Origin of the sequence: Campylobacter sp. P091 (assembly GCF_002138935.1) — a bacterium.
Lineage (GTDB): Bacteria > Campylobacterota > Campylobacteria > Campylobacterales > Campylobacteraceae > Campylobacter > Campylobacter devanensis.
Genome location: NZ_MJKZ01000007.1, coordinates 1,597 through 59,267, shown reverse-complemented (window position 1 = coordinate 59,267; position 57,671 = coordinate 1,597). Strand labels below are relative to the sequence as shown.

At 34.6% G+C, this 57,671-nt stretch carries 56 protein-coding genes and 1 tRNA gene (1 of these 57 running past the window's edge); 26 read left to right on the top strand and 31 right to left on the bottom strand.

The genetic code is table 11. From position 1 onward, the window contains the following. The 9 genes from gyrA to CIGNP91_RS07350 all read left to right on the top strand — a co-directional run. A protein-coding gene (gyrA, locus tag CIGNP91_RS07390) for a DNA gyrase subunit A (RefSeq protein ID WP_086253787.1) crosses the window boundary here: on the top strand, nt 1-1,176 show its 3' portion. The gene continues 1,518 nt to the left of window position 1, outside the view; 1,176 of the gene's 2,694 nt are visible here — the last part of the coding sequence; its start codon lies beyond the left edge, outside the window; its stop codon occupies nt 1,174-1,176. A 46-nt stretch (nt 1,177-1,222) separates the two neighbouring features. Then, entirely contained in the window at nt 1,223-1,711 is a 489-nt protein-coding gene (locus CIGNP91_RS07385) for an LPP20 family lipoprotein (RefSeq protein ID WP_086225565.1), read from the top strand. Further along, a complete protein-coding gene (locus CIGNP91_RS07380; protein WP_086253786.1) occupies nt 1,687-2,079 on the top strand; it encodes a hypothetical protein in 393 nt (130 codons plus the stop codon). Before CIGNP91_RS07385 ends, CIGNP91_RS07380 begins: the two co-directional genes overlap by 25 nt. Nucleotides 2,080-2,082: 3 nt before the next feature. Continuing rightward, nucleotides 2,083-3,231: a sigma-54-dependent transcriptional regulator gene (locus CIGNP91_RS07375; RefSeq protein WP_086253785.1), complete on the top strand. Its 1,149-nt coding sequence runs from the start codon at nt 2,083-2,085 to the stop codon at nt 3,229-3,231. Nucleotides 3,232-3,306: 75 nt separating this feature from the next. Further along, complete coding sequence (locus CIGNP91_RS07370; protein ID WP_086225568.1) at nt 3,307-4,341, top strand: aspartate-semialdehyde dehydrogenase; 1,035 nt, start codon at nt 3,307-3,309, stop codon at nt 4,339-4,341. Next, complete coding sequence (locus tag CIGNP91_RS07365; protein WP_086225569.1) at nt 4,334-4,861, top strand: YqhA family protein; 528 nt, start codon at nt 4,334-4,336, stop codon at nt 4,859-4,861. The genes CIGNP91_RS07370 and CIGNP91_RS07365 overlap by 8 nt, the downstream gene beginning before the upstream one ends. A gap of 15 nt (nt 4,862-4,876) precedes the next feature. Next, entirely contained in the window at nt 4,877-5,908 is a 1,032-nt protein-coding gene (hemE, locus tag CIGNP91_RS07360; RefSeq protein ID WP_086229826.1) for a uroporphyrinogen decarboxylase, read from the top strand. After that, nucleotides 5,908-6,816, top strand: coding sequence for a radical SAM protein (locus CIGNP91_RS07355; RefSeq protein ID WP_086234987.1), 909 nt, complete (start codon nt 5,908-5,910; stop codon nt 6,814-6,816). The genes hemE and CIGNP91_RS07355 overlap by 1 nt, the downstream gene beginning before the upstream one ends. 79 nt (nt 6,817-6,895) lie before the next feature. Beyond that, nucleotides 6,896-6,970: transfer RNA gene (locus tag CIGNP91_RS07350), tRNA-Asn, on the top strand. A gap of 409 nt (nt 6,971-7,379) precedes the next feature. Here CIGNP91_RS07350 and CIGNP91_RS07345 read toward each other — a convergent pair. The 7 genes from CIGNP91_RS07345 to CIGNP91_RS07315 all read right to left on the bottom strand — a co-directional run bounded on the left by CIGNP91_RS07345 (nt 7,380) and on the right by CIGNP91_RS07315 (nt 13,558). After that, nucleotides 7,380-7,571 (bottom strand): hypothetical protein, encoded by a 192-nt coding sequence (locus CIGNP91_RS07345; RefSeq protein WP_141031563.1) that lies wholly within the window; start codon nt 7,569-7,571, stop codon nt 7,380-7,382. Between the two features lie 320 nt (nt 7,572-7,891). Further along, nucleotides 7,892-9,601, bottom strand: coding sequence for a sensor histidine kinase (locus tag CIGNP91_RS07340; RefSeq protein WP_086253784.1), 1,710 nt, complete (start codon nt 9,599-9,601; stop codon nt 7,892-7,894). A gap of 1 nt (nt 9,602) precedes the next feature. Continuing rightward, entirely contained in the window at nt 9,603-10,274 is a 672-nt protein-coding gene (locus CIGNP91_RS07335; protein WP_086226859.1) for a response regulator transcription factor, read from the bottom strand. A 35-nt stretch (nt 10,275-10,309) separates the two neighbouring features. After that, the gene (pstB, locus tag CIGNP91_RS07330) at nt 10,310-11,065 is read right to left on the bottom strand and encodes a phosphate ABC transporter ATP-binding protein PstB (protein ID WP_086253783.1); all 756 of its coding nucleotides are present in this window, start codon (nt 11,063-11,065) and stop codon (nt 10,310-10,312) included. Further along, a complete protein-coding gene (gene pstA, locus CIGNP91_RS07325) occupies nt 11,062-11,886 on the bottom strand; it encodes a phosphate ABC transporter permease PstA (RefSeq protein WP_086243486.1) in 825 nt (274 codons plus the stop codon). Before pstA ends, pstB begins: the two co-directional genes overlap by 4 nt. After that, nucleotides 11,883-12,728, bottom strand: coding sequence for a phosphate ABC transporter permease subunit PstC (pstC, locus tag CIGNP91_RS07320; protein WP_086226862.1), 846 nt, complete (start codon nt 12,726-12,728; stop codon nt 11,883-11,885). Before pstC ends, pstA begins: the two co-directional genes overlap by 4 nt. Next, the gene (locus CIGNP91_RS07315; RefSeq protein WP_086253782.1) at nt 12,728-13,558 is read right to left on the bottom strand and encodes a substrate-binding domain-containing protein; all 831 of its coding nucleotides are present in this window, start codon (nt 13,556-13,558) and stop codon (nt 12,728-12,730) included. The genes pstC and CIGNP91_RS07315 overlap by 1 nt, the downstream gene beginning before the upstream one ends. Before the next feature lie 162 nt (nt 13,559-13,720). Here CIGNP91_RS07315 and CIGNP91_RS07310 point away from each other — a divergent pair, with 162 nt between their 5' ends. After that, nucleotides 13,721-15,031, top strand: coding sequence for an MFS transporter (locus tag CIGNP91_RS07310; protein ID WP_086253781.1), 1,311 nt, complete (start codon nt 13,721-13,723; stop codon nt 15,029-15,031). After that, nucleotides 15,015-16,199, top strand: a complete 1,185-nt coding sequence (locus CIGNP91_RS07305; protein WP_086253780.1) for a molybdopterin molybdotransferase MoeA — start codon at nt 15,015-15,017, stop codon at nt 16,197-16,199. The genes CIGNP91_RS07310 and CIGNP91_RS07305 overlap by 17 nt, the downstream gene beginning before the upstream one ends. On the opposite strand, the gene CIGNP91_RS07300 is transcribed toward CIGNP91_RS07305, so the two are convergent. Further along, nucleotides 16,196-16,879, bottom strand: coding sequence for a hypothetical protein (locus CIGNP91_RS07300; protein ID WP_086253779.1), 684 nt, complete (start codon nt 16,877-16,879; stop codon nt 16,196-16,198). The genes CIGNP91_RS07305 and CIGNP91_RS07300 overlap by 4 nt on opposite strands. A gap of 400 nt (nt 16,880-17,279) precedes the next feature. On the opposite strand from CIGNP91_RS07300, the gene CIGNP91_RS07295 reads away from it, so the two are divergent. From CIGNP91_RS07295 to CIGNP91_RS07265, 7 genes are all read left to right on the top strand, one after another. After that, nucleotides 17,280-17,636 carry an HMA2 domain-containing protein gene (locus CIGNP91_RS07295; RefSeq protein WP_086225585.1) on the top strand — a complete coding sequence of 119 codons (357 nt, stop codon included), beginning with the start codon at nt 17,280-17,282 and terminating at the stop codon, nt 17,634-17,636. Then, the gene (locus CIGNP91_RS07290; RefSeq protein WP_086253778.1) at nt 17,633-18,217 is read left to right on the top strand and encodes a hypothetical protein; all 585 of its coding nucleotides are present in this window, start codon (nt 17,633-17,635) and stop codon (nt 18,215-18,217) included. Before CIGNP91_RS07295 ends, CIGNP91_RS07290 begins: the two co-directional genes overlap by 4 nt. A gap of 3 nt (nt 18,218-18,220) precedes the next feature. Further along, complete coding sequence (locus CIGNP91_RS07285) at nt 18,221-18,535, top strand: hypothetical protein (RefSeq protein ID WP_086232827.1); 315 nt, start codon at nt 18,221-18,223, stop codon at nt 18,533-18,535. Then, a complete protein-coding gene (locus CIGNP91_RS07280; RefSeq protein ID WP_086225588.1) occupies nt 18,532-18,891 on the top strand; it encodes a hypothetical protein in 360 nt (119 codons plus the stop codon). Before CIGNP91_RS07285 ends, CIGNP91_RS07280 begins: the two co-directional genes overlap by 4 nt. After that, nucleotides 18,881-19,189 (top strand): YtxH domain-containing protein, encoded by a 309-nt coding sequence (locus CIGNP91_RS07275; protein ID WP_236845147.1) that lies wholly within the window; start codon nt 18,881-18,883, stop codon nt 19,187-19,189. The genes CIGNP91_RS07280 and CIGNP91_RS07275 overlap by 11 nt, the downstream gene beginning before the upstream one ends. Nucleotides 19,190-19,192: 3 nt before the next feature. Then, nucleotides 19,193-21,301: a heavy metal translocating P-type ATPase gene (locus CIGNP91_RS07270; protein ID WP_086253777.1), complete on the top strand. Its 2,109-nt coding sequence runs from the start codon at nt 19,193-19,195 to the stop codon at nt 21,299-21,301. Nucleotides 21,302-21,397: 96 nt separating this feature from the next. Beyond that, a complete protein-coding gene (locus CIGNP91_RS07265) occupies nt 21,398-21,610 on the top strand; it encodes a hypothetical protein (RefSeq protein ID WP_086225590.1) in 213 nt (70 codons plus the stop codon). A gap of 109 nt (nt 21,611-21,719) precedes the next feature. On the opposite strand, the gene ccoS is transcribed toward CIGNP91_RS07265, so the two are convergent. Beyond that, the gene (gene ccoS, locus CIGNP91_RS07260; protein ID WP_086225591.1) at nt 21,720-21,953 is read right to left on the bottom strand and encodes a cbb3-type cytochrome oxidase assembly protein CcoS; all 234 of its coding nucleotides are present in this window, start codon (nt 21,951-21,953) and stop codon (nt 21,720-21,722) included. A 2-nt stretch (nt 21,954-21,955) separates the two neighbouring features. After that, nucleotides 21,956-24,313 carry a heavy metal translocating P-type ATPase gene (locus tag CIGNP91_RS07255; protein ID WP_086253776.1) on the bottom strand — a complete coding sequence of 786 codons (2,358 nt, stop codon included), beginning with the start codon at nt 24,311-24,313 and terminating at the stop codon, nt 21,956-21,958. Between the two features lie 140 nt (nt 24,314-24,453). On the opposite strand from CIGNP91_RS07255, the gene CIGNP91_RS07250 reads away from it, so the two are divergent. Beyond that, entirely contained in the window at nt 24,454-25,383 is a 930-nt protein-coding gene (locus tag CIGNP91_RS07250) for a ribose-phosphate pyrophosphokinase (protein ID WP_086226873.1), read from the top strand. A gap of 136 nt (nt 25,384-25,519) precedes the next feature. On the opposite strand, the gene CIGNP91_RS07245 is transcribed toward CIGNP91_RS07250, so the two are convergent. The 20 genes from CIGNP91_RS07245 to CIGNP91_RS07150 form a co-directional block, all read right to left on the bottom strand. Further along, nucleotides 25,520-26,722, bottom strand: coding sequence for a type II secretion system F family protein (locus CIGNP91_RS07245; RefSeq protein ID WP_086253775.1), 1,203 nt, complete (start codon nt 26,720-26,722; stop codon nt 25,520-25,522). Between the two features lie 12 nt (nt 26,723-26,734). Then, nucleotides 26,735-28,258 (bottom strand): GspE/PulE family protein, encoded by a 1,524-nt coding sequence (locus tag CIGNP91_RS07240; protein ID WP_086253774.1) that lies wholly within the window; start codon nt 28,256-28,258, stop codon nt 26,735-26,737. Between the two features lie 570 nt (nt 28,259-28,828). Beyond that, nucleotides 28,829-29,668 (bottom strand): 3'(2'),5'-bisphosphate nucleotidase CysQ family protein, encoded by an 840-nt coding sequence (locus CIGNP91_RS07235; RefSeq protein WP_236848386.1) that lies wholly within the window; start codon nt 29,666-29,668, stop codon nt 28,829-28,831. After that, nucleotides 29,643-30,914: a citrate synthase gene (locus CIGNP91_RS07230; RefSeq protein ID WP_086243497.1), complete on the bottom strand. Its 1,272-nt coding sequence runs from the start codon at nt 30,912-30,914 to the stop codon at nt 29,643-29,645. The genes CIGNP91_RS07235 and CIGNP91_RS07230 overlap by 26 nt, the downstream gene beginning before the upstream one ends. Before the next feature lie 77 nt (nt 30,915-30,991). Further along, nucleotides 30,992-32,158, bottom strand: coding sequence for a cation:proton antiporter (locus CIGNP91_RS07225; RefSeq protein WP_086226877.1), 1,167 nt, complete (start codon nt 32,156-32,158; stop codon nt 30,992-30,994). Continuing rightward, the gene (locus CIGNP91_RS07220) at nt 32,139-32,981 is read right to left on the bottom strand and encodes a biotin synthase (protein ID WP_236848385.1); all 843 of its coding nucleotides are present in this window, start codon (nt 32,979-32,981) and stop codon (nt 32,139-32,141) included. The genes CIGNP91_RS07225 and CIGNP91_RS07220 overlap by 20 nt, the downstream gene beginning before the upstream one ends. Next, on the bottom strand, nt 32,974-35,058 hold the full coding sequence (topA, locus tag CIGNP91_RS07215) for a type I DNA topoisomerase (RefSeq protein WP_086253773.1): 2,085 nt from the start codon (nt 35,056-35,058) through the stop codon (nt 32,974-32,976). Before topA ends, CIGNP91_RS07220 begins: the two co-directional genes overlap by 8 nt. A gap of 71 nt (nt 35,059-35,129) precedes the next feature. Continuing rightward, nucleotides 35,130-36,536 carry an NADH-quinone oxidoreductase subunit N gene (locus CIGNP91_RS07210; protein ID WP_086253772.1) on the bottom strand — a complete coding sequence of 469 codons (1,407 nt, stop codon included), beginning with the start codon at nt 36,534-36,536 and terminating at the stop codon, nt 35,130-35,132. Then, nucleotides 36,536-38,011, bottom strand: coding sequence for a complex I subunit 4 family protein (locus CIGNP91_RS07205; RefSeq protein ID WP_086253771.1), 1,476 nt, complete (start codon nt 38,009-38,011; stop codon nt 36,536-36,538). Before CIGNP91_RS07205 ends, CIGNP91_RS07210 begins: the two co-directional genes overlap by 1 nt. Further along, nucleotides 38,008-39,813, bottom strand: coding sequence for an NADH-quinone oxidoreductase subunit L (gene nuoL / locus CIGNP91_RS07200; protein ID WP_086253770.1), 1,806 nt, complete (start codon nt 39,811-39,813; stop codon nt 38,008-38,010). The genes CIGNP91_RS07205 and nuoL overlap by 4 nt, the downstream gene beginning before the upstream one ends. After that, nucleotides 39,803-40,111 carry an NADH-quinone oxidoreductase subunit NuoK gene (gene nuoK / locus CIGNP91_RS07195; RefSeq protein ID WP_086229799.1) on the bottom strand — a complete coding sequence of 103 codons (309 nt, stop codon included), beginning with the start codon at nt 40,109-40,111 and terminating at the stop codon, nt 39,803-39,805. Before nuoK ends, nuoL begins: the two co-directional genes overlap by 11 nt. Continuing rightward, nucleotides 40,104-40,598 carry an NADH-quinone oxidoreductase subunit J family protein gene (locus CIGNP91_RS07190; protein ID WP_086253769.1) on the bottom strand — a complete coding sequence of 165 codons (495 nt, stop codon included), beginning with the start codon at nt 40,596-40,598 and terminating at the stop codon, nt 40,104-40,106. The genes nuoK and CIGNP91_RS07190 overlap by 8 nt, the downstream gene beginning before the upstream one ends. After that, complete coding sequence (locus tag CIGNP91_RS07185; protein WP_086226884.1) at nt 40,598-41,095, bottom strand: NuoI/complex I 23 kDa subunit family protein; 498 nt, start codon at nt 41,093-41,095, stop codon at nt 40,598-40,600. The genes CIGNP91_RS07190 and CIGNP91_RS07185 overlap by 1 nt, the downstream gene beginning before the upstream one ends. Beyond that, the gene (locus CIGNP91_RS07180; protein WP_086240790.1) at nt 41,085-42,359 is read right to left on the bottom strand and encodes a complex I subunit 1/NuoH family protein; all 1,275 of its coding nucleotides are present in this window, start codon (nt 42,357-42,359) and stop codon (nt 41,085-41,087) included. The genes CIGNP91_RS07185 and CIGNP91_RS07180 overlap by 11 nt, the downstream gene beginning before the upstream one ends. Continuing rightward, entirely contained in the window at nt 42,356-43,735 is a 1,380-nt protein-coding gene (locus tag CIGNP91_RS07175) for a 2Fe-2S iron-sulfur cluster-binding protein (RefSeq protein WP_086253768.1), read from the bottom strand. The genes CIGNP91_RS07180 and CIGNP91_RS07175 overlap by 4 nt, the downstream gene beginning before the upstream one ends. Nucleotides 43,736-43,738: 3 nt before the next feature. Further along, entirely contained in the window at nt 43,739-44,953 is a 1,215-nt protein-coding gene (gene nuoF / locus CIGNP91_RS07170; RefSeq protein WP_086253767.1) for an NADH-quinone oxidoreductase subunit NuoF, read from the bottom strand. Further along, complete coding sequence (locus tag CIGNP91_RS07165) at nt 44,940-45,431, bottom strand: NADH-quinone oxidoreductase subunit NuoE family protein (protein ID WP_086234958.1); 492 nt, start codon at nt 45,429-45,431, stop codon at nt 44,940-44,942. The genes nuoF and CIGNP91_RS07165 overlap by 14 nt, the downstream gene beginning before the upstream one ends. Continuing rightward, the gene (locus CIGNP91_RS07160) at nt 45,428-47,110 is read right to left on the bottom strand and encodes an NADH-quinone oxidoreductase subunit D (protein WP_086253766.1); all 1,683 of its coding nucleotides are present in this window, start codon (nt 47,108-47,110) and stop codon (nt 45,428-45,430) included. The genes CIGNP91_RS07165 and CIGNP91_RS07160 overlap by 4 nt, the downstream gene beginning before the upstream one ends. Further along, nucleotides 47,103-47,609, bottom strand: a complete 507-nt coding sequence (locus CIGNP91_RS07155) for an NADH-quinone oxidoreductase subunit B (RefSeq protein WP_086225610.1) — start codon at nt 47,607-47,609, stop codon at nt 47,103-47,105. The genes CIGNP91_RS07160 and CIGNP91_RS07155 overlap by 8 nt, the downstream gene beginning before the upstream one ends. Continuing rightward, nucleotides 47,600-47,962: an NADH-quinone oxidoreductase subunit A gene (locus CIGNP91_RS07150; RefSeq protein WP_086226890.1), complete on the bottom strand. Its 363-nt coding sequence runs from the start codon at nt 47,960-47,962 to the stop codon at nt 47,600-47,602. Before CIGNP91_RS07150 ends, CIGNP91_RS07155 begins: the two co-directional genes overlap by 10 nt. A gap of 496 nt (nt 47,963-48,458) precedes the next feature. On the opposite strand from CIGNP91_RS07150, the gene CIGNP91_RS07145 reads away from it, so the two are divergent. The 7 genes from CIGNP91_RS07145 to argS all read left to right on the top strand — a co-directional run bounded on the left by CIGNP91_RS07145 (nt 48,459) and on the right by argS (nt 57,043). Beyond that, a complete protein-coding gene (locus tag CIGNP91_RS07145; protein ID WP_086253765.1) occupies nt 48,459-50,750 on the top strand; it encodes a carbon starvation CstA family protein in 2,292 nt (763 codons plus the stop codon). Nucleotides 50,751-50,758: 8 nt separating this feature from the next. Then, nucleotides 50,759-50,959, top strand: coding sequence for a KCU-star family selenoprotein (gene kcuS, locus CIGNP91_RS07140; RefSeq protein ID WP_086253764.1), 201 nt, complete (start codon nt 50,759-50,761; stop codon nt 50,957-50,959). A gap of 563 nt (nt 50,960-51,522) precedes the next feature. Next, complete coding sequence (gene fliR / locus CIGNP91_RS07135) at nt 51,523-52,296, top strand: flagellar biosynthetic protein FliR (RefSeq protein ID WP_086253763.1); 774 nt, start codon at nt 51,523-51,525, stop codon at nt 52,294-52,296. Nucleotides 52,297-52,356: 60 nt separating this feature from the next. Beyond that, complete coding sequence (locus tag CIGNP91_RS07130; protein WP_086253762.1) at nt 52,357-54,588, top strand: hypothetical protein; 2,232 nt, start codon at nt 52,357-52,359, stop codon at nt 54,586-54,588. Continuing rightward, nucleotides 54,588-55,205 (top strand): guanylate kinase, encoded by a 618-nt coding sequence (gene gmk / locus CIGNP91_RS07125; protein WP_086240782.1) that lies wholly within the window; start codon nt 54,588-54,590, stop codon nt 55,203-55,205. The genes CIGNP91_RS07130 and gmk overlap by 1 nt, the downstream gene beginning before the upstream one ends. 30 nt (nt 55,206-55,235) lie before the next feature. Then, nucleotides 55,236-55,448 carry a twin-arginine translocase TatA/TatE family subunit gene (tatA, locus tag CIGNP91_RS07120; RefSeq protein ID WP_086225622.1) on the top strand — a complete coding sequence of 71 codons (213 nt, stop codon included), beginning with the start codon at nt 55,236-55,238 and terminating at the stop codon, nt 55,446-55,448. Beyond that, nucleotides 55,448-57,043 (top strand): arginine--tRNA ligase, encoded by a 1,596-nt coding sequence (gene argS, locus CIGNP91_RS07115; protein ID WP_086226901.1) that lies wholly within the window; start codon nt 55,448-55,450, stop codon nt 57,041-57,043. The genes tatA and argS overlap by 1 nt, the downstream gene beginning before the upstream one ends. Before the next feature lie 128 nt (nt 57,044-57,171). On the opposite strand, the gene CIGNP91_RS07110 is transcribed toward argS, so the two are convergent. Beyond that, the coding region (locus tag CIGNP91_RS07110) for a DegT/DnrJ/EryC1/StrS family aminotransferase (RefSeq protein WP_180383227.1) at nt 57,172-57,671 on the bottom strand (500 nt) is incomplete at its 5' end.

Sequence of the window (57,671 nt, the reverse complement as noted above, 5' to 3'; positions counted from 1 at the left end):
ATGGTAGTAACCATCACTCATAGGGGCTATATCAAGCGAGTCCCTAGTAAAAGTTATGAAAAACAAAAACGTGGCGGTAAAGGCAAAGTCGCAGTAACTACATATGATGATGATTTTATAGAGAGTTTCTTTACTTGTATGAGTCATGATACGCTGATGTTTGTAACTGATCGTGGGCAACTATATTGGCTAAAAGTATATAAAATCCCAGAAGGCAGTCGCACCGCTAAAGGAAAAGCTGTAGTAAATTTAATCAATCTTCAACCAGATGAAAAGATTAAAGCAATTATTCCGACTACTGATTTTTCTAAAAATAAATCTTTAGCATTCTTTACTAAAAATGGTCTTGTAAAAAGAACAAATTTAAGCGAATATCAAAACATCAGAAGTATCGGTGTTAAAGCTATAAATTTAGATGAAAACGATGAATTAGTAACAGTAGTTATAGCCACAAGTGACTATGATGAAAAATTAGTATATGACCCAGATATAATAGTAGAAAATGAGCTTGAAGAGAGTGGATTTGATGCTCTTGAAGAGGTTATTGATAGCGAAATAGAAGCAATATCCGAACTTGAAGAGAGCGAGATAGAACATATTCTTGAAAGTATTGATGAGCTTCCAGAATCTAGTGATGAAAAGATGTTATTTGTCGTAACTAAAAAAGGTATGTGTATTAAATTTCCACTAAGCAAAGTTAGACAAATTGGCCGTGTGGCTCGTGGAGTAACTGCTATCAGATTTAAAGAAAAAGGCGATGAAGTAGTAGGTGCTGTCGTTATAGAGAACGATGCGCAAGAAATTCTAAGCGTTAGCCAAAAAGGTATAGGCAAACGTACAACTGCTGATGAGTATAGACTTCAAAGTCGTGGCGGTAAAGGTGTTATTTGTATGAAACTAACATCAAAAACCAAAGACCTAGTCGGTGTAGTTATGGTAGATGAAAGCATGGATTTAATGGCTCTTACAAGCAGCGGTAAGATGATTAGAGTAGATATGCAAACAATCAGAAAAGCTGGTCGCAACACAAGCGGCGTAATCGTTGTAAATGTCGGTAGTGATGAAGTTGTCAGCATTGCAAGATGCCCTAAAGAAGAGAGCGATGATCAAGATATGGATATCATCGATGATGATTTTATAGCTGAACAAATGGCTAAAATTGAAGAAGTGGAATAATATTTGCTTTATAAAATTTAAATTCAAATTTAAAAGGTTGTAAGGTATGAAAAGAGTTTTATACACACTGGTTGCAGGTTTAGCATTAGCAGGTTGTGCAAATGCATCTGGTTCTAATCAACAACCAGCTGAAGTAATTGTCCAAAAAGTCGATAAAGAGGATATTAGAGAGATCATTCAAAATGAAAAAATGATCCCAGCTATGAATGCTGATAATGAGGTAGCATTTAGTGCTATTGGCGAGGGAATTCCGCCGCTTGATACTGTGAGTCCGGCTCAGGCTCGTGCATTAGCTAAACGTTCAGCAATTACAGATGGTCATAGACAGCTAGCAGCTAAACTTTATGGTGTTAAAATTAATGCTAAAGATACAGTAAAAGATGCAATGTTGCAAAGTTCAGTTATTGAAGGCAGAGTTTTAGGCCTTATCAAAAATGCTTCAGTAATCAACCAAGACTTTAAAGATGGTCTATATAGAGTTGAAATGGAGCTAAAAATAGATAGAGAAAAGTGGCTAGAACTTTTTGCTTATTAATATTTACACTAAATAACCTATTTGGCGGTGATGAGTTTATCTTTTGGGCTAGATTAATTACCGTCAATGGGATACTTAGTAGCGATGAGATCACTATATCTAGATCGATGGTTAAAGGATATAAAAGTAGTCAAATTATATGCTCTATCCCAATCTCAAAACCGACAAATTTAACTGCTTATGAGTATTTAAATTTACACAAAAATGAACTATTTGACTGCTTTGTTTCAGAAGAAGTAAGAATTCTAGATAACTCAACTACATATCCAAACTCAGCTCTTTTTACCACAGAATTAACTATCACCCCTATCCGCTTTATAGTGGAATTTAAGCCCCAAGGTGCTACAATAAGCAAAATTATAAGGTAAATCATGAATGTTGTAATTGTAGAAGATGATATAAATATGCGTAAATCCCTGGAGATCGCTTTAGGTGATTATAATGAGTTTAGTGTAAAATCTTATAAAAGTGCTACTGAAGCACTTAAAAAATTAAGTAATGATACTGATGTCATAGTAACTGATATAAACATGCCTGGAATGGATGGACTAGAGTTTATAAAAGAACTTGGTGGCAAATACGATGTAATTATTATGACAGGAAATGCCACACTAAATAGGGCTATTGAGAGTGTTCGCCTTGGGGTGAAGGATTTTTTGACCAAGCCATTTGATATTGATACTTTAGCTACAGCAATTAAACGAACTAGCGTAATAACTCAAAAAACTAAAACTAAAAAACCAGATACCACCACAGAGATAAAAAGTAGTAATTTTTTAGCCGCTTCTGCAAATTTAGACAAAACTCTAAATATTGCCAAAAAGGCAGCCCAAACCGATGTAAGCGTGATGATAATGGGAGAAAGTGGCGTAGGTAAAGAGCTTTTTAGCAGATATATCCATGAAAATTCAAAGCGAAAAAATTCAGCATTAATGGCTATTAATATGGCTGCAATACCTGAAAATTTACTTGAAAGTGAACTATATGGATATGAAAAGGGTGCTTTTACCGATGCTACAGCAACTAAAAAAGGGCTTTTTGAACTAGCAAATGGTGGAACTCTATTTTTAGATGAGATTGGAGAGATGCCACTAAATTTACAACCTAAGCTTTTGCGTGCGATTCAAGAGCGTGAGATCGTTCGTGTAGGAGCTAGCAAACCAATTAAAATAGATGTAAGAATCGTAAGCGCAACCAATGCGAATTTAGAACAAAAAGTTGCAAATGGTGAGTTTAGAGAGGATCTATTTTATCGTTTAAATACTGTTCCGCTTAAAATCCCACCACTTAGAGAACGCAAAGATGAGATTATAGATATCGCAAATGCTACACTTAAGCGAGTTTGTGTTGAGTATGAATTAGGTCAAAAAGAGTTTAGTCAAGAGGCTATTGATGAGCTTTTAAATTATGATTATCCAGGTAATATTAGGGAGCTTATTAGTATTGTTGAGCGCGCTGCTATACTAAGTGAAGGTAGTAGTATTAGTAAAGAGGATCTGTTTATTTACGCTAAAAAGTAATTTAAATTCAAATTTGACTTATATTAAGCTAAATTTAGATAAAATAGCGACCTAAATTTAAATCTAAGGCGTAGTATGAGAAAGTATAGTATAGCAGTAGTTGGAGCTACTGGAGCTGTAGGCGAAGAGATTTTTCGTGTTTTAGAAGAGATGGATTTTCCAGTTGGTGATGTGTTGCCACTTGCAAGTGCAAAGAGTGTTGGGAAAGAGATTGAATTTAAAGGCAAAAATTATCCAATTGTAGAGCTTACTGATACTGTATTTGACGAGCATGAAGTAGATATTGCATTTTTTAGTGCTGGCGGTAGCATATCGGCTCATTTTGTACCATTTGCAGCAGCAAGCGGAGCAATAGTTATAGATAATACTAGCCATTTTAGAATGGATCCAGAAGTGCCATTAGTAGTGCCTGAGTGCAATCCAGGAGACATTGCTCAATGGCAAAATAAAGGCATAATAGCAAATCCAAACTGCTCTACAATCCAAATGGTGCAAGTGTTAAAGCCTCTTGATGATGCTTTTGGTATCCAAAGAGTAGATGTAAGCACATATCAAGCTACAAGTGGTGCGGGTAAAAAAGGAATGGAAGAGTTGGTTATGCAGATGCAAAAATTCTTTGAATTTAAGCTTGATGAGTGTGAGCCAAGTGCATTTAAACACCAAATAGCACTAAATGTAATTCCACATATTGATGTGTTCTTAGATAATGATTACACAAAAGAAGAGATGAAAATGGTTAAAGAAACCCAAAAAATCCTTCACAAAGATATACAAGTGAGTGCAACTTGTGTGCGTGTACCAGTTCTTAGAAGTCATAGTGAGAGCATAACTATTAAATTTAAAACTCCAATTGATGCACAAAAAGCAACTCAAATTCTAAAAAATGCTCCAAGCGTTGTAGTTCAAGATAGTCCAAAAGATAATCTTTATCCAATGCCAATTCACGCAAGTGATACAAATGAGACATATGTAGGCAGAATCAGAAAAGATAATTATGATGATAGCATACTACATTTATGGTGTGTGGCTGATCAGATTAGAGTTGGTGCAGCGACAAATGCGGTTAGAATCGCACAAAAATGGATAGAGATGCAAGAGCAGAATGGATAATATTAAAAACAAGATAGAAAGGCTATTTGAAGGGCTTTTGTGGAAGTCTAGAATGGTAACCTTACTTCCAGTGATCTTTGGATTGCTAGGAGCTTTTGTGATGTTTATTGTTGCTAGTTATGATATTGTTAAGGTAATAGTTTATGCATGGAATTACCTAATTCTAGGCGACCATAGTGTAGATCTGCATAGCGATGGCGTAGCTCTTATTATTGGGGCTATAGATCTGTATTTGATGGCATTGGTCTTTTTTATCTTTAGTTTTGGGATTTATGAGCTTTTTATTAGTGAGATTGATACAACTAAGAGTTCTAGACAGGCTAGAGTACTTGAAGTGCATAGTTTAGACCAGCTAAAAGATAAGATAGGTAAAGTCATTGTGATGGTTTTAGTGGTTAATTTCTTTCAGCGTGTTTTGCATGCTAAATTTACCACACCTCTTGAGATGGTCTATCTAGCGTTATCGATTTTAGCTCTTTGTTTAGGCTTATATTTCTTGCATAAGAGTTCACATCATTAGGATTAAAGGATATTTATGATTTTTATAGATGCATGTTTAGGCAAAAAAACTCCTTATACTCCAGTTTGGATGATGCGTCAAGCTGGTAGATATCTGCCTGAGTATATGAGAGTTAGAGCTGAGGCTGGGGATTTTTTATCACTTTGTAAGGATTATGAAAAAGCTAGTGAGGTTACACTTCAACCAGTTGATATTTTAGGCGTAGATGCAGCAATTTTATTTAGTGATATATTGGTAGTACCTATGGAGATGGGTATGGAGCTTAAATTTGTAAAAGGCGAAGGCCCGGTATTTCCTAAGCCAATTGCTACAATGGAGGACTTAGATAGACTAAGTAGCGATAAAGCAATTAAAAATCTAAGCTATGTCTATGATACAATTAAATTAACTAGAGATAAGCTAGCCAAAGATAAAGCTTTAATAGGATTTTGTGGTGCTCCATGGACGATTGCTACATATATGATAGAAGGAGGCAGCACAAAAACATATAATATCTGTAAAAAGATGGTATATGATAATCCTCAATTCCTTCATGCTATTCTTCGCAAGGTAACAAATGCTCTTAAGTTATATCTAGCTGAGCAGATAAAATCTGGAGTAAATGCTGTTCAGATTTTTGATAGTTGGGCTGGAGCATTAGAAAAAAGTGCTTATATGGAATTTGGATTTAGCTATATTAATGAGATTGTTGATTATCTAAAAGCAAACTTCCCAGATACTCCTATAATAGTATTTCCTAAAGGAATTAGCGGATTTTTAGATGATATTAGTGGTAATTTTGATGTATTTGGTGTGGATTGGAGTACCCCGCTTGCTAATGCTAAAAAATCTTTAGGTGCTAAATATATTTTACAAGGCAATATGGAGCCTACAAGATTGTATAACAAAGATGCGATTGATGAAGGCGTAGATGAAATTCTATCTATAATGGGCGGCAAAAGACATATATTTAATCTTGGTCATGGTATTTTACCAGATATTCCAGTTGAACACGCTAAATATTTTATCAAATCTGTCCAAGAAAAATCTGCAAAATATGCAAAATAATGGGATATAAATTTATATTTGGTCCAGTGAGTAGCCGCCGCTTTGGCAGCTCTCTTGGAATAGATTTAAGCCCAGATCAAAAAAGCTGTAATTTTGATTGCTTATATTGTGAGTTAAAAAAAGCTAAAACCATCAGAGCTATAAAAAATGAGCCAAATTCCAAAGTTATAATAAATGAGCTTAAAAATGCTCTTAATGAGTTTAAAGATATCGATGTTATCACGCTTACGGCTAATGGCGAGCCGAGCTTATATAGTGATTTATTAAATTTAATTACTCAGATAAATACTCTTAAAACCACGCAAAAATCACTAATTCTTAGCAATGGTAGTGCTGTTTTAAATCCTAATGCTATTGAGGCTCTTTTAAACCTTGATATTGTTAAGTTTAGTCTTGATAGTGCAAATCAAAAGACATTTCGTAAAATTGATAGAAGTATTGATAATATAGATATAAATAAGTTAGTAGAGCTTATGTCACAATTTAGATCTAAATTTAAAGGCGAGCTTATTATGGAGGTTTTGGTTGTAGCTGGATATAATGATAGCGATGATGAGTTTATGGCTTTAAATAGAGCTTTTAAAAAGATTTTACCTAATAGAATAGATATCAGTACTATAGATCGCCCACCAGCTCATAATGTTAGAGGCGTTAGTAGTGAAACATTACACTATTTAGCAACTTTTATAGATGCTGCACCAGTTAGTATAGCCTCTAGAACCCCTTTAAAATCTAAATTTGATTATAGTAAAGATGAGCTTGAAAAGCTTTTAAAACTTCGCCCTCAAAGTTTATATGATATAGAAAACAACTTTACTACAAATGCAAAGATAAATTTAGAAACGCTGATAAATGAAGGCAAGGTTATAGAATGCGATTTAGCTGGGATGAAATTTTATAGAATTTGAAAAAAATTTCTAATTTAAGCTAAATTTAATTGACAAATAGCTAATTATTAGCTATAATTCCAACTCATTTATACAATATTCCGGATTAGCTCAGCGGTAGAGTAGTCGGCTGTTAACCGATTGGTCGCTGGTTCGAATCCAGCATCCGGAGCCACTTATCTCTTGAATATCCATATATTAATCAATTATCAGTTTTTAATAAATATCAATTAACTAATATGTAGCTTTAATTAATTCTATACAATGACTAAACAAGATACACTTTGCTATTTGATAATATTAATTTTTTAGAGTTTATAAATTTTATCTAGATAGGATTTATAAACTCCTTTTAGCAATAAGCTATGCTTCATTTGACTAAAGTATTTAATTTAGATTTTGTATGCAATATTTTCTTTAGCTTTTCGTTCAATACAAAACACTATTCTTCTGTTGTACTCATATTCTTAGAATTTATCATATCTATAGTTTCAATATTTTATGCTCTTTAATTATTAATTGGCTCACTATTTTAATTAAGCTAATATACTAATGATTCATAAATCTAAAAATCAAAGTATATATCAATAACAAAAATTCTCACCAGATGAATAACATTCATAGCTATCTATTGCCTCTTGAATTTTGTTACGAGATTCACTGACTACACACTTTGTATATCTCTCTAAATCTTTAATATAATCTTCTACATCATCTCTACAAGAATTTTTAAATGTTTTAAAAGATGTCGATGAACCAATACATATAGGTTTCATTGGCTCTCTACAATAACTATATAAAGTAGATACTAAAACTAAAGAAACAAAAATATATCTAAACATATTACTTACGCTCCAAAATAAACATATAATAAAATAAAAAATAGATTCTACAATAAAAGAACTTATATAGAAATTACCTCTTAGGCTAAATCAAAAGTTAAAGGATAAGCTAAACATAAGAGTTCTTATTATTTTACATAGTTATAAACTATGCAATAATCTTTTGCATTGCTTTAATTAGCACAGTTTACTTTATTAATATTATTTTTTAACTAATCTAATCGTTTTATTGCTTATATTTACTTAATTTTTATCTATTTTATATCCTTAGCAAATGTGATTATAAACTCACTTCCTATATCTTTTTGGCTTTTTAGTTTTACTTTGGCGTGGTGCATATTTAAAACTGATTTAACTATTGATAGTCCTAATCCTGTGCCACCTACTTTTTTGCTATAACTTTTATCCACGCAATAAAATCTCTCAAATATCCGCTCTTGTGAGCTTGGCTCAATTCCTATGCCACTATCTTTTATGCTAAGCTCTACACAATCTTTTAATTTTTTTATCTTGATTTTGACATATCCGCCTGGGTGATTGTATTTAATAGCGTTATCGCATAGATTGAAAATAGCGTGTTCTAATAGCTCCTTTGAGCCGTGTATATAGGCCTCTTCAAGCTCAAATTTAAACTCAATATCATATTTTTTGGCTACGCTTTTTAAGTTAGAATAGACTTTTAAGAGTAAATTTTTGAGCTCTACTTTGGCAAATGGGATATTCTTAGTGCTAGATTCATCTAAAAATGATAATTTCAAAATATCTTCTATTAGGTGTAATAATCTTTTAGATTCATTATAAATTGTATCTATAAAATGCGGGATATCATCACTTTTTACAAGATTATTTCTAATCATCTCGGCATTTCCCATTATAGAAGTTAGCGGAGTTTTAAGCTCGTGAGTTACATTAGCGCTAAATTCTTTGCTTAAATTTTGGTTTCGCTTAAACTCTGTAATATCGCAAATAACGATAATTAGCCCTTTAAATTTGCCTTTTTGCGAAAAAATCGGCGAAAAGACAATCTCACACTCCACCAAAGTCTCTTGCATAAACACTATCTGCTCTCTTATCTCGCAAGATATCTTGCCATCTTTAAAATCTCTTAAATTTTGTAATAAAAGCTTTAAAAATAGATCATTTTGAATTTGAGATATATTTGTATTTTTAGCCAAATTTGAAAAATATCGCTGAGCACTTGGGTTTATGCTTAGTATCTCGCCGGAGCGATTTATGATGATAAGGCCATCTTTCATACCTTTGGTTAGGGATTGTAGCTCTTGTCTTTTTTGTTTTAAATGTTTAAATTGGCTTTTGATAATTTTGTTTTGTTTTTTGAGAGTTTCAATTAAAATTTTAAGCTCTGGATATGGTAAATTCTCATCTAAATTCTTTAAATCTATATTGTAAATTGGGCGTAAAATTATATGCGTAAGATATTTAGCTAGTAAAAATGAAAATATCAACACCGATATAATCTCAGCAACGATATAAGGTATAAAGCTCATAAATATCGCATATAGATAATCTTGTTCTTTTGAAATTCTTAAAACAAATTCCCCTTTTTCATTAGAGATTTTAAGCCCATAATATAAATTTCGCTTTAAAATTGTATTAGAATAGCGTATATTTGTAGATTCTCCATCTTCTATCGCATCTTTAAACTCGGCTCTATTGCTGTGATTATCCAAATTTAGATTATTGGCAAAATTATCATATATCACAACTCCGTTTTGGTCAATTATGCTAATTCTATAAGTCTCATCTAGGTCTTTTAAGCTTTGTATAGAGCCATTTTGGATAGATGACAAAACCTCACTTTTAATGCTATAAGCATAATTTTTCAATCTATCAAAAAGCTCATTTTTAAGCACAGATTCTATAGAAAATATCAAAAATATATTGATAAATAAAGCTAGTGCTAATGTAGAAAAAATAATGAAATAAAATACCCTTTTTTGCATCCTACTCTCTTACTAACTTATAGCCAACTCCGTGAATTGTCCTAATCATATCTGACATATTGCCAAGCTTTTTTCTTAATGTTTTAATATGCATATCTATCGTTCTACTCTCTTTATCATAGCTATAGCCCCATATCATCTCCAAAAGCATATCACGGCTAAAAACTTGATTTGGATTTTGTAATAAAAACCCAAGTAATTCAAATTCTTTTAAGGTTAATTCCAAAGGCTTGCCATTAACTTTAACAATATGATTTTTATATGAAAACTCCAATCCATTAAAGCTTATATCGCTATTTGGCTCTTCTTTGGCTTTGCGTCTAGAAATCACCCTAATACGAGCCAAAAGCTCCATCACTCCAAAAGGTTTTGCAATATAATCATCAGCACCTAGATCAAGGCCTTTTACCTTATTTATCTCACTATCAAGAGCTGTAAGCATCAAAACACAAATATCTTTATATTTAGCACTATTTTTAAGATCTTTTAAAATCTCAAATCCATCGCCATCTGGAAGCATAACATCAAGCACTAGAATTTGAGGGATTTCATCTTTTAAGGCTTTATAAAAATCCTTAGCTAGACTAAAGCCTTTTACTGGGATATTTTGGGATTTTAAAGCATAGCAAATAAGATCTAAAATCGCCCCTTCATCTTCTAAGACATAGATCACTTAAATTCCTTTAAATTTACCAAATTATAGCAAACTTACCCAAATTTCCCCATAACATAATCTTGAGTTTTTTTGTTTTTTGGTTTGTTAAATATCTTTTTTGTATCATCATATTCGATCACTTCGCCCATCAAGAAAAATGCCGTTTTATCCGAAATTCTGTGAGCTTGTTGCATATTGTGAGTTACTATTATGATTGTATAATCTTTTTTGAGCTTTAAGACTAACTCTTCTATTTTAGCCGTGGATATAGGATCAAGTGCGCTAGTTGGCTCATCCATTAAGATAACTTCTGGATCTACAGCTAAGGTTCTAGCGATACATAATCTTTGTTGTTGGCCGCCACTAAGCCCTAGGGCAGAGCTATATAATCTATCTTTTAAATCATCCCATAAAGCAGCGTCTTTTAAGCTCTTTTCTACTATGCTATCTAGGGTATCTTTGTCTTTTATGCCATGAGTCTTAGGGCCAAAAGTGATATTATCATATATGCTCATAGCAAATGGATTTGGCTTTTGAAATACCATTCCTACACGCTTTCTAAGCAAATTTATATCATAATCTTTGCTGTAAATATCCCTATCATGAAACAATATCCCCCCTTCAATCTTACAACCCTCTACTAGATCATTTATACGATTAAGGGTTTTGATAAATGTAGATTTACCACACCCACTAGGGCCTATAAAGGCTGTAACTTCGCCTTTGGCAATCTCCATATTGATATTTTTTAATGCGTGAAATGTCCCATAATGTAAATTTAGTTTATTAATATCAAAGCACTTTTTCATTTACTATCCTTTAAAATCTTTTTAGCTACAAAATTTGAGATAAAATTCATAAAAAATACAATAACAATAAGCACCATCGCCGTGCTATAAGCTTCATTTATGTGAAGGCCTTCGCTAGATATAGCATACATATGAACGCTTAAAGTTCGCCCAGAATCTAATGCCCCAGCGATTTGCGCTACACTTCCAGAGGTATAAAGTAGCGCCGCACTCTCACCAACTATCCTACCAATACTTAGGATAACACCGGCTAATATCCCAGCTGTAGCACTAGGCAAGATGATAGCAAATATAGTGCGAAGCTTGCTAGCCCCAAGAGCCAAAGATGCCTCTTTATAACCTATTGGAACAGATTTTAGAGCCTCTTCGCTACTTCTTAAAATAAGCGGTAAAATCATAATACTAAGAGTCAAAACCCCCGCTATAAAGCTAGTTTTAAATCCAAAATATATAACAAAAGCAAGATAACCAAACAACCCATACACAATACTTGGAATTCCCACCAAAGTATCAGAAGTAACCCTAATGAGATTTAAAATTTTGCTATCTTTTTTGCTATATTCATTTAGATAAATCGCCCCAAAAATCCCAAGTGGCATAGCAATAGCCAAAGAGCAAATAACCATATTTATAGTATTTATAAGTGCTGGCATTAAAGAGACATTTGTGCTATTATACTCCCACTCAAAGAGGCTTGGCGAGATATAGATAATACCTTTGATAAAGATAAAAAGCGTAATCCCAAAAAATACAAACAACACGCTAAAAATAGAAAATTTAAGTAAAAATGATAAAAATATAGATAGATAATCCCTACTCACTTTTTACCCCTTTTTAAAGCGCTAAAACTAATATTTATAATCAAAATAAAGACAAAAAGCACAACCGCATTAGCTATCAATACATCTTTATGTAAATCTGCTGCATAGCCCATCTCAAGCACGATATTTGTGGTTAGAGTTCTTACTCCATCACTTAGTGAGTGTGGGATTTGAACCTGGTTTCCTGCTACCATGATAACAGCCATCGCCTCGCCAATAGCTCTACCAACGCCTAAAATCACAGAGGCCAAAATACCGCTTTTAGCTGCTGGGACTATAGCGAAAAAGACAGCTCTTTCAGGTGATGCCCCAAGGGCCAAAGCTCCTTCATAATAGCTCTTAGGTAAAGCCTCAATCGCTGCTTTTGATACTAAGATAATTGTAGGTAAAACCATAATTGCTAAGATCAATGAAGCTGCCAAAATACTCTTTCCAGATACACCATCAAAGATATTAGATACCAAAGGCACCACTATCACAAGCCCAAAAAATCCATAAACAACAGATGGAATAGCACCTAATAGCTCAACGGCTGGCATGATAATCTTTTTTAACCCTTTTGGGCAAAAATATGCCAAATACACAGCACTTAAAACCCCAATAGGCACACCCAAGGCTATAGCCAAAGCCGTTACATATATACTCCCTATAATCATAGGAAATATACCAAAAATCTCCTCATCTGGATACCAATCCATACCAAAAATAAACTCCAAAAAGCCTATTTGTGATATAGTTGCAAAAGCGTTAAAAAACAAAAATAGAGCTATAGCGCCAACAGCAAAGATAGAAAAGCCGGCGCTAAGGGCAAAAAGCCCTTGAAAAAATCTCTCTTTAAGCATTATTTTACTTTTTCCCAAATGGTAATATCGCCTGTAAAGATCTTTTTAACACTATCTTTGCTTAGCGAATCGATTGGATTTGATTTATTTACTATCACAGCTAGTCCATCTAGGGCTAAAACTTGAGTTTTTAAACCTTTTTTTAACTCGCTATCTTTAAATTCTCTTGATACCATTGCGATATCAGCTATTTTTTCTATAGCTGAGTTTATGCCTGTGGTAGAGTCGCTTTGTTGGATCTCTATAGTTGCTTTTGGATTTAGTGATTTATAGCTCTCTTTTAATTTTTCCATTAATGGAGTAATTGAGCTAGACCCAGCAACTACGATCTTACCGCTAGGTTTTTTTGAGCTAAATTCATTATTATATAGTGCGATATAACCAGCTTTTTGGATTATACTTTTAGCTTGATTTGAGCTAGTGTAGCCTAAAAAGTCATTTACTAACTCATTATCACTACTTATAGCTAGATTAAATGGGCGAAAAACTGTGTAAGTTTTGTTATTGATATTTTCTACACTTGGTGCTACGCCATCTATTTTAACAGCTTTTACTGAATCATTTAAAGAGCCAAGCGAGATATAGCCAATAGCGTTTTTTGAGTTTGCAACTGTGGTTATCATAACGCCTGTTGAGTTTGTAACTTCAGCTTTTTTAGAAGTTGCGTCGATTTTTTTCTTACCGACTTGCTCTTTAACATCAAATATATCCACAAATGCGCCCCTTGTACCAGAGCCCATCTCACGAGATATAGGATAGATATTTTCAGCTAATAAATAGCTATTAAGACCAAATAGCACAAATAGTGCAACGAGATATTTTTTAAACATTTTAACTCCTTGAATTTTAAGTTGCGAAATTATAAATAATAGTTGTAAAGTCAAAATGTAAAAAATGTAAATTTATCGTAAAGTTTTTTACAAAATAAATTTAAAAGAGTTTAATATTAATTATGATAAAATTACTCTTTTTTAAATTTAAGGATTTTTTGTATGATAAGATCAGTTTTGCCGCTTGGATTTATCGCAGCTTCTAGGTTTTTTGGGCTTTTTATTATTTTACCTGTTCTTAGTCTTTATGCGCTTGAGCTTGATGGGGCTAATGAGTTTTTAGCTGGGCTTACTATCGGTGCTTATGCTATTACTCAGATGATTTTTCAACTCCCTTTTGGTAGCTTAAGTGATAGATTTGGGCGTAAATTTATGATATTTGTAGGGCTAATTATATTTATAATCGGCTCATTAATTTGTGCTATTTCAACTGATATTTATACAATGCTATTTGGTAGATTGCTCCAAGGTTGCGGTGCTGTGGGTGCTGTAGCAACTGCTATGATAAGCGATCTAGTTAGCGAAGATAAACGCTCCAAAGCTATGGCTATGATGGGTGGGATGATTGGGATTGCTTTTGCTATTTCTATGATTCTTAGTCCGCTTTTAAGCCGTGAATTTGGGCTTTCTAGTCTATTTTATCTATCTATTATAGTAACTATTTTTTGTATATTTTTACTCTTTAGCGCTGTGCCAAAAGAGCCAAAAATTCATCATCACGACCCTAAAATTCCACTTACTAAACTACTTAAGCAAAAAGATCTAGCCATAATGAATTTAACAAATCTAATGCAAAAAATGCTTATGAGCTGTGCCTTTGTAGCTATCCCGATAGTTTTAGTAAAATCCTTCGAATATAGCGGAGATAACTTATGGATTGTCTATTTAATCTCTATGATTTTTGGGTTTTTGGCTATGGGAATGGCAGGATTTTTAGGCGATGGCAAAGGGCATAGCAAAAAGCTTTTATTGATTGGTGTGGTGCTATTTATCATCTCATTTATAGGCTTTGGCGTGGCAAATTCGGCTGCGAGCTTCATCATATTTGTAGTTATATTTTTCATAGGATTTAATATCCATGAGCCAATCATGCAAAGCTGTGCTAGCAAATTTGCCAAATCAAACCAAAGAGGCTCGGCACTTGGTATATTTAACTCATTTGGCTATTTAGGTAGCTTTCTTGGTGGGGCAGTGGGTGGATATCTATTACATAGCTATAATATCACGGCTTTAGCTGTTATTCTAGCTGTAGTCTTGGCTATTTGGCTTTTAATCTTATTTCAATTAAGCGACCCAAGAATATTTCAAATCATACGCCTTAAAAACGCCGATATATCAATATTAGATAGTGTTAATGGTATAGTAGATCGCTACAAACAAAATGGATATAGTGTAGTAAAATTCAACTCTCATATAATAAGCCGTGATGAGGTTATCTCTATTTTAGGAGTAAGCAATGAAGAGCTACAATGAAAATCTCCAAAATTTACTAAATCTCGCCCCAAAATGGGACTTTATAGAGAGAGTTTCGCTTGATAGAGCGCTTGGGAGAATTTTAGCAGATGATATAGTAGCCAAAAGCCCATATCCGGCCTATCCAACTTCAAGTATGGACGGCTATGCTATTAAATTTACAAATCAAAATAACAAAATTAAAGTAATAAACATAGCCCCCGCCGGAAATAGCGATGATATCGCCATATCTGAAAATGAGTGTGTCAAGACTCTTACAGGTGCCTTAGTATGCGATGGAGCCGATACTATCGTGCCTATAGAAAATGTCAAATTAAGTGGTGAGTATATAGAGATTATCAAACCTGTATCGCAAGGATTTGCTATTAGAGAAGTTGGCGAGAGCTATAAAGAATCAGAGCTACTACTAAGCTCTCGCACCAAACTTGGATATTGTGAGCTAGCTCTTTTGGCTGAATTAGGATATAGCTATATCAATGTCTTAGCCCGACCTAGAGTTGCGATATTAAGCACTGGTAGCGAAGTTTTGGATATAGGCCAAACAAAAGAGCATAAAGCTCAAATTTATAGCTCAAATAGCATATCTATCTCATCTTTGCTTAAAGATATGGGATGCGAGCCGATCATCATGCCAATCATCAAAGATGATAAACAAGCGATCCAAACCGCACTCCAAAACGCCCTAATCTCAGCGGATTTCATCATCACCACAGGTGGTGTTAGCGTGGGGGATTTTGACTTTATGCGTGATATTACAAGAGAGTCTAAAATCATCATAGATGGTGCTAGCATCAAGCCTGGTAGGCATATCAAAGTAGCGAAAATCAATGATAAATTTATATTTGCTTTGCCTGGATTTGCCTATTCAGCAATGGTGACTTGTGTGCTGTTTTTTAAAGAGTTTATAGAGCATATCTTTAGGATAGATAAAAAAAATAGATTTAAAGCGATTTTAAAAGATGACTATACCAAAAAATCACCATTTGAAGAGTTTAGTGCCGCTAGTATAACCAACGAAAACGGCACCATCAAAATCTCCACAGCAACCAAAAAATCAGGTAGCTCAGCCATAGTAGGAAATCTCATAAATGGCGGTGTATTGTTAATCTGCCCAAGCGATAAAGATGGTTTAAAAGCTGGTGAAATAGTAGAATATATAGAAATTTAGCCAACCAAAGGGCTAAATTTCAAAACTTCAAAACCATATTTCGCTCCTTCAAAGCCTAAAAATCCTATGGTTCCTTTAATAGATTTATCTATTGAAAGTTTAGCTTTTATATCTTTTTGTCTTAAATGTATATTGATCTCATCGCCATCTTTTAACTTAGCAGCGATACCAAAGTAATTCCCCGCCCTAAACTCATCACAATGCGGATGAGTAAATACCACGGCACTATCATAGCTAGGTATCGCTTCAAGCTCTACTAACTCGCCATTTAATTCTACCTCATCGCCATTTAAATTTACTATTTTAAAGCCAAATTTGCTTTTAAACAGCGACAAAATCGCCTTTACACTACTCTCATTACTCTCAAAAATCTCATCACTAATAACGCAAATATCACAATTTTTAATAAATTCGCAAATAGACGGCAACTCCTCTTCGCCTATATTTGACTCACCACTTAACTCACCACAATCTAGCCCATCCCAAAACTCCCCACCAAAGCTAAACTCCAAACCTATAAGAGCCAAAGCGTAGCTTATAGCACCGATTTCACACTTGATAAAATTCGCATTTATACTATCATCAAGCGGACTAATCACCATAATTTCATCATTTTTAAACTTATCAACAAGCTTAGGAGATTGTAAAGATAGCTTACTAGCAAGGCTTAAAATTTTCATCTATGATCCTTTAAAATTTGATTAATTATATCAAATTTGAATTAAGTAGGGCTTTAATTTTCTCACTTAAAAAGCCTTGATTTTAGCTCTTAAAGGCAATTATTATTCTAAATTCTTATAAATTTCAATCTTATTTTAATCGCAGCTGATTTTATAATAACAAAATCTGAATTTAATCTTAATAAATTATAATATTTGGATATTATCAAAATATATATGATAATGATTTTACAAATATAGTTAAGAAAATTGCGAATTTATCAAATTTTCTTATTAAAATATACTAAATTTATTGATTTAATGGTATGAAAATCAATATCAATATATAAAAATTTAAGTTAAGATTTATAATCATTTATATATAATTTTGTCAAATTTAATATCAAAATTGAGTAATTTTATGGATATAAATAGCCAAATTTCACTAAATAATTTAGAGATAAAACCAAGCGATTTAGAGCTTTTGGGTGATTATTTTAGCATTATTCATCACACACCTGGTAGAATTAGGCTACGAGCTAGTCTAAAGCTTAAAAACCTAGCCCAACAAAGCAAAATAGAAGCTAAAGAATTAATAGATAAACTAAATCAAATTCCACTAATCAAAGAGATTAAATTTAATAAATTAATCGGCTCTTTAACCTTGCATTATGATAAAGATATGCTTGAGCCAAGTCTATGGGAGGATGCTATAAATGGGCGCAATCTAGATAAAATTGCTATGATAATAAATAAAAATCTAAAGGATATAAAATGAGCATAGATAATCTTTTAAAAGCGTTAGATGATGAGTATAAAGCTTATAGCTTCTACTTTAGCGCTAGTGAATTTGGAGCACCATTTACTAATCTTTTAGAGGCTGAGGCAAATCATATAAATGCTATTATTTTCCATCTAAATGAGCTTGGTGCGCAAATACCGGCAAATCCTTATAGTTTTGCAACCCCTAAAAGCTTTGAAGAAGCAGCTGTTATAGCACTACAAAATGAACAAGCAAATGTAGAACTCTACAATACTCTAGTAACAAACGAAAACGATACACAAATAATAGATACATTTTACAGGCTTCAAGCAGCTAGCTATAATAATCACATTCCATCCTTGCAAAATGCTCTAAATTTAAATCAAAATAACAATCTTTTAGAACAATTAAATCAAGGTAAAACCTTAATAAATGAGACTGCTATAATGGTGAATAAATTAAAAGATGGCTCACTAGGCCAGGATGAATTAGAGGGATTTTTAGGTAAATTAAATTACAGCTTAGTTGGAGGTGCGATTATTGGCGCTTTTGGCGTGATTATCGTAAATGAATTACTAAATAAAAATAAGGAGTAAAATATGGCATTACCATTTATCGCTGGAATTGCATTAGGTGCTGGAATTGCATTTGCGTTTAGCAAAAGAGATGAGATAGCAAAATCATTTAAAAGCTTAAATTTAGACAAAAAATTCCAAGATGGCATAACTGCTAGCAAAGCTACTATAACAAACATTAAAGAAAAAGTTCAAGACAAACCAGCAAGAAAAAAACCAGGCCGCAAACCAAAAGCAAAAATAGAAACTCAAGAGACTCCAAACTCTCAAGATGAGTCAAACCTAAAATCAGCTACCAATCTAAATTTAGAAAATAGCAATCCAAGGATTAATCAATGATAAACACAGGTGCACCTCGTTCAGTGAGCGGACATGCAGTTAGTGGAGCAATTTTGGCACTTATGGCAAGCGGTGCATACCAATATGCTAAATTAAAAGATGGTCAAATCACTCAAGATGAAGCTATTAAAACTACAATAAAATCAACACTTGAAGGTGCTGCAATTGGAGCATGTGCTATTGCCGCATCAAACACCATTGGCAATCCAAATAAAAGCACCTCAACTAAAATAGTAGAAGCTGCTACATATATTGCAATTGGTGGAGCCTTTGTCTATGGCGTCCAAAATGCATTTAAACCAAAAGAGTGTAAAATATTAAAAAATCAACAAAAAAGGTTAAATAATGATAAATAATAATCCCTATATTAAAAATGTAAATTCAAGCTCAAATCAGTCAAATTTAAATTTTCAAAATACACAAAATAATCAAAATACTCAAAATGGATTTTTAGATGGTATTTTTGGCGCTGGAAATAGTGGCGATTTCTTAAAAGGAGCATTAATTGGCGCAGCTGCTACATATATTTTAACAAATGAAAATGCTCAAAGAGCAATTTTTAAGGGATTTGCTAAAATTTCAACACTATTTGAATGTGGCTTAGAAGAGCTAAAAGAGCGTTATGAAGATGCAAAAGCTGAAGCTAGCGAGTAAGATATGCCTATAAAACTTCTGCACAAAACCAAATCTAGAGCTAGATTTGGCTATGAAGGCAGTGTAGATCCTCTCTTGCTTAGAGTTGCTGTAGACTCTTTGCCAAATGTGATAGATGTACGCATAAATGGGATAATCAAAAGTATAATTATAAGCTATGAAGGCTCATTAGATCAAATTCAAAATCAAATTTCAGATATTTTAAAATCTAATGAAATCAAAAGCCAAAACAAGAGCAAAAAAGATAGCTACATCGCACTAAGAAGCGAAATCCCAAGCTCATCTGAAGTGGTACGTGCTGCTAGTGCTTTAGCTATAGCTCCATTTCTTAGAAGTCCAGGGCTTAGTCTTAGTTTTAGCCTTTTAGCCTCCTTTCCATTGCTAAAAAGCGGATTAAAAGAGACATTTAGCGAAGGCATCACATCTCGTAGCCTTGAAGCTGCAGCCGTAGCAATTTCACTATATTTAAAAGACTATAAGGCAGCAAATTCAACCAATTTTATGCTGACTTTGGGTGAATATATAGAAGAGCTTACAATGTATAAAAGCGATGATCTTATCAAAGAACTAGCTAAACAAAAAGGCGGTATGGCGTGGGTTGAGAGTATAACTGATAGCAAAGTAACACTGCGTCAAATTCCAAGTGATGATATACAAATTGGCGATATTGTAGTAGTAGGTGCTGGCGATACTATATATATAGATGGTCACATCATCGATGGAGAAGCTTTAATAAATCAAATTTCAATGACAGGAGAAGCTACTCCAGCTAGTAAAAGTAGAGGCGATAGAGTTCTAAGTGGTACAATAGTTCAAGAAGGTAAGATTAAAATCTGGGCTGAAGCTGTAGGCGATCACACTGCTACTAATCGCATAAAATCATATATCCAGTCCACACTAGATGAACGCTCAAACCAAGAATTAACTGCTTCAAAAATGGCTGACTCTTTAGTGCCAATTACTCTTAGTCTTGCTGGACTAAGCTATGCTATGACTGGCGAGCTAGTGCGTGCTGCTAGCGTGCTTCAAGCTGATTATTCTTGTGCTTTAAAACTCACTACTCCAGTAGCATTTAAATCAGCTATATCAAGTGCTGCTAAAGAGGGAATCATCGTAAAGGGTGCTAAAAGTTTAGAGAGTCTTCAGCTAAGTGAAATATTTGTCTTTGATAAAACTGGAACGCTAACAAATGGCGATCTAGAAGTATTAAAAGTGCACTCATTTCATCAAGACTGGGATGCTAATCAAGTGTTAAATTTAGCAGCAAGCATTGAAGAACACTACTTTCATCCAGTAGCACAAGCTGTAGTAAGAGCAGCTAAAGAGAATAATTTTGACCATTTTCATCATGATGAGGTAACATTTATAGTAGCTCATGGTGTAAAAAGTGAAGTAGGTAAAAAAAGTGTAGTAATTGGCTCAAGACATTTCTTAGAAGATGATGAGTGTATAAGCTTTAAAGAGCACTCTAAAGAGATAGATGAAATATTAAAAAATGGAGATACGCCTTTATTTATCGGATTTGATGGTAAACTATTAGGAGTTATACTGCTTAAAGATACTATTAGACCAAATTCCAAAGAGGCTCTAAAAAGACTTAAAAAAAGCGGTGTAAAAGAATTTATAATGCTTACTGGAGATAGTAAAAGTAAGGCAAAAGCCATTGCTAAAGAGCTTGGTATAGCAAATTATTATGCAGAGCTGCTACCGACTGACAAAGCTAAAATTCTAGATGAGATTATGCTAGAAGCAGCCAAACATGGTCAAAAAGTTGCTTTTGTAGGTGATGGAATAAATGATGCTCCAGCACTAGTGCGAGCCGATATAGGTATTGGAATGCACAAAGGTGCTGACATAGCCAAAGCTAGCGCAGATATAGTATTGCTAAGAGATGATATTGAGGCTGTAGCAGACGCTAGAGAGCTGGCTATATCTTGTCTATCAAAGGTTAATAATAGCTTTAAGGTCACAGTGGGGGTAAATTCACTCATATTGATACTAGCAAGTTTAGGCAAACTCTCACCTATACAAACTGCCATAGCGCATAACGGTACAACAATAGCTTTATTGTTTAACGCACTTAGGCGAATTCGTATCAAGAGGGATGGATAATGCCAATTTTAATTGCTATAGGAGTAATTGGTAGCCTAGTATTGAGCGTACAAACTAATCTAAGAGCATATAAAAAAATCAAAAATAGGAAAAGAAATGAACGCAGTAAAAGAGCTTAAAAAACCAAAAATTAGCCTAGAGACTAAAAGAGAAATAGCAAAGATTGGTATGAGTAGTAGCCTGCTTTTAACCGCTAGTACGGCACTATTTATGAAAAACAAAACCGCCAAAGCTGTACATATTGTAAGCGGTGTAGCGCTAGTAGGATTTTGCCTATATCACGCATCGCTTTATCCTAAAGGGAAATAAAAATTATCACTAAGTATGAAAGTGTAGTAATATAAAAATTATAACTATGCTTTCATAATACATATAAAATAGCATTATCTTATATTGCCGCTTTGCTTAAACTCAAAAATTAATCTGGTGGCCTATAACCCCTATCTTTATCACGCTTTTTCATTAGATCCTTTTTACGATTTTCTAAATTTATAGCATCATTTAATGCATCTTCACTATCAAATTTAGTACCATCTAAAAATTTTGAATAATCATCAAATTGTCTAGTTTTTACTCCCCACAAAAGTCCAAAAAGCGCAGCAGCACCAAGCAAAGTAGAGATCCCTAGCATTATAGCTATTACACCACTCATTTTTATCCTTTTAATTTGATTTTTGTAGAGTTTAATACCACTATAATGGAGCTAAGCGACATCGATATTGCCGCAAATAGCGGGATAATAAACCCAGCCATAGCTAGTGGAATAGTAAGGGCATTGTATATTAAAGTAAAGCCTAAATTTTGCTTAATAGTTTTAAATGTCAATCTTGAAAGATTAAGCGCTTTTACAAGTGAGCTTAAATTATCATCTAGCAGTACTACATCGCTTCTTTCAACGCTAATTTGCGCTCCACTACCCATACAAATACCCACACTAGCCATACTTAGCGCAACCACATCATTAACCCCATCTCCTACCATAACTACTGGAGTTTTTGCGTTTAATTCCTTAATTATTTGCGATTTTTGCAATGGATCTTTACTAGCATAAAACTCGCTAATTCCTAATCTTTTAGCTATCTTACTAGCAGTAATTTCATTATCTCCAGTTAGCATCACAACTTTATATCCACTATTTTGTAAAGACTTAATCACATCTACAGATTCATCCCTTAATTCATCTTCAAGTTCAAATTTAGCCACAACCTCGCCATCTATAGCAAAATAATAATTAAGCCCATTATCCTCAAACTCCCCAAATCCTAACTTACTCATAAATCGCGAACTACCACCATAAATAGTTAAATCGCCATATTTTGCACTCATTCCTAGACCGCTATAGCTTGTTATATCACTTAAATTTAGCTGTTTATTAATACTAAAATCCCTAATAGCCACACTTACTGGATGAGTAGAAGCAAGAGCTAAAGAGTATAATAAAGATAAATTATACTCTTTTAGTTTTATTGCTTTAATTACACTTAGTTTTGATTTTGATAAAGTACCAGTCTTATCAAAAACTACACAATCACACTTTGCTAAACTCTCAATCACCTTAGCCTCTTTAAAGATTATTCCACCACGCATTGCGCTACCTAAAGCTATTAAAGTAGCTACTGGAGTAGCAAGACTTAAAGCACACGGACAAGCAATGATAATCACACTAATAGCTACTACAATTGCTACACTAATCTCTCCAGAATTAAATAGCCATACCCCAAATGTCCCAAGTCCTAAAAGCAAAATCACTAAAGAGAATTTGGCCGAAATTTGATTAGCTAAAAGCTCTATTTTTGGTTTTTTAAAGCTTGCTTTATTTAAAAGATTTATAATCTTACTAAGAACTGAACTTTTAAAAAGCTCAGTTGCTTCATACTCTACACTTCCATCTATACACATAGCCCCGCTTATGATCTTCTTACCAGGACCAATCAACACCGGCAAGCTCTCTCCGGTAATGCTACTTAAATCAAAGCTACCAGCCCCACTAACTACACTACCATCAATCATCACTCGCTCACCGCTACGCACTTTGATGATATCTCCTAATTTTACATCATTGACATCTTTTAACTCAAATTTATCATTAGATTTTACATAAATTTGATTTACCAAAAGAGAGCCAAGCAAATCAAGAGTATCTATTGATTTTTTCTTGCTAATAACTTCAAGAAATTTACCAATAAATACAAAAGTAATAATCATCGCTACAGAGTCAAAATATACCTCGCCATTTCTACTAAGCATCGCATATACCGAATAAAAATACGCTATACTTGCTCCAGCAGCAATACTTAAATCCATATTGGCTTGGCGATTTTTAATAGCATAATATGCCCCTTTAAAAAACTCACTACCAGTATAAAAAAGTACCGGCGAGGCCAAAATAAACTCTGCAAAATGCAAGATATCTTTTATATCCTTACTCATTCCACTAAAGTATCCGCCATATAAGGCTACAGCCACCCACATAATATTCATCGTACAAAATATCCCTACAAGCATCTTAGCATAAAACTCTCTACGCTTTTGACTTGCTCTTACATCGGCTTTTTGTGGATCATATGGGATTGGAGTATAGCCAATAGAGCTGATTTTATGCAAAATTTGATCTAATGTGATAATGCTATTATCCCATTTTATATGCGCTTTTTGACTGGCTGAATTTAGCGATACTTCTATAATTCCATCGCTTGAGATTAATACTTTTTCATTTAACCATACACAAGCCGAGCAATGAATTCCTTCTATAATCAGATAAATTTCACAAAATCCATCGCTATTTTTGACATAATTTTTATAAAATGTCTCAGTATCAATTTTAGTTAAGTTTGGTGCTTTAAAATGTTTTTGATTGCCTAATTTATCGTAGAATTCAGATAGATTATGAGAATTTAAAAATCCATATACATTCATACATCCATTACAACAAAACTCATGCCCGCTATCATCTTTTATAGCAACACTTTGATCAAACTCACCCTTACAATGTAAACAGATAAAATTTCCCATACTAGCCCTAAATTTTTATAAGATTTTATAATAAATTTACTTACATATCGCTCATAAACTCAAATTTAGCCTACAAAATCCATCTAATTTTTAAGCAAATTTAGGCTAAAATTAACCCTATACTTCCAAAAAGGGCAAAAATGCGTGGATATAAGATTTTTTCTGGGACAGCAAATGTAGAGTTTTCAAAAATGGTGGCTAAATATCTTGGAATTCCGCTTAGCGAAGCTAGTATAAAGAGATTTAGCGATGGAGAGATTAGCGTACAAATAGGCGAAAGTGTGCGAGGTAAAGATGTTTTTATCATTCAGCCAACCTGTGCTCCAGCCAATATAAACCTAATGGAACTACTAATCCTAACTGATGCTCTAAAACGCTCAAGTGCAAGCTCTATAACAGCAGTGGTGCCATACTTTGGCTATGCTAGACAAGATAGAAAAGCTGCTCCAAGAGTACCAATTACAGCAAAATTAGTAGCAAATATGATGCAAACCGCTGGCATAGATAGAGTAGTTACTATGGATCTTCACGCTGGGCAAATTCAAGGATTTTTTGATATTCCAGTAGATAATCTTTATGGAACTATTGTATTTTTAGACTATGTAAAGAGTAAAAATCTTAAAAATCCTATTGTGGCAAGCCCTGATGTGGGTGGCGTAGCACGTGCTAGAAGCCTAGCTAAAAGCTTAAATCTAGATATGGTAATAGTAGATAAACGCCGTGAAAAGGCCAATGAAAGCGAAGTTATGAATATCATAGGCGATGTAAATGGCAAGGATGTAATCTTAATCGATGATATGATCGATACAGCAGGCACAATAGTCAAAGCCGCTGAAGTATTTAAGAAAAATGGCGCCACAAGCGTCATGGCCTTTTGTACTCATCCGGTTTTAAGCGGGCCTGCGTATGATAGGATAAATAGCGGAGTCTTAGATGAGCTAGTAACGACTGATACCATTCCACTCAAAGAGCAAAGCCCATATATCAAGGTCTTAACCACAGCGCCACTATTTGGCGAAGTAATCCGCAGAGTATATCATGATGAAAGCGTAAATAGCCTATTTTCGTAAAAGATTATGGATTTTAATGCAAAAGTCTATCTTTTATCATCTAATTAAATAAAATAGTTTTACTCATTATGATTTAAAATGTATTAGCCTTAAATAAAATATTCAAGGCTAATACATAAAGTATAAGTTAAATAAATCAATACAACCCAGAACCACTAGAGAGTTCCCAAAGTGGCATAAAAATTCCAAGCCCCAAAAGTAGTACTGCCCCAGCTATTGCTATTAGTAAAACTGGCTCTAAACTCCCATTTAACCCATCGATAAGCGTGTCATATTTTTGCTTATAAAACTTTGATACATGAGCAAACATCTCATCAATTACTCCACTTGTTTGTCCAGCCTTTATAATCTGGATAGCTATTTTATCATATAAATGAGCACCTTCAAAAGCCTTGCTAAGCGTCTGCCCGCTATGGATATCCATTGCTACAAAAGTGATTTTACTGCTTATATAACTATTTTCTACAACACCATTTGCGATATTTATAGCCTTATCAATTGACATTCCAGCACTTATCAATCGTGATAAAATCAGACTAAATTTAGTCAATGAACCATATAAAATCAACCCCTTAAGCAATGGAATTTTAAGCAAAAAATTATCAAATTTTATCCTAAATTTAGAGTTAAATCTATAAAAATACCAAATCAAAAATCCAATAAAAATTATCCCAAATAATGCCAAAAATCCATAACCAGCAATAAAACTCTCAAGCCCTAAAAGTATTCTAGTAGCCAGTGGAAGCTCTCCGCCTATAGCTGCAAATACTCCAGCAAATGATGGTACTACCATCACAATTAATAGATTAAACGCTATTATCAAAGAGAGTAAAACTATCATAGGATAACGAAGCGCTCTTTTAAATTTTGCCTTATTTTCTGCCATCTCGTTGAGCATATCACTAAGCATAAAAAGCGCCTCAGGCAACCGTCCGCTATTTTGTCCCAGAGCAAACATCGCTACGCTAACTGCTCCTAGTTCACTTTTAAACCCGCTAAGAGCTTGCTCAAGACTCAGACCAGAGTGTAAATCTGAGCTAATATCATCTAAAATTTTCCTAAGTATAGGGTTATGACACCCTTGCGCCACGCTAGAAAAAGCCTCAAGAACACTTACTCCAGCCTCCATTAAGGTTCCAATCTGCCTAATATAAATAGCTAAAACTCCGCTATCAATCCGCCTAAATTTTGCTACAAACCCAACTTTACTCTCCTCACTAATAGCAATAATCTCGCCGCTTGAAGATAAAATCTCTTTAGCATTTTCTAAATTTGATGCAGTAATAGTACGAGTTATTGTAGCATTATTGGTAATAATTTTAGCATTATATCGTCTCATTGTCTTAACTGATTAAATCAGGCTTAATATCTCTTCAAGACTAGTAACTCCACTATCTACTAGCTCCATAGCGCTTACTTCCATAGGGATAAAACCTTCACGCTTAGCCTCTGCTAGAATAATCCCACTAGACTCGCCACGAGCCATAAGCGAAGCTAAATTTGCACTAATTTCTAAAACCTCACTAATGACAACTCTACCACTATATCCAGTTCCTACACAGTGAGGGCAACCATGAGCCTTATATCGTCCATTCTCAACCATCTCTTTGCAATACAAGCAAAGCTTTCTAGCCAAACGCTGTGCCATAATCGCTATAATAGCACCACTAATAAGATAACGCTCCAACCCCATATCCATCATTCTATCTATAGCACTAATAGCATTATTAGTATGTAATGTACTAAGTACCAAATGGCCAGTAAGAGCTGCACCTACAGCTGTACGCAAACTTTGATAATCCCTAATCTCACCTATCATTATAATATCTGGATCTTGTCGAAGCGCTGAACGCAACGCCTCTTCAAAACTAATTGCGCTTCTATGCCCAACAGCAACTTGCTGAAGATAGCTCATTTGATACTCTACTGGCTCTTCTATGGTAATAATCTTTTTAGTTGGCCCTTTTAGCTCATTAAGTGCTGAGTAAATAGTAGTAGTTTTACCGCTTCCTGTTGGACCAGTAACTAAAATCATTCCATAGTTTTTATAAATCGCACGCTTTAAAGTGCTAAAATTCAACTCATTTAATCCTAAATTTTGCAAATTTACAATCATCTTATGACTATCAAGAATCCTAAGCACTACACTTTGCCCATCAATAATAGGCAAAACTGAAATTCTAAAATCAATACTTCTGCCATTTATATCATATGAAAATCTACCATCTTGTGCTTTTTTATGTTCAGCAATATCTAAATTTGCAAGCAGCTTTAACCTACCAATTAACCCAGCATATATATCACTATCAAATTCAAATAACTCGCATAAAACCCCATCAATACGCACTCTAATCATACAACCAAAACTAGTTGGCTCAATGTGAATATCGCTAGAGTTTAGATCTATAGCACTATTTAACACCCTATCAATAAGCCGTAAAACTGCGCTATCATCATTAGATCCTTTGGAATTGATTTGTACTTTTACCTGTGAAATTATGGCATTTAAACCATAATGAAGCGGAAGTTTAGCAAGTATTCTATCTAGCTTAGCTGGTTGGATGATTAGAGGTTTTATAATTTTATCTTTATAGATATTGCGAAGCCTTAAAAGTGCACTTGTATTAAATGGATTTTTCATAGCAACACTAATGATATTAGCCTCAAATTTAATAGGTAAAATCTCAAATTTAACCATTATATCTAATGGCAAACTATCAGCCAAAGTGTAATCTACCACACTTATATCAGCTATCTCATAGCCAAATTGTTCACTTATAAGCTCACAAATCTCATCTTCGCTTATAGCTAGTTCTTTAGCTGCAGCAGATAGAGTTATGCTAGAGTTTTGCAGCTTTTTTAACATCTCGTTCATAGCGCTCTCTTTAGTTTGAGCTTATTTAGTGTTATTGGCTCATTAGTTAAAAATAAAATTATAAATTTAAGGTTTGATTATATCGATATATACTTTAAACAAATTTAAATTTAGACAACTTTTATTAGGATATTTGTTATGTTTCATTTTTAAAATAAGACATATCATAATCAAAATACAATACAAGTATTTAATACTACAAGCTAATAAAAGAATATCTGCTATTATATAAGGCTATGTCTAAGCCCAGTTGAATTTATCATTTGTTTCAAGCCTTATAGTAACCTCGCAAAAAATGCAAAAACTATTGTAACATAATCTAAAATCTCTATAAGCTCAATCGTCTCTTTTAAAATTTCCATCAATACTCCTTAAATCTAATATATTTAAATATGGAAATTTTTTGATTACTCCATCTTAAATTAGCCCTTTAGAGCCTTTATCCTAAACAAATAGCATAAGATGTTATCAAATATTGTGTTAAAAAGAATTTAAAGATAAAATTATATGGGTAATGTTATTTTTATTAAAAACTATTTATTATAACGATAAATTATTCCATAAATTAGATCAAATAATTTGTAATTTTATATATTCTAGATATCGTTTTAAATTTGACTTTTGACTACGACTCAATGCAATGAAACTATCATTTAATGTAATTTTTTTAGCATAATTTAACGGTTTAAGCGTACTAAGTGAGAGCATAATCCCGCCACTTTGATGCAATAAAAAATCACCCGCAGCCGTATCCCAAATATGCGAACCATAAAATCTTATAAAAACTCCAACTTCTTGGCTTGCTAGTTTGCTAAATTTAATCGCTGAACCAAGCGTAGCTAAATTTAAATTAAACTCTTTAGCAAAATTTTCAATCTGCGTCATATCAGCTGAACGACCGCTAATTAAAATATTTGAACTATCTACATTTAAAGTATTATTTACTAGATTTAGACTTTGTAAATTTTCCTTATATTCCCCTATTTTCTCAAAATTTCTAAATACTGGCGCACCTGCAAAGCTACTATAAATCTCTTTGCTAAGTGGAGTATATATAACTCCTAAAATAGGCCTAGAATGCCAAATTAAAGCTATACAAACGCAGAACTCTCCATTTCTAGCAATAAATTCCTTTGTTCCATCAAGTGGATCAACAAGCCAAAAAAGCGCATCTTCATTTCGCATATGAAAAGGCAAAATACTCTCTTCAGAACATATAGGAATTTGTGTCGATTGCAAGTGGGTAAATATCGCTTGATTTGCTACTAAATCAGCAGTAGTTAAGGGTGAGCTATCACTTTTTAAAGATAGCTCAAATTTATCATAAACAGCTAAAATAGCCTCTCCTGCAGCCAAAGCTGCAGAGATGGCGATGTCGTGAAGCTTACTCAGGTTGAGATGCTGGTCCAACATATAGCTGTCTTGGGCGAACAATTTTAATATTGTCTTGAGATTTTAGCTCCATCCATTGACTTAACCATCCTGGAACTCTACCCATTACAAATATAGCCGCAAACATCTCATTTGGAATTCCTAAAGCTTTTAAAATTACGCCACTATGGAAATCCACATTTGGATATAGATTTCTAGACACGAAATACTCATCATTTAGAGCTATCTCTTCGATTCTAGTAGCGACTTTAATTAGATTGCTATCTATACCAATCTCATCGATTAGTTTATCTCTTAATCCTTTTAAGACTTTGGCTCTTGGGTCAAAGTTTTTATAAACTCTATGTCCAAAGCCCATTAGGCGGAATGGATCGTTTTTGTCTTTTGCTTTTTTGATGAATTCATCAACTCTATCAGGAGTTCCGATCATCTCAAGCTGTCTTATAACGCCTTCATTAGCACCGCCATGAGCATGCCCCCAAAGCGCACCGATACCAGCACTTATACATGAGTATGGATGAGCGTGAGTAGAGCCAACTGTCCTAACAGTCGTAGTAGAGGCATTTTGCTCGTGGTCAGCGTGAAGCATTAAGATCGTATCAAAGGCTTTAACTTCGATTGGTTTTAGATCTACTCTATTGTGTGGGAATGCTCTTAACATATATAAGAAATTCTCTGTAAATCCACGATCAAGATCTGGATATACAGTTGGGAAGCCACGAACATGACGATAATAAAATGCTATCATAGTAGGGATTTTAGCTACCATTCTTTTAGCTAATTCCATATAATCTTTCATATCATCAAAGTTCATATCTCTTTTATAATATGCACTCATAGTAGCTACACTTGCTTGTAAAACTGCCATCGGATGAGCCTTATCAGGGAAACAATCAAATAGTTTTATCATCTTTTCATTTAGATAGCTTCTCTCTTTTAGCTCTTGGCGAAATGCATCTAGCTCCTCTTGACTTGGGAGTTTGCTATTAAATAATAGATATACTAAATCTAAATATCTTTTATTTTCAGCAAGCCATGCTATATCATAGCCTCTATGCATCAAAGTCCCAGCCTCACCATCGATATATGTGATAGCTGAACGACACATTGCGGTACTAGTATAGCCTCTATCAAATGTAAACATACCAGTATCTTTGTATAGATTAGATATATCTATAACGCTAGGTCCTAAAGTACCATCAAGAATAGGAAATTCATAGCTTTTTCCATTTCTATTGTCGGTTAATGTTACTGTGTTACTCATTTTTATCCTTTGATTAAAATTTTTATATCTTATCTAAATTTTATTTAAATTAAATTGCCCTTAAATATCTAACTTAATTATTTAAGGCGAAATTTAAGATAATTTGTAAATTTTATTAATATCATAGACAAAATCACCTCAAAAATACTAGCGATAATAAAAGCAAAATATAGCTCTTTTGCTATATTTCCAGCATTATAAGCTACCGTAGCCACAGCTACTAAAAGCGTAAGTGGCATTGAGAGTGATAAGCCAAAAAGAATACTATCATATAATCCAAAACGCTTTACAAATATCATTGAAGATATCACTCGCACAATAATCATAAATATCATCAATTTCACAGCATTATCAAGCACCCCAGGCACCAAAAGATATTCAAGCTCCACGGTTGTACCAATATAGACAAAAAATATTGGCACCAAGAATCCAAACCCAAAGCTACCTAGCTTATGTGGAAGATCTTTTTTGTGATTAAAAAATGTAGCGATAAAGCTCCCAGCGATAAAAGCCCCAAGGACAATCTCTAAATTCAGATATATCATCACCGCTACAGTACTAAAAAATAGCGCCATAGATAGGCGGATATCCTTTTCACTCTTATCATCGTGAGGCATTAGTAGAATTTTGAGATTTGGATACCACCAAAATAGCACTTCAAGCCCCTTAAATCCAAGCACACAAAGCACAATAAATAGTATAAGATAGTATATACTACTAAATAACTCAATAGAATTACCAAATTCAATATAAGCTGACATAAGGGTTAAAAGAGCAATACTAAGCACCTCACCTATACCACCAGCGATCATAGCGGTATTTAGCCAAGGCTCGTTTTTACCATACTCTTTAAATAGGGTAGATAAAATTCCAACCGACATAAGTGGCACCACCACAATAACCAAAAACGCCGGCGATATAAACGCACTAAAAACCCCAGCTACAATATATAAAATAGTTAGATAAGCAAGAGCTAGCTTTATAATGCTTTTTTCTATTTTAAAAAAAGATTTCAGATCTATCTCAGTCCCAGCCAAAAACATTAGATAAAAAAACCCAACTTCAGCTACTATCTTAAATGGCTCACTATGTGGTATAAAGCCAAAAAACCCAAAGATTATCCCCATCATAATCTCTATAGGGGCGATTGGGATTTTAGAAATTTTAGAAAAATATGGCGATATAAAGATTATAAACGCCAAAACAAGTAAAATAGAAAGTTCATTAATGGCACTGTGTTGCAAACTCAAAGCCTCGTTTTCTAAGCTCTTCTATATCCTTGCTAGCAGCCTCGCCACTAGTAGTTAGATAATCCCCCACGACAATAGCACTAGCTCCATTTTCTAATATCTCATATTGTCTATCGCCAAGGATTACCTCTCTACCGCCAGCTACCATTATTCTAGCATTAGGCAGAGCTTTAGCGCTATCTCTTAATATCTCTAAGGCTTCATCGGCATTAAGCTTTGGCTCTTTGATTTTTAAAGCGGGATTTGGGATAAAGAAATTTATCGGACTAGTAAATGGATTTAGCTCTTTTAGTGAGTTTCTAAAGCTTATTCTATCTTCATTACTCTCTCCAAGACCATAAATCCCGCCACAGCAAAGCTCAAGCCCAGCTCTTTTGGCGTTTAAATTCGTCTCAAATCTCTCATCCCAGCTATGAGTAGAGCAGATTTTAGGGAAGTATTCACGGCTTGTTTCAAGATTGTGATTATAGCTGAAAATTCCAGCATTTTTAAGCTCTTTTAAGCTCTCATAACTCGCACTTCCATTACATGCTATCAGCAGTAGTTCGGGTACCTCTTTTTGTAGGGTTTTGGCAGTTTGGCAGATAAACTCAAGCTTTTTATCATCAAGCCCCCTACCGCTAGTAACTAAGCAAAAGCCAAGAGCTTTATTTGCCTTAGCCATTTTGGCCTCTTTTAAAATTTGCTCTATGCTTTTTTGTTTATATCTATTTATATCAGCTTTTACATGAGCACTTTGAGTACAATACGCACAATCTTCAGGACAGTTGCCACTACTAACATTACATATCGCACATAGCATTACTACTTTATTCATTATTGCTTACCTCTTCTTTAAATTTACATTGTGGGCACTCTTTGAAATTTCCTTTTTTAAGCTCTTTTAAGACCATTTGTGTATTACATTTTGGGCATTTGTCTATAATTGGTTTATATTTGCTTAGAAAATTACATTTTGGATAGTTGGCACAGCCATAGAATTTACCTTTTTTACCAATTCTCTCGACCAATTCTCCACCGCAATCAGGGCATTGAATGCCAATTTTAGATGGCTCTTTTTTCTCAAATTTATTAGAGTTAGCTAGGTTTTTGGTATATTTACATTTTGGGAAATTTAAACAGGCTATAAACTCGCCAAATCTACCCTTTCTTTTAACCAACTCTCCACCGCAATCAGGGCATTTCTCACCTATTGGCTCGGCTACTTTTTGGCTTTTTATATTTGTTTTTCCTTCATCGATCTGTTTGATAAAAGGGTGGTAAAAATTAGATAAAACCTCTTGCCAATCGGCTTTATTTTCGGCTATATCATCAAGCTTTTCTTCCATTTTAGAAGTAAATTCGCTATCTACAATATCTTTAAAATTATCTTCTAATACTGAAGTTATAGTAAATGCTATATCATTTGGGATTAATTGCTTTTTTTCTACTTTGACATAATCACGGCTAGTTAAAAGCGAAATAGTAGGCGCATAAGTGCTAGGTCTGCCAATTCCAAGGCTCTCTAGCTTTTTGACAAGGCCAGCCTCAGAGTAGCGACTAGGTGGCTCGGTTGTGTGTTTGGTGCTTTTGATGCTTTGGATACTCATATTATCATCGATTTTTAAAGGTGGGAGAATTTTATCTTTATCCATATCGCCATAAACTCTATAAAATCCATCGAAAGAAACCTTCTTGCCTAAGAGTTTAAACCCGCAATTTTCGCCCTTTATAATGATATTTTGAATTTCACACAGGCTAGGGCTCATCTGTGAAGCCAAAAATCTGTTATAAATCAATGTGTATAGCTTTAGCATATCTTTATCTAAATATTGTGAGGCAATTTGTGGTGTAAAGCTCAAATTTGTAGGTCTGATCGCCTCGTGAGCCTCTTGGGCGCCTTTGGATTTTGTGATGTAGATATTGGCAGTTTTTGGTAGATATTTTGAACCAAATTCGCTCTTTATAAGCTCCCTAGCAGCGTTTAAAGCTTCTTTGGCTATATTTAGGCTATCTGTTCTCATATAGGTTATAGCACCCATAAAACCGCTATTTGTCTGGACGCCCTCATATAAACTTTGGGCTAACATCATGGTTTTTTTAGGGCTAAAGCCAAGTCTATTTGATGCACTTTGTTGTAGAGTTGAGGTCATAAAAGGTGGTTGGGGATTAGTTTTGCGCTCTTTGGATTCTATGCTTTTGACTTTGAATTTATCATCTTTTATATTATCTAAGATATATTTGGCTCTTTGGGCGTTTGTGATGGTGAGCTTTTCTATCTTTGAGCCTTGAAATTCGATTAACTCAACTTCTAAATCATCTTTAAATTTAGTATCAATGCTAAAATACTCAATAGGCTTAAATTCTCTAATCTCACGCTCTCGATCGACTAGAATTTTAAGCGCTGAGCTTTGGACTCGCCCAGCACTTAAACCTCTTTGAATTTTGATATTTAAAAGCGGACTAAGCTTATAGCCAACAATCCTATCTAATAGCCTTCTTGCTTGTTGGGCATTTACGCTATTCATATCTAATTTTCTAGGATTTGCCAAAGCCGCCTCGATAGCGCCCTTTGTGATTTCGTGAAATACTATTCTAGGTAGAGTTTCGGGCTTTTTGCCAATTGCTGTGGCGATATGATAAGCTATAGCCTCGCCCTCTCTATCCTCATCGGTAGCTAGATAGATGGTATCGGCACTCTTAGCAAGCTCTTTAATCTCTTTTACGATAGCAGAGTGATCATTGCTAATCCTATACTCAGGAGTAAAGTTATCCCCATCTATCTTAATCCCAAAGCTAGATTTAGGCAGATCTCTAATATGCCCCTTACTAGCTATAACCTTATACTCAGAACCTAAGAAATTTTTTATAGTTTTAGCTTTAGCTGGAGATTCAACTATTATTAATTTACTCATATTTCGCCCCAAATTCAGTTAGGCGTAATTTTACCAAAAAACTATAAAATTGATATAAAACAACTTCAAATTTACCCCATTATAAGATTAAAATATCCCAAAATTGACCCAGCTCCAACTCCTTCAAGCACGATAAATAAAGTGGCTAAAATGCTTAAAATTCCTATCCAGACAGCTCTACATTTTGGGATTATGATAGCTTGATTTGGTGATTTAAAATATATACTAATAATAATTCTTAGATAATAATAAACTGATATAATAGTATTTATAATACCAAAAATCGCCAAATACGCATTACCGCTTTCAAAAGCACTTGAGAATACATAAACCTTACCCAAAAATCCCACCGTATATGGAAATCCGATAAATGAAAGACAGATAAGAGTAAATGCCAACGCCCCAAGCGGTGAGCTCTTATAAATTCCAGCAAGAGAGTCGATCTCAACCCTTTGATCTTTAAAAAACGCATTTAAGAGTAAAAAGGCAAATCCCGTTGTAATAGCATAAATAGCGATATAATACACCCCAGCAAATAAAGAGCTATCACCATTGAAACTAGCTAAATTTATAAAGATATACCCAGCATGAACTATCCCAGCAGCTATCAAAATCTTTTTAACATCTATCTCTTTAAGGCTTAAAAAGTTACCGATAAACATACTAAATATCGCAATTACGCTAAATATAATCGCTAAAATTTCATCCCAGCCACCGCTATAAAGCAAGGCAAATTTGATCAGTAGCCCAAAACTAGCTAGTTTAAACGCCCCAGCCAAATATCCAGTTATATTAGTGCTAGCTCCATAATATACATCAATACTCCAGCGATAAAAACCAAAAATCGCAATCTTAAAAAATATCATCGCAATCACCATTAACACACCAATTGTGGTAATCAAAGATGGCAATGAGAGTTTGCTAAGAATCTCATATTTTGTACTTTGAGTAGTCCCAAATATCAAAGCTGCCCCAAGCAAGTAAAACGCACTCATAAATGATGAGAGCAAGAAGTATTTAAAGGCTGCTTCAATGCTTTTTGAGCTTGAATTTAATGCTATCATCGCATATATTGATATGGAGGCAATCTCGATGAAAATCAAAGTAGTTATAATTTCGCTTGAGATTATCATCCCCATCATGCCAAAGGCGGCTAAATTTGCTAATGCTATTAGCTCGGATTTAAAATAGCTCTCATCATCGCTAAAATATATCGTAGCTAAAAATATCATCGTAAGAAAGGCTATAATCACACAAAATATAAACTCAAATTGCCCAAGAGATATAAATTCAGCACAAAAAAACGGCAAATCCCCACCAAGAAGCTCAACCCTAAAAACAAAAAATGAGATTAAAATAACAGCCCAAAAGGCTAAATTTATACCTAAAAGCGATATTTTATTGATTTTTGTAACGCTTAAAAATATATTAGCTACAATAGCGGCGATTGATAGTAAAAAAGGTGTTAAAGCTACCATTATTGCCCCTTTAAATTTGATTTTATGTATTTTTCATAGTGGCTTTGGATCGTGCTTTGCGATAGATCCAGTATCGGCTTAGGATATAGACCCATTACAAATATCACAATAGCCACCAAACCAAAGGCTATAACTTGAGATTTACTAAGCTCTTTGAATTTATCTGTAACTTCATTTACACTTTGTAAAATCGCCTTGCGATAAACCACAAACATATAAACCGCACCGATGATAATAGAAGTTGTAGCGATAATCCCATAGATTAAATTTGATTTAAATAATCCCACTAAAATCAAAAGCTCAGCCACAAAGCCGATAGTAGTAGGAAGCCCCACGCTTGATAGCATCATAATGCCAAATAGCGTAGCAAAAATCGGAGCCTTAGTAGCTATGCCGCCAAGCTGACTAACCTTGCGAGTGCCTAGTTGATTAGAGATGATACCCACCATCAAAAACATCGCTCCGCTAGTTAATGCGTGAGCTATAATCTGATATAACGCCCCGCTCATTGCCACACTATCAAGGCTAAAAACCCCAGCTAAGATTAAGCCCAAATGTGATGCCGAAGCAAAGGCCAAAAGGGTCTTAAAGTCATCGCACCTAAGAGCAATTATCCCAAAATATATCATAGAAAATATCCCAAGTGCCACGAAATAGCTAGAAAACTCAACAAAGCTAAGCGAAAATATCGGCAACACAAATCTCAAAATCGCAAACACCGCCACCTTAGACGCAATGGCTGAAAGCATAAAGGTAGCCACGCTAGGAGAGTGTGTGTATGCCCCGCTAAGCCACATATGAAATGGAAACAAAGGAAGCTTAATCACAAAAGCTATCATAAAGCTAAAAAATAGTATTCGCTCTACGCTTAGACTTAAATTCAAATTTACCAAATCAGCCAAAGCGAAGCTATAAAATCCAAATTCCAAATAGTGTGCCACGCCAAGATAGATAATCGCCCCAAGCATAATCATCGATCCAAATATCGCATAATACATCATATCTAGCATAGCTTTAGCTCTTTTAACGCTCTTACCATACAAGCCAGTCATTATAAATATCGGCAAGAGCATCATCTCCCACCCAGCATAGAAAAAGATCAAATCAAGCGAGCTACAAACAGCCAAAAACCCACTCTCTATAAAGAGTAAATTCGCCCAAAAGCCCTTTTCTTGATATCTAAGCACAAAAAACAAAAAAGGCAAAAATATCGTAATAATCAAAATAAGATAGATATTAATCCCATCTACACCAACCATATATGTAATGCCATAGTTTTTAACTAATGGGACGATATCTACAAACTGCATTCCACCAGCCCCATCAAAGCCAAGGGCCATAATAATAGCCAAAATAGCGACCAAAATAGATCCGCCAAAGGCTATAATCTTGCCCCAAAAATTATTACAAAATAGAGCTATAAAAAGCCCCAATAAAAATGGTATAAATATAATTAAACTCAAGATACTACTCATAAAATAGCCTTTGAAAATATGATAATAACACAGATGAAAAATAGCATATAAAATGCATATGAACTAGCTAAACCGCTTTGAGTATATCTAGCATAAATTTGGCTAAATGTCTTAAATATCAAAGCGCTAAACTCAACAAGCGGATATAAAATTTTATCATCTATAATCTCACGCAAAAAGTGGCTAATCCGTTTTAAATTCGCCACAAAAACAAGATCATATATCTCATCTATATAGAATTTATTTGCTACAATGCTCTCAAATTTACCCATTTTTTCTTCGCAGTTTTTGTAGTTGTAAAATTTCTTATAAGCGATGAAAATCCCAATAGCAGATACCGCCATGCTCACAACTCCAGCCACTATCTCTACCATTAAAGTTGGATGATCAATATCTAAAAATATCGCCATAAATCCACCGCCTAAGGCAAATAGACAAAGGATATAATTCACCCCAAGCATACTAAATGGCACCTTATGTTGCTTTGGTGCGGGATTTTGTGAGTAAAATACCAAGAAAAATAGCCTAAAACAATAATACGCAGTAAGCCCAGCAGTAAATAACAAAATAGCAAATATAGTATAATGCCCAGAAAGAAGCGCCCCAAGTATAATAGCATCTTTGGAGAAAAATCCAGCAAAAGGGAATATCCCACTAATTGCGAGCATACCAAAAAGCATTGGATAATATAGCGATTTATTATCTTTTAAATTCCCCATTTTAAAGATATTTTGCTCATGATGAAGCGCTATAATGACAGCCCCAGCACTCAAAAACAGAAGCGCTTTAAAAAATCCATGAGTAAATAGATGATACATAGCAGCCCCAGAGCTGTAGCTAAGCGCAGCGAACATATATCCTAATTGACTCATAGTAGAGTAGGCTAAAATTTTTTTAATATCAGTAGCCTTTGTAGCGATAATCCCAGCAAAGAGCGCCCCAGCCGCACCAATACCGGCTAAAACTTCTATTGGCAAGCTAAGCCCAGCAAACAAAAACTCAAATCTAACAACCATATAAACCCCAGCTGTAACCATCGTCGCAGCGTGGATCAAGGCTGAAATCGGAGTTGGTCCAGCCATCGCATCAGGCAGCCAAGTATATAGCGGAATTTGAGCTGATTTAGCCAAAGCTCCAGCAATGAAACAAAATGCTATAAATATCGCTACACCAGGGCTAAAGCTCACTTCATTTAAGCCAATATAATCAAATTTAACCCCACTACTAGCAAGATACAACGCAATAAGCCCAATCAAAAAGCCAAAATCGCCAATTCTATTTAATATAAAGGCTTTATTGCCGGCTTTGACATTATCTTTATCGCCAAAATAAAAGGCGATTAATAGATATGAGCATACGCCCACGCCCTCCCAGCCAACAAACATCAAAATCGGATTATTTGCTAAAACTAAAATCAGCATAGAGGCTAAGAATAAATTCATATAACAAAAAAACTTACCAAAACCCTCATCGCCATCCATATAGCCTATAGAATACAAATGTATAAGCATACCCAAAAACGCCACAAATATCGCCATCACCAGACTAAGGTCATCAAGATAAAATCCCACATTTATGCTAAATCCAGCGATATCAAGCCAGCTAAATATATCCAAATTCAAGCTACTACCATAGCTATTAACAAACAGCGTAGCCATAGCTACAAAGCTAACTACAGGCCCAACCATCCCCAAAAAAGCAAAGAATCCTTGAGATAATCCAAGACTCTTTCTAGCAAGATACAAAACCCCAAGCAACAAACTACCAATAATTGGTGCTAAAATTACGATATTAACTAGCATCGCTATCCTTTAACTCTTTAAAGCTATCTATATTTAGGCTCTGTTTTGATTTGTGAAGCAAGGTGATGAGCGCAAGACCAAAGCTCGCCTCAGCAGCAGCTATAGCGATAACTAGCATTACGATCACTTGACCATCTAAATTTAAATTAACCCTAGCAAATATCGCAAAAAGCAAAGCAACCGCATTTAACATAAGCTCAATAGACATAAAAATAGTAAAGATATTTTTACGCAAAATAACACCAAAAATTCCAATCACAAAGAGCAAAATCGCTACAAATATATAATTTTCAACCATTATTTTTGCCTTTTAAAATCGCCACAACTCCTATCAAAGCAGTGGTTAAAAGCAGTGATATCATCTCAAAGCTAAATCCCCAGTTAAAAAAGAGATACTCTCCAAGTGGTGCGATCTCTCCAAATCCATCAGGTGCTATCTCGAAGTTACCAGGTATCAAGGCAAGCCAGTAAGCCAAAAAGCCAAAAACGACTAAAGGCAAAGCGGCTTGAATCATCTGTATAAAGCTAAATTTAGCCCATAAGCTATCTGATTTGATATTAAAAAACATCATCACAAAAACCGATAAAACCATAATCGCCCCAGCATATACTACTATTTGGATTAAAAACAGAGTCTTAGCGTATAATAAAAGATACAACCCAGCTATAGCCACCAAAGAGACAATCATAGATAAAGCCCCATGGATAGGTGCTTTAAAGCTAATCAAACCCAAAGCTCCCAAAATAGCTAAAAATGAGAAGTTAATAAACAAAAAATTCTCCATCAAAACTCTCCCCTTTTTCTACTACTAAGCTCATTTATATCACTAATGAAGCTATCTCTACTACCTTCAACCTTTGTAAATATCCCGCTATCCATCCTTATAGCATCCTTAGGACACGCCTCCACGCAAAGCCCGCAAAATACACACTCCAAAAGATCTATATTAAAGACTTTTGGGGCTTTTTCTTTGCTACTAGGGACTTCATAGGCTTCTATAAATATACATTTAGCTGGACAAGCAGTAGCACACATATCGCACGCAACGCACTTTAACTCACCATTATCATATTTGGTTAATCTATGAAGACCACGATATCTAGGGCTTATATCATCGGGTTTTTGCTCGGGATATTCTAGGAATTCAATATTTTTGGTATTGAGTAAATTTCTAATGAAATGCTTAAAAGTTCTAGCCATCCCAGCGATGATATAAAATATATAAATTCGCTCTAAAAGTGGCATTTTTTTTCGTTCGATTTTTTTGACTTTAACTGACATAAACCACCACCAATGCTGTAATAATAATATTTAAAATTGCTAAGGGCATGAGCTTTTCCCAGCCTAAGCGTTGAATTTGATCATATCTAAATCTAGGTAGAGTCCATCTAACCCAGATAAATACAAGTAGCACTATAAAGGTTTTAAGCGCAAATACCACTAAATTCACCGCAGTAGCTACAATCTCAGCGCCAAATTCACCTAAATTTCCATAAAAATATAAGCATATAATATCGATTATAACCACTATAAAGGCTGTCAAAGCGTAATATATGATATTCTCTTTTTTTCTATGATCTTTACTTATTTTATATCTAGTAACATTATTTTTGCTAACCCACCAGATAAATAATAAACCAAAGATAGTAGTCACGCCAGCTATGCTAAGTAGCACAATCTCATAGTTAGCAGCCAAATCAGCCTGTGATAGATAAGGCAATGAGTATCCGCCAAAAAATATCGTAACTATAAGCGCACTCATAGCAGTCATTGCGATATATTCAGCCATAAAAAACATAGCAAAGCTCATCGCACTATACTCAAGGTGATATCCAGCTACTATCTCGCTCTCGCCTTCAGCTAGGTCAAATGGCGCTCTATTCGTCTCAGCAAAAGCACAGATAATAAAGATAATCGCCGCTAATGGTTGAAGAAATATACCCCACGCAGGAAGGCCTAAAAATGAGCCTTGTTGAGCTATCACAAAATCATTTAAACTAATAGAGTTATATGTAATAATCATACTCACAACAGCTAGACCTAGTGGAATTTCATAACTTATAGCCCCACTAGCTGCACGCAAAGAGCCTAAGAGAGAGTATTTATTGTTTGAGCTCCAACCAGCTAGCATAATGCCATAGATACTAAGACTAGCAAATCCCAAATACCATAGCATACCGCCATCAAATGGGATCGCTTGCATAAGGTATTTGACCCCATCAATGCTAAAATATTCACTAAATGGAATCACAGCTATAGTAAGCGTACTCATCAAAAATAGCACCATCGGAGCGATAGTAAATAACGCTTTGGATCTAATAGCTGCTGGAGTAAAATCCTCTTTTATAGCTAGTTTTAAAGCATCAGCCATCGCTTGGATCAATCCGCCGAGCCTTATACCGGCGATATTAGCTCTATTTGGGCCGGGGCGATCTTGGATAAAAGCTGAAATTTTACGCTCTAATAGCACCAAAACAGGTATCAAAGCCAAAATAAAGATCAAAATAAACGCAATCCTAAATATAATTAGCCAAATTTCACTCATGCAAACGCCTTTAATATACTCATATCAAATTCCACTCCACGACCCATCAATTCAGCGATAATATCGCAAATTTTAGGGCTAAGTGGCTCAAAAGCCCCCTTGCTAAATCGCAATTTTTCATCTATATTTAGGGTATGGCCATCTCTGTGATAGCTACTAGCGCAGACTATATCAGCATCGCTATTTGAGCCGATTTTGATGAGATTATCAAATTCAAATTTATTTATAAATTCAAAATCCCTACCCAGATGAAAAACTATTAAATTTTTAGATTTTTTATCTAAATTTCTATCTATTCCAAGCTTATTTAATCCCACACGATTAGCAGTTTTATTCGGTACTCTAAGCTTTAATCCAATCTCATCTTTAAAGCTCTCATCTCTAAAATCGCTAAATCCATATAAGCCCATATTAAACTCATTAGCCAAAATCTTTAAAGCACTCATCTCTTCAATGCTTAATGAGCTTGAAGCTAAGATATCATATTGATCGCCATTTGCCCTAAGATCTAGGGCTAAAGCGGAGATTTTCGCACTATCATCACGCTTAATTACTTGCTCATCTTTATAGCTATAACGGCCATAATCACAGATGAAATAGCCATTTACGCTACTCTCTCTAGGTCTAAATCTATAAATTTTGCTATCTTGATATTTTGCTTTATTGCTATCGATCCATATAGCGCACCCCCTTTCACAGCCTTGACAGATTGCGGGGGTCTTTTGTAGGTGCCAAACTCGCTTTTTAAATCTAAAATCAGCCGAAGTCATAGCTCCTACTGGACAGATATCTACTATATTTCCTGCGTATGGATTGTCTATTTTCTTGCCATTCATTAACATTATGTGGCTATGCTCACCACGGCCACCCACGGCTAATTCATTGGTTTGGGTGCATATTTGAGTAAATCTCACACACCTTCTACAAAGCACGCATCTCTCTTCATCATGGACTACCAAAGAGCCAAGATCCTCTCTTTTGCCTTTTTTTACCTTCTCGGCTAGACTTACTTTGGAGTCTTGTAGATCAAATTTCATATAATAATCTTGTAAATCACACTCACCAGCTTGATCGCACACAGGACAATCAAGCGGATGATTGATAAACTCAAGCTCTAAAATTCCACGCTGGACAGCCCTTGTAAGCTCGCTATTTATCTTGATCTCCATACCATCTTTTATGGGCGTATCACATGCTATTTGGGGGCGTTTTTGGCCTACTACTTCTATTAGGCACATTCTACAATTACCACTTACGCCAAGCGCTTCATGATAGCAAAAGTGTGGAATTTCAATATTATGCTTTTTTAGCTCGGTGATTAGATTACCCTTTTCATTTACGCTAAATTTCTCGCCATCAACTATAATCTCTACCATATTTTAATCCTTACAAAGCGCTAAAAACTCATCTTCAAATTTGGTTATAAAGCCTATGATTACATCTTTTACCGCTGGAGCAAATACACAAATTGTCTTTCCATCTAGCATAAAGCAGATATCTTTTAATATTTGTAGATCTTTTTTGCTTCCTTCGCCTTTACAAATTCGCTCCACAACTCGCATTCCCCAGCCACATCCCTCACGACATGGAGTACATTGCCCGCAGCTCTCTTCTGTGTAAAACTCAAGCAAATTCAAAAGCACCTTAGGCATACTGATCGTATCATCAAAAACCATCATACCACCAGTCCCAAGAGCACTCTTATACTCCCATAAATTCTCATAATCCAAAGTAGCCTTCATAACTTCATCTTTGGTTAATACCGCAGCAGATGATCCGCCAGGGATAACGGCTTTTAGCTCTCTATTTTTCCATACGCCACCGCCAAATTCATTGATAAAATCAATCATTTTAGTCCCAAATGGCATCTCTTTAACGCATGGAGTATTCACACATCCTGTTACGGCAAATAGCAGAGTACCAGGGGATTTTGGGGTTCCTACGCTTCTATATTTTTCCCAGCCATTTTTAACTATGAAAGGCACGCTAGAGATGGTTTCGACATTATTTACCACACACGCACTACCAAACAAAAAATCCGGCTCAGCTCTATTATGTGGCTTTAATCTAGGATGCCCCCTTTTGCCTTCAATACTCTCTAAAAGTGCGCTCTTCTCACCGCAGATATAGGCTCCAGCACCTTTACAAACTATAATTTCTAGGCCACGCCTCTCATCTTTGGATTCATTAATGGCTCTTTGGATACTTTGAAATTCTTTCTCATATTCGCCCCTAATGTAGATATAGGCTCTACACGCACCAAGAGCGTAAGCTGAGATTATGATACCTTCTATTAACAGATGGGGATCAAGATTGAAAATATACTTATCTTTACAAGTCCCAGGCTCGCTCTCATCGCCATTTACCACCAAATAGCGTTTTTCGCTAGGCCAAGCTATCATATTTTTCCATTTAGTTCCACAATGGCCACCGCCACCGCCTTTGCCTCTTAATCCACTTTTGTCAATCGCATCTACTATATCTATTCTTGGCATTTTTAGAATTTCATCTAAATTCGCATATGCCCCATGAGCCTTAGCGACTTCTATCTTATTGGCATTAGGTATATCAAATCTAGCACTAACGACCTTCATTTTCTCTCCTTAGCCTTTCTATTAACTCTGTTATACTCTCTTTAGTTAAATCACCGATTTGCTCTAAATTTGATAACATACATGGCGCCTTCTCACAATATCCCAAGCACTCGCTCTCCCCAAGGCTAAAAAGCCCATCGCTAGTAGTTTCACCCATCTTGATCCCAAGAAGATCGCTAGCGGCTTTTATCACTTCATCGCCGCCTCTTAATTTACAAGTTATGGTTTTACAAAATTTAAGCTCATATTTGCCTTTTTTGCTCTCATTAAACATAGAGTAAAAGCCCATAACTTCAGCAAAGAATATAGCCTTAATCCCAAGAGTTTTTTCTAAATACAATATATCTTCAGAGCTGATAAATCCTTGTCTTCTTTGTAAAATCCAAAGAGCGGGTAATACTAGCGCTCTATCATCATCTACTTTTGTGCGTAGGTTATTTAAGCTTTCTAGCTCATCTTTTGTAAATTCAAAACTCATCTATCTAGCTCCCCAGCAATTATGTTTATACTACCTAAATTCAAGATACTATCAGCGATCAAGCCACCTCTAACCATATCGCTAAATGCGTTTAAAGCATAGAAACAAGGCGGTCTAAGCTTTAGGCGATATGGCATATTACCACCATCACTAACAATGAAAAATCCTAGCTCACCATTGCCCCCCTCACTAGCACCATAGAAATGCCCCACAGGGAGCTTAACTCCATCAAAAATGATTTTAAAATGATTTATCAAAGCCTCAATATTGCCATATACTTCGCTTTTTGGCGGGAGAATTATATCTTTGTCTTTGATACAGATATCGCCACTTGGAATTCTCTTGATCGCTTGGCGGATGATAGAGACACTCTCTTTCATCTCATAAAATCTCACAAACATCCTATCATATATATCGCCACAGCTACCAACAGGGATATTAAAATCAAAGCTATCATAATAGTAATATGGCTTATCTTTTCTTAAATCATAATCCACGCCACTAGCTCTTAAATTTGGCCCTGTAAATCCATAGCTTAGAGCGTCTTGAGCGCTTATTTTACAGATATTTTGAACTCTATCTAAGAAAATTCTATTTTTTTCTATGAGAGTTAGAGTATCATCAAGACCCTTTTCAACCTCTTTTAAATAGCCCAAAAGCTCATCTTCCCAACCATCATAAAAGTCATGCGCCATACCACCGATTCTAGCAAATGAATTTGTAAATCTAGCACCAGTCAATCTAGATAAGAAGTTATAAATTTTCTCTCTAGGATTATATAAATACCAGTAATTTGTAAGCGCCCCCATATCCACAAACATAGCCCCAAGGCAAACCTCATGATCTATAATGCGAGCCAACTCACCCAAAATCACACGCATAAAAATCGCTCTATCAGGCAAGGTAACACCCAAGATATCTTCTATCGCCTTAGCATATCCGACATTATTTAGCATAGCAGAGCAGTAATTTAGCCTATCTGTATATGGTATTATCTGGGCATAGGTATGAGTCTCACAAGACTTCTCAAATCCCCTATGTAAATAGCCAATTTCAGTTACACAAGCAGCTATTTTCTCGCCATCAAGTGCCATAAAATTGCGTATTGTCCCATGTGTAGCCGGATGAGATGGGCCGATATTTAAAAATGTATATTTGATTTTAAATTCATCATTTTCTTCACTAGCAAGACCGAGATTTAAGAGCTGATCTCTCATCTCATCAACCAAGCTATCACTTTGAGTTAGAATTTGATATTTATCAATAGGATAATCCTTTCTTAATGGATGTCCGATAAATTCTTTATGATTTAATATGCGTCTAAGGTTTGGATGATTGTCAAATTTAACTCCATATTGATCATAGCACTCTCTTTCAGCCCAATTAGCGCTTTTATAAATTTGACTAACGCTTGCTATGCTCTCATTCTCGTCAAGATCAACTTGAATAATAAAATTACTACCCTTTAAAGAGCTAAATATATAATACAAACTAAATCTTTTTGGATTATTCAAATTTAAATTATCCACACAGGCGATATCAGCCAAAATCTCATATTTCATCTCATCACGAGCGAATTTAACCGCTTCAAAAATACGCTCACTAGGGATTATAGCCGTAATAATGCCATTATATTCAGAGATTTTAGAATTAAATTTAGATATAAACGAATTAACCATCTAAAAGCCCCTTAAAATCTCTATGGCGATCTTTGATACTACCGGCTTTTATCTTTTGTTGGATAGCTAAAATTGCATCGATTATCGCCTCAGGTCTTGGCGGACATCCACTGATATAGGCATCAACTGGTATTATCTGATCTATCCCTTGAAGTGTGGTATAATTATCATAAAATCCCCCACTACTAGCACACGCACCCATACTAACAACCCATTTTGGCTCACACATTTGGTCATATATCTCTTTTAAAATTGGAGCTTGTTTAAATGATATTGTCCCCGCTACTATCATCAAATCCGCTTGACGAGGCGAAAATCGCATAACTTCAGCGCCAAAACGGCTTAAATCATGCTTTGATGATACAGCACTCATAAACTCAATCGCACAACAGGCCGTCCCAAATATCATCGGCCAAAGCGAATTGGATCTACCCCAGTTAAAAAGCGCATCTAATCTAGTTAAGATCAGATCATTTTTGACTAAATTTTCTATTCCCATCTTAAAATCTTCTTCTTATAAATATAGTATAATCCCACAAGCAAAATAGCCATAAAGATAAACATCTCAACCAAAGCATAAAGGCCAAGTTCTCTAAGGCTCACCGCCCATGGATACATAAACACAGCTTCAATATCAAATATCACAAAGACAATCGCCACAAGATAGTATTTGACATTTATACTTGAGTTTATCCCGCCATAGAAATTTACAATTCCGCTCTCATAAATTCGATCTTTTGAGCTATTGCTTTTGCCAGTTGGGCCAATCTTTTTGGTGAAATAAAAAGCCACACAAAGTGCTAAAATGATGAAAACATAGAGATAAAAACTCCATACAAGATTACTCTCCAAAGCCTTTTCCTTGAAATTTACTTTATTGATTTGGACGTAATTGTATCAAAAAGATTACCATTAATTCAATATCATAAAGAAATTAATTTTTTGTTTAAGAATATTATTAATAAATTTTATTATCTATCTAAATTCAGCTATAATTACTAATATTATAAATTCAAATTTAAGATTATAAAGCCTATAAATTCGTCATTTAAAAGCTATCTTATTTAAAACTTAAATAAATTTATTAAATTAATTATATTTGCTTTTATAGCTTTGTATTTAAAATAAATTTACATTATCACTTAAAAAAAGTAAAAATATAAGCCAAAATATTAAATTCCCAACTTAAATTCTCGCAAATAGCCCAAATTCACCTATAATTTCTCCTTAATGTGTAAAATCGTAACATAATATAAATTTATATTTCTATTTTATACACTTTAAGGCTAGATTTGATTACAAATATGCTACAATCGCAAAATCAAAATAATTTTAATCCGGAGGTAGCATGAATAAAAAGGTGTTAAGCATAGTTATCTGGGCAGCAGTCGTATTTTTGGCTGTGCTTGGATTTGCTAAACTGACTATAGATAGAGGCGAGACAGTAAATGCTCTATGGTTTGTAGTTGCAGCTGTGTGTATCTACTCAATTGCGTATAGATTTTACGCTAAATACATAGCTCAAAAGGTCTTAGGCCTAGATGACAATAGAGCCACTCCCGCAGTGGTAAAAAACGATGGTCGTGACTTTGTCCCAACTAACAAAATTGTCCTATTTGGCCACCATTTTGCCGCTATTGCTGGTGCTGGGCCGTTAGTAGGGCCGATTTTGGCAGCTCAAATGGGTTATTTGCCAGGTATGATTTGGCTTGTTGTGGGCGTTGTGATTGCCGGTGCGGTGCATGACTTTGTAGTTTTATGGTTATCAACTAGAAGAGATGGCAAAAGCCTTGGCGAGATGATAAAAATGGAGCTTGGCAAGGGTGTCGGAACTATAGCTATGATTGGAATTTTAGGTATTATGATGCTTATTGTGGCTATTTTGGCTTTGGTCGTTGTAAATGCCTTGGCTGAATCTCCATGGGGATTATTTACCATTGCGATGACTCTTCCTATTGCTGTTTTAATGGGAATTTGGATGAGATTTATCCGCCCAGGTAGAATAGGCGAGGCCTCTATATTTGGTTTTGTTATGCTTATGTTATCACTTTGGGGCGGACACTATGTAGCTGCTGATCCATACTGGGCAGATGTATTTACTATCACTCCAGTAAATTTAGCATTTATTACAATTGGTTATGGTTTTGTAGCAGCAATCTTACCAGTATGGCTACTTTTAGCACCTAGGGATTATCTATCTACCTTCCTTAAAATCGGCGTTATATTTGCTATGGCGGTGATTATAATCTATTTAGGTTTAGGCGATTTTGCAGGTAATCAAAATATCCAAGTAGCAATGCCTATGGTTACTAAATTCACAGATGGTACAGGGCCAGTATTTGCTGGTAAATTATTCCCATTTTTATTCATTACCATTGCTTGTGGTGCTATTAGTGGTTTCCACGCTCTAATCTCTAGTGGAACATCGCCAAAAATGCTAGAAAAAGAGACTCACGCTAAAATGGTAGGTTATGGCTCAATGCTTATGGAGTCAGCTGTTGGTGTGATGGCGCTAATCGCAGCTATAATTATAACGCCAGATCTATACTTTGCTATCAATGTCGCTCCTGCTGGTTTGGGTACAGCTGAAGCTATATCAGCAGCTAGAAGTGCTGGTGAGGTCTTTGGTGTATTCCAAGGCGAAGCAAGTCAAAGCTACTTAGCAGGTATTAAAGCTGCTGCTGCTAGTATCAACGCATTTGCTGGAGATATTATCAAAATCACCCCAGAAATGATAGAACAAAATATTCTAGCATTTACTAAAGAGGTTGGCGAGCCAAGCATTCTAAGTAGAACCGGTGGTGCACCTACATTCGCTCTTGGTTTTGCTGTGCTAATCTCTAAAATGCCAAGCTTTGAAGGCACAATGGCGTTTTGGTATCACTTTGCTATCTTATTTGAGGCATTATTTATCCTTACAGCAGTTGATGCTGGTACTAGGGCAGGGAGATTTATGGTACAAGATGTTTTAGGTAACTTCTATAAACCAATGGCAAATATCAGCTCAGTTCCAATGGGTCTAATAGCAACTCTTTTATGTGTAGCTGGTTGGGGTTCTATATTATATATGGGTATCACCGATCCAACAGGTGGAGTTAAAGCATTATGGACGCTATTTGGTGTAAGTAATCAACTTCTTGCTGGTATTGCTCTACTTTTAGCAGTAAGTGTTTTATTTAAAATGAAACGTGGAAAACTAGCTTGGGTAGTAGTTGTACCTGTAATTTGGGTTTTAATCTCAACTATGAGTGCAGGCGTGCAAAAGCTACTTCCAGCAAACGGCGAGAGAGTTCATGACTCAGTAAGCCATGTAGCTGCATATCAAAATAATAGCAAAAAAGCAGCTGATCTAATGGCAAAAATAGAGTCTGGAACTCTTGATGATGCACAGCTTGTAGCAGCTGAAAAAGCATATAAAGCAGCTAATCAAATCGCTAGAAATAACCTTATCAACGCTATTTTATGCGCTCTATTTATGGGTATTACTATAATTGTCTTGATCGCTACTTTAAGAGTCGTCGCTAGGGCAATAAGCGGCAAAGACCCTATAATCCCACTAGCAGAATCACCATATCTCAATGCCAAAGATTATGAGGGCAAAGCCGGTTGTAATTCTCATCACTGCGGATGTGCTCACTAGGGGTTAGTATGCAAATTTGGAGCAAAATATCAGCATTTTATAGAAAAATTGATAGGTTTTCCCACTTATTAGTGGGGATGCCTAGTTATGATAAATATGTAGAATATATGCAAAAATTTCATCCAAATGAAACCCCGCAAACTCAAAGAGAATTTTTCAAAGAGGCTTTAGAGAAAAAATATGGAGCCGGCAGCTCAAAATGCTGCTAACCCTGCCTACGCTTGTAGGTAGGTTTTTTTACCATAAATTATTATTTATAACATTTTATCAGCGCAAATCACTACAACAACAAAGACTCAATCTTATTAAATTTAGTTTAATGTGCAAACCTTAACTTGCATTTATATATTATTTAATTTTTACTTGTGATTTATTACCACAAAGATACAATGACTCCATAATACAAACGCTATTAGCGACAATGTATTTGCAAAATTATATTGGTATTTTCATCATTTATTTTAGTATTTTTATGCTAATTTATGCTGCACTAGATATTGTAACGTGGATGAAAGTCTCATAAATTACCCATAGGCTAAAACTAATTAAATAACGATTAACAACTTAAGCTATACTTAGTGCCAAAATTAACCATTTAAAGCACTTAAGCACTCATTACAAAACTTGCTAGATGAATACTTGCAATGATTATGCAGTTTTATAATGGCTAAAATTACTAATTTTAAATCCAAAAAATCTAAATTTATCTAAATATTAAGCCAAAATTTCGCAAAAACTAAGTATCATAAGCGCCAAATTAATTAGGTGAATTGTGGAATTTGTAAATTATTTAGGGCAGGAAAATGTCGTAACATTCTTTTTGCTTCTTGTGCGAACTGGTGCTTTGATGGTGTTTTTTCCATTTTTTAACCATATGCAAATTCCTATGACAATCAAAGCCACACTCTCATTTATGCTTACATTATATCTATTCCCGTTAGCTACTCCGCCAGCAAATTTAGATGGTATAAATGTTCAGTATCTTATGCTTGAAGCACTCTCTGAGCTTATGCTTGGGTTATGTGTTGGGGTACTTTTGATGCTTGTTTTTGGCGCAGTGCAACTAGCAGGTGAGCAGATATCGATGATTATGGGATTTTCAATGGCAACAGTTATTGACCCACAAAGCGGAATAAATGCCCCACTAATCTCAAATATCTTAAATTTAATAGTTTTACTGGCATTTTTGTTATTTGATGGGCATCATTTAGTGTTATATTTTTTGGCTTATGGACTTGAATATATCCCACTTGGTGGCTTCTATCCTGAGCAAAATATCTTAAAATATGCTTCCCAAGGTATGGTAAATCTCTTTTTATATGGCTTTATAATCTCATTTCCGATTTTAGCACTTACTCTAATGTCGGATTTGATTTTTGGAATGCTTATGAAGACCATGCCGCAATTTAACCTACTAGTTGTAGGATTTCCAATTAAAATTACTATCGCTTTTGTTGTACTAATGGCGATTTTGGCCGTTATTGTTAAGGTATTTACAACGCTAATGATGAGAGTTTTAAACGATTTACCAAGTTTATTTTTCTAAATAAAGCAATACATAATGAAAATTTGCGTAAAATAGTGTAAATTTTTTAAGGGGTAGTCTATGAAGGTGATTTTGCTAAATAATAATCCAGCAGTTTCAAAACTTGTGAGTGTGAGTTTAAATAAACTTGGATATACTTTTGCTGAGATTGATAATTTAGAGTATTTAACTAGCAATGATGCTGATTTAATTATATGTGATAGCGGGCTTTATGATAGTAAAATTAATTACTTAGAATATGCAAAAAATCAGCTATTTTTAATCCCTAGAAATCGAGCTGATGAGTATAATCTAGCTAAAAGCCAAACTCTACAAAAGCCATTTTTGCCAACTGATTTTATTGATGTAGTAAAAAGAATCTTAGTTGAGATTCCAAAATCAACTAAAATAGTAGAACCTAAACCTAGCGATATCAAAGTAGGGGATGAATTTGGTCAGATTCACACTAATGATAAAATAGATGTATTTAGTGATTTAAATAGCGATGAATTGCCTGATGATACCAATAAACTCCAAGATGATTTTGAAAATAGCTCATTCGATGATGAAAATCATGAAGAACAAGAGCTCGAGCAATTTGAGAATTTAATCGAAGTAGCTGAGCCTGAGCTAGCTAAGGATGAATTTGATGATGATTTAGGACTTGATGATGAGTCTGGCAAGATTGAGAGCCTAATGGATAAATCAAAAGATGTTAATAATCTTACTGATGATTTAATGAGCGACAATAAAGAGTTAAATATTGCAACAGATGAGTTTAATCTAGATAACATAGATGATGAACTAGCTAAACTTGATAATTTAGAATATGAGACAGATAATTTAGCAGATAAAAACCTCAATAAATCAGTAGATGAATCACAAGCTAAAAGCGTAGATAATCAGATCAACGCAAATAACCAAATTCAAGAATTAGATGATGCTGATTTAGATCTAGATAATCCAGGTATCAAACTTAATGAGATAGATAGTTTAGATGATAAAAAAGAACTTGATACTTTAGATAATACAGATAATTTAGTAGATAAAAACCTCAATAAATCAGTAGATGAATCACAAGCTAAAAGCGTAGATAATCAGATCAACGCAAATAACCAAATTCAAGAATTAGATGATGCTGATTTAGATCTAGATAATCCAGGTATCAAACTTAATGAGATAGATAGTTTAGATGATAAAAAAGAACTTGATACTTTAGATAATAAAGCCAGTGAGATTGAGGCATTAGATGATTTAAGCAACGATGAACAAATAATAGATAATTTAGATAATCAAGCGCAAGAATCAAGTCCAAGCAATAAACTTAACGATGAACAAAAGCAGCAAAATATTAAAGATATAACCAGTGAATATGAGAATATCAAGCTTGATATCTCAGCATTGGATGCGCTTCCTGATGGCGATGGTGAGGTTGATAATGCCGAATTTGACACTACATTTAAAGATGAAATAAAAGATGAATCAGCTATAAAACCAGTTGGCAAACCAGAACTTGAATCTAAATTTCAAGATGACTCTGTGGCAGATTTGGCTGCTATACCACAAGAGATTACAGAATGTGATGAGATAGATAAAGAGTCAATTATCCAGCCTGAAGCAGTTGCTAAGTTTGCGACTAATGAATTTGAACAAACTCAACCAGTACAAGAATCAAAGAGCGAATTTGAATTTAAAGATAAATCAATGGATGAATCAACTCAAAAAACGAAGCCAGCATTCTTGGTCGAAGAGATTGGCCGAGATAAATCTGATAATGAGCTAGATGATCTTGAGAGTGAACTAGCAGGTTTTGAAAGCGATCTAGCAAATATTAAAAGTAGCCAAGATGATGAGCCTTTAGATTTTGATGAAAGTCAAGATTTTAATGAGCTAGCCAACGAGAATGACCAAGTTAAAGATGTTGAATACACTGAGAATTTAAACAAATTAAGCAGTATGCTTGATGAGATTGATAATATGGATTGTGAGAATAATATGAAAAACCAAGATTTAAGCAATAGTTATGAAGCTAGCACAATTGATGAGATAGAAGAAGCTGCTATAAAAGAAGCCCTTCATGAAGAAAATAACAAAGAAGATAGCCAAACCCAAAACGAACCAAAAGTTAATCAATCAGATAAGAACACTGTAGAAAACAAAACAGAACCAAGCCAAAATGAACAAAAAGAGATAGCCCAGGTTCTAGCCTCACAAATTGGCGAGGGATTAGGGAAAGCATTTAGCACTAGCGCCTTAAAAGATGTATTAAAAGATATTAATATTAATATTAGTATTAGTTTTGAAGGCAGATAATGAGCGGTCAAATTCTAATAATAAGCGGCCCAAGCGGAAGTGGAAAAAGTACGCTATTATCACGCTTAATGGCCGAATTTGACAATCTTTATTTTTCTATTTCTAGTACAACTAGAGAACCACGAGCTGGAGAGAAAAATGGGGTTGATTATAACTTTATTAGTACTGATGAATTTAAACAAGGAATTGAGCAAGGTAAATTTTTAGAGTGGGCAAATGTGCATAAAAATTATTATGGCACTAGCCTAGAACCAGTAGAAAAAGCTCTAAAAGATGATAAAATTGTAATTTTTGATATCGATGTTCAAGGCTTTCATCTAGCAATGAAGCAATATAAGGAGTTAATTACCTCAGTTTTTATAACTACAAAAGATAGACTCGAACTAAAAAAACGACTAATAAAGCGTGGCAGCGATGATGAGCAAACCATTGAAAATAGGTTATTTAACGCAGCTACCGAAATCGCTCACATTGGCGAATATGACTATCTTATTATCAATGATGATTTAGATAGTTCATATGAAAAACTTAAGGCAATTTTTATCTCTATGAGATCAAAAACACAAAGCTTTATCATAAATGATGTGATAGAGAGCTGGAGCGAATGCTCAATTTAACAAATTTAAATTTTAATTAAGGAGAAAATTATGGGTAGTATGAGTATAAGTCACTGGTTGATAGTTTTAGCAATTATTGTTTTGCTTTTTGGTGCTAAAAAAATCCCTGAATTAGCAAAAGGTATGGGTAAAGGAATTAAAAGCTTTAAAAAAGAGATGGAAGATGACACATCATTAGAAAAAATCGAAAAAACTGAGGATACAACTCAAATAAAAAAAGATGAAACTCAAAAGAGTGCCTAATGAGTGCTAAAGATACTCTAAAAAATGAGATAAGCGCTATTTTAGGGCGTGAAGTTGTAATAGAAAAACCAAAGGATAAAACCCTAGCTCACTATGCTACACCACTTGCTTTTGGATTAGCTAAAGAGTTAAAAAAATCCCCAGTAGCTATCGCTTCTCAGATGGCACAGCAATTTAGTTCGCCAAACTACGAAGTAACTGCCGTAAATGGATATATAAATTTCAAACTCAGTGGCGATTTTTTAGATTCTTTGGCTAATGATGCACTTAAAAGTGGAGATAAATTTGGCTCAAAAGAGATTACAAATCCTAAAAATATATTTTTAGAATATATAAGTGCCAACCCAACAGGCCCATTACACATTGGCCATGTAAGAGGCGCAGTCTATGGCGATACATTAGCTAGAGTAGCTAGACATATTGGCGTAGGAGTTCATACTGAGTATTATATCAATGACGCTGGCAATCAAATCGATCTACTAGGCATATCTATTACGCTTAGAGCAAAAGAGATTTTATTTAATGAGACAGTTGAGTATCCTGAGAAATATTACAGGGGTGATTATATTGATGAGCTAGCGCATAAAGCTTACGATAAATTTGGCAAAGAAATTTTTGAGTCAAGTCGTAACTCTGAACTAGCCGAATTTGCCAAAGATGAAGTTTTAAAAATTATCAAAAAAGACCTAGCCGATGCTGGAATATTCATAGATAATTGGGCTAGTGAAAAATCATATTATGATCAATTAGAACAAACTTTAGAGCAATTAGAAAAAAGCGGTCAAGTATATAAAAAAGATAGCACTACCTATATCGCTTCAAGCAAACTTGGCGATGATAGTGACAGGGTAGTAGTACGAAGCGACGGCCGTCCAACATATTTAGCTGGTGATATTATCTATCATAATGTCAAATTTGCTAATGATTTTGATACATATATCAACATTTGGGGTGCAGACCACCATGGATATATCGCTAGATTAAAGGCTGCGATTAATTTTCTAGGTTATGATGAGAGCAAACTAGAGGTAATTTTAATGCAGATGGTAAGCTTATTAAAAGATGGTAAGCCATTTAAAATGAGCAAAAGAGCTGGAACATCAGTGTTAATGAGCGATATTTTAGCTGAGATTGGAAGTGATGCGCTTAGATTTATTTTCATATCTAAGGCTGGCAATTCAAGCTTAGAATTTGATATTGATGAGCTTAAAAAACAAGATAGTTCAAATCCAATATTTTATATCAATTACGCTCACGCTAGAGTAAATCAAATCTTTGCCAAAGCTAACAAGACTCCTGCAGATGTAGCTAATGCTTCGCTCACAAATTTAAGCGATGATGGTAAGAATTTATTATTTGAAGCGCTTACCATGCCTGAAGTCTTAGAAGATGCTCTAAACCAAAGAAGTTTACACAAAATTCCTGATTATCTCAAATCGCTTAGTGCAAGTTTTCATAAATTCTATAACGAAAATAGAGTTGTAGGAAGTCAAAATGAAGATGAATTACTAAAGCTTTTTAGCGTTGTAGCACTTAGTATAAAAGTAGCATTAAATTTAATGGGAATAAAAGCTAAGGATATAATGGAAAATTAATCCCAAAGGCCTATATGCCCTTGGGGTTTTTAGTTTTAATTTATTATGATCAAAAATAATGCCATCTAAGATTATTGCGCTCTTTTTTAGAAAATAAATATCTTAGTATGGCTTTATCTCTTAATTTTTTAGCCGCAAACCGATTTACTAGTATAAATTTCTAATAATTCATTTAAATTCGCAATGACAAACTTAGCATCATCATCACTCATCATCTGATGGCACGGCAGACTAAGCTCAGCTCTATAAAAATCCTCAGCACCATCTAATCTCATCTCACCATATAAATTTTTATAAAAGCTAAATTGATAAGTTGGCTTATAATGTACTTGTACCCCAATGCCCATAGCGTGAAGTTCGTTATAGATATCCTCTTTTACGCACCATAAATTCGAGTTTAAAAGCACCGGATATAGATGTCTAGCACTTCTTATATTATCTGGGATATCTATCGTTTTTAGATATTTTGAGTTTTTAAAGGCATCATCATATATCTTAGCAATCTCATAACGCCTAGAGATAAACTTATCAAGCTTTTTAAGCTGACTTAGCCCCAAAGCGCACGCCACATCGCTTAAGCGGTAATTATAGCCTAGAGTTACCATATCCATATTCCAAGCCTGTTTTT

Coding starts and splice junctions, on each gene's coding strand:
- CIGNP91_RS07385 (WP_086225565.1), top strand. CDS start 1,223: ATGAAAAGAGTTTTATACACACTGGTTGCAGGTTTAGCATTAGCAGGT.
- CIGNP91_RS07375 (WP_086253785.1), top strand. CDS start 2,083: ATGAATGTTGTAATTGTAGAAGATGATATAAATATGCGTAAATCCCTG.
- CIGNP91_RS07370 (WP_086225568.1), top strand. CDS start 3,307: ATGAGAAAGTATAGTATAGCAGTAGTTGGAGCTACTGGAGCTGTAGGC.
- CIGNP91_RS07365 (WP_086225569.1), top strand. CDS start 4,334: ATGGATAATATTAAAAACAAGATAGAAAGGCTATTTGAAGGGCTTTTG.
- hemE (WP_086229826.1), top strand. CDS start 4,877: ATGATTTTTATAGATGCATGTTTAGGCAAAAAAACTCCTTATACTCCA.
- CIGNP91_RS07355 (WP_086234987.1), top strand. CDS start 5,908: ATGGGATATAAATTTATATTTGGTCCAGTGAGTAGCCGCCGCTTTGGC.
- CIGNP91_RS07345 (WP_141031563.1), bottom strand. CDS start 7,571: ATGAAACCTATATGTATTGGTTCATCGACATCTTTTAAAACATTTAAA.
- CIGNP91_RS07340 (WP_086253784.1), bottom strand. CDS start 9,601: ATGCAAAAAAGGGTATTTTATTTCATTATTTTTTCTACATTAGCACTA.
- pstB (WP_086253783.1), bottom strand. CDS start 11,065: ATGAAAAAGTGCTTTGATATTAATAAACTAAATTTACATTATGGGACA.
- pstC (WP_086226862.1), bottom strand. CDS start 12,728: ATGCTTAAAGAGAGATTTTTTCAAGGGCTTTTTGCCCTTAGCGCCGGC.
- CIGNP91_RS07315 (WP_086253782.1), bottom strand. CDS start 13,558: ATGTTTAAAAAATATCTCGTTGCACTATTTGTGCTATTTGGTCTTAAT.
- CIGNP91_RS07310 (WP_086253781.1), top strand. CDS start 13,721: ATGATAAGATCAGTTTTGCCGCTTGGATTTATCGCAGCTTCTAGGTTT.
- CIGNP91_RS07305 (WP_086253780.1), top strand. CDS start 15,015: ATGAAGAGCTACAATGAAAATCTCCAAAATTTACTAAATCTCGCCCCA.
- CIGNP91_RS07300 (WP_086253779.1), bottom strand. CDS start 16,879: ATGAAAATTTTAAGCCTTGCTAGTAAGCTATCTTTACAATCTCCTAAG.
- CIGNP91_RS07295 (WP_086225585.1), top strand. CDS start 17,280: ATGGATATAAATAGCCAAATTTCACTAAATAATTTAGAGATAAAACCA.
- CIGNP91_RS07290 (WP_086253778.1), top strand. CDS start 17,633: ATGAGCATAGATAATCTTTTAAAAGCGTTAGATGATGAGTATAAAGCT.
- CIGNP91_RS07285 (WP_086232827.1), top strand. CDS start 18,221: ATGGCATTACCATTTATCGCTGGAATTGCATTAGGTGCTGGAATTGCA.
- CIGNP91_RS07280 (WP_086225588.1), top strand. CDS start 18,532: ATGATAAACACAGGTGCACCTCGTTCAGTGAGCGGACATGCAGTTAGT.
- CIGNP91_RS07275 (WP_236845147.1), top strand. CDS start 18,881: ATGATAAATAATAATCCCTATATTAAAAATGTAAATTCAAGCTCAAAT.
- CIGNP91_RS07270 (WP_086253777.1), top strand. CDS start 19,193: ATGCCTATAAAACTTCTGCACAAAACCAAATCTAGAGCTAGATTTGGC.
- CIGNP91_RS07265 (WP_086225590.1), top strand. CDS start 21,398: ATGAACGCAGTAAAAGAGCTTAAAAAACCAAAAATTAGCCTAGAGACT.
- ccoS (WP_086225591.1), bottom strand. CDS start 21,953: ATGAGTGGTGTAATAGCTATAATGCTAGGGATCTCTACTTTGCTTGGT.
- CIGNP91_RS07255 (WP_086253776.1), bottom strand. CDS start 24,313: ATGGGAAATTTTATCTGTTTACATTGTAAGGGTGAGTTTGATCAAAGT.
- CIGNP91_RS07250 (WP_086226873.1), top strand. CDS start 24,454: ATGCGTGGATATAAGATTTTTTCTGGGACAGCAAATGTAGAGTTTTCA.
- CIGNP91_RS07245 (WP_086253775.1), bottom strand. CDS start 26,722: ATGAGACGATATAATGCTAAAATTATTACCAATAATGCTACAATAACT.
- CIGNP91_RS07240 (WP_086253774.1), bottom strand. CDS start 28,258: ATGAACGAGATGTTAAAAAAGCTGCAAAACTCTAGCATAACTCTATCT.
- CIGNP91_RS07230 (WP_086243497.1), bottom strand. CDS start 30,914: ATGAGTAACACAGTAACATTAACCGACAATAGAAATGGAAAAAGCTAT.
- CIGNP91_RS07220 (WP_236848385.1), bottom strand. CDS start 32,981: ATGAATAAAGTAGTAATGCTATGTGCGATATGTAATGTTAGTAGTGGC.
- topA (WP_086253773.1), bottom strand. CDS start 35,058: ATGAGTAAATTAATAATAGTTGAATCTCCAGCTAAAGCTAAAACTATA.
- CIGNP91_RS07210 (WP_086253772.1), bottom strand. CDS start 36,536: ATGGTAGCTTTAACACCTTTTTTACTATCAATCGCCGCTATTGTAGCT.
- CIGNP91_RS07205 (WP_086253771.1), bottom strand. CDS start 38,011: ATGAGTAGTATCTTGAGTTTAATTATATTTATACCATTTTTATTGGGG.
- nuoL (WP_086253770.1), bottom strand. CDS start 39,813: ATGCTAGTTAATATCGTAATTTTAGCACCAATTATTGGTAGTTTGTTG.
- nuoK (WP_086229799.1), bottom strand. CDS start 40,111: ATGGTTGAAAATTATATATTTGTAGCGATTTTGCTCTTTGTGATTGGA.
- CIGNP91_RS07190 (WP_086253769.1), bottom strand. CDS start 40,598: ATGGAGAATTTTTTGTTTATTAACTTCTCATTTTTAGCTATTTTGGGA.
- CIGNP91_RS07185 (WP_086226884.1), bottom strand. CDS start 41,095: ATGTCAGTTAAAGTCAAAAAAATCGAACGAAAAAAAATGCCACTTTTA.
- CIGNP91_RS07180 (WP_086240790.1), bottom strand. CDS start 42,359: ATGAGTGAAATTTGGCTAATTATATTTAGGATTGCGTTTATTTTGATC.
- CIGNP91_RS07175 (WP_086253768.1), bottom strand. CDS start 43,735: ATGGTAGAGATTATAGTTGATGGCGAGAAATTTAGCGTAAATGAAAAG.
- nuoF (WP_086253767.1), bottom strand. CDS start 44,953: ATGAAGGTCGTTAGTGCTAGATTTGATATACCTAATGCCAATAAGATA.
- CIGNP91_RS07165 (WP_086234958.1), bottom strand. CDS start 45,431: ATGAGTTTTGAATTTACAAAAGATGAGCTAGAAAGCTTAAATAACCTA.
- CIGNP91_RS07160 (WP_086253766.1), bottom strand. CDS start 47,110: ATGGTTAATTCGTTTATATCTAAATTTAATTCTAAAATCTCTGAATAT.
- CIGNP91_RS07155 (WP_086225610.1), bottom strand. CDS start 47,609: ATGGGAATAGAAAATTTAGTCAAAAATGATCTGATCTTAACTAGATTA.
- CIGNP91_RS07145 (WP_086253765.1), top strand. CDS start 48,459: ATGAATAAAAAGGTGTTAAGCATAGTTATCTGGGCAGCAGTCGTATTT.
- kcuS (WP_086253764.1), top strand. CDS start 50,759: ATGCAAATTTGGAGCAAAATATCAGCATTTTATAGAAAAATTGATAGG.
- CIGNP91_RS07130 (WP_086253762.1), top strand. CDS start 52,357: ATGAAGGTGATTTTGCTAAATAATAATCCAGCAGTTTCAAAACTTGTG.
- gmk (WP_086240782.1), top strand. CDS start 54,588: ATGAGCGGTCAAATTCTAATAATAAGCGGCCCAAGCGGAAGTGGAAAA.
- tatA (WP_086225622.1), top strand. CDS start 55,236: ATGGGTAGTATGAGTATAAGTCACTGGTTGATAGTTTTAGCAATTATT.
- argS (WP_086226901.1), top strand. CDS start 55,448: ATGAGTGCTAAAGATACTCTAAAAAATGAGATAAGCGCTATTTTAGGG.